This window comes from Marinobacter sp. (genome assembly GCF_041595835.1).
Taxonomy (GTDB): domain Bacteria; phylum Pseudomonadota; class Gammaproteobacteria; order Pseudomonadales; family Oleiphilaceae; genus Marinobacter.
This window is the reverse complement of record NZ_JBFHJO010000022.1, coordinates 1-41,549: the sequence shown is the minus strand read 5'-3', so window position 1 is coordinate 41,549 and position 41,549 is coordinate 1. Positions and strand designations below refer to the sequence as shown.

At 52.3% G+C, this 41,549-nt stretch carries 36 protein-coding genes; 23 read left to right on the top strand and 13 right to left on the bottom strand.

Annotated elements, in window-relative coordinates; all coding sequences use genetic code 11:
* The 5 genes from ABYA77_RS09170 to ABYA77_RS09150 form a co-directional block, all read right to left on the bottom strand.
* Positions 1 to 467, bottom strand: a 467-nt coding sequence (locus tag ABYA77_RS09170; protein ID WP_372965655.1) for a VWA domain-containing protein, incomplete at its 3' end; no start/stop codon positions are given.
* Positions 460 to 1,476, bottom strand: a complete 1,017-nt coding sequence (locus ABYA77_RS09165) for a VWA domain-containing protein (RefSeq protein ID WP_372965654.1) — start codon at positions 1,474 to 1,476, stop codon at positions 460 to 462. The genes ABYA77_RS09170 and ABYA77_RS09165, both read right to left, overlap by 8 nt.
* A complete protein-coding gene (locus ABYA77_RS09160) occupies positions 1,473 to 1,940 on the bottom strand; it encodes a DUF4381 domain-containing protein (RefSeq protein ID WP_372965653.1) in 468 nt (155 codons plus the stop codon). Before ABYA77_RS09160 ends, ABYA77_RS09165 begins: the two co-directional genes overlap by 4 nt.
* Positions 1,937 to 2,875, bottom strand: coding sequence for a DUF58 domain-containing protein (locus ABYA77_RS09155; RefSeq protein ID WP_372965652.1), 939 nt, complete (start codon positions 2,873 to 2,875; stop codon positions 1,937 to 1,939). Before ABYA77_RS09155 ends, ABYA77_RS09160 begins: the two co-directional genes overlap by 4 nt.
* Positions 2,876 to 2,915: 40 nt before the next feature.
* Entirely contained in the window at positions 2,916 to 3,878 is a 963-nt protein-coding gene (locus ABYA77_RS09150) for an AAA family ATPase (protein WP_372965651.1), read from the bottom strand.
* A 166-nt stretch (positions 3,879 to 4,044) separates the two neighbouring features.
* On the opposite strand from ABYA77_RS09150, the gene ABYA77_RS09145 reads away from it, so the two are divergent.
* From ABYA77_RS09145 to ABYA77_RS09135, 3 genes are all read left to right on the top strand, one after another.
* Positions 4,045 to 8,910: an NAD-glutamate dehydrogenase gene (locus tag ABYA77_RS09145; RefSeq protein ID WP_372965650.1), complete on the top strand. Its 4,866-nt coding sequence runs from the start codon at positions 4,045 to 4,047 to the stop codon at positions 8,908 to 8,910.
* Positions 8,911 to 9,054: 144 nt separating this feature from the next.
* Positions 9,055 to 10,110 (top strand): methyltransferase, encoded by a 1,056-nt coding sequence (locus ABYA77_RS09140; RefSeq protein WP_372965649.1) that lies wholly within the window; start codon positions 9,055 to 9,057, stop codon positions 10,108 to 10,110.
* A gap of 199 nt (positions 10,111 to 10,309) precedes the next feature.
* The gene (locus ABYA77_RS09135; RefSeq protein WP_372965648.1) at positions 10,310 to 11,443 is read left to right on the top strand and encodes a class I SAM-dependent methyltransferase; all 1,134 of its coding nucleotides are present in this window, start codon (positions 10,310 to 10,312) and stop codon (positions 11,441 to 11,443) included.
* Between the two features lie 8 nt (positions 11,444 to 11,451).
* On the opposite strand, the gene ABYA77_RS09130 is transcribed toward ABYA77_RS09135, so the two are convergent.
* Positions 11,452 to 12,072 (bottom strand): riboflavin synthase subunit alpha, encoded by a 621-nt coding sequence (locus tag ABYA77_RS09130; protein ID WP_372965647.1) that lies wholly within the window; start codon positions 12,070 to 12,072, stop codon positions 11,452 to 11,454.
* Positions 12,073 to 12,212: 140 nt separating this feature from the next.
* Here ABYA77_RS09130 and ABYA77_RS09125 point away from each other — a divergent pair, with 140 nt between their 5' ends.
* From ABYA77_RS09125 to ABYA77_RS09105, 5 genes are all read left to right on the top strand, one after another.
* A complete protein-coding gene (locus ABYA77_RS09125; protein WP_372965646.1) occupies positions 12,213 to 13,091 on the top strand; it encodes a hypothetical protein in 879 nt (292 codons plus the stop codon).
* Positions 13,092 to 13,151: 60 nt separating this feature from the next.
* A complete protein-coding gene (locus ABYA77_RS09120; protein WP_372965645.1) occupies positions 13,152 to 13,829 on the top strand; it encodes a TetR/AcrR family transcriptional regulator in 678 nt (225 codons plus the stop codon).
* 90 nt (positions 13,830 to 13,919) lie between these two features.
* Positions 13,920 to 14,384, top strand: coding sequence for a L,D-transpeptidase family protein (locus ABYA77_RS09115; RefSeq protein ID WP_372965657.1), 465 nt, complete (start codon positions 13,920 to 13,922; stop codon positions 14,382 to 14,384).
* Between the two features lie 23 nt (positions 14,385 to 14,407).
* Positions 14,408 to 15,595: a mechanosensitive ion channel family protein gene (locus ABYA77_RS09110; RefSeq protein WP_372965644.1), complete on the top strand. Its 1,188-nt coding sequence runs from the start codon at positions 14,408 to 14,410 to the stop codon at positions 15,593 to 15,595.
* The gene (locus tag ABYA77_RS09105) at positions 15,592 to 16,380 is read left to right on the top strand and encodes an S-methyl-5'-thioinosine phosphorylase (RefSeq protein WP_372965643.1); all 789 of its coding nucleotides are present in this window, start codon (positions 15,592 to 15,594) and stop codon (positions 16,378 to 16,380) included. Before ABYA77_RS09110 ends, ABYA77_RS09105 begins: the two co-directional genes overlap by 4 nt.
* Here the strand turns inward: ABYA77_RS09105 and ABYA77_RS09100 are convergent.
* Positions 16,367 to 17,128, bottom strand: coding sequence for a CsiV family protein (locus tag ABYA77_RS09100; RefSeq protein ID WP_372965642.1), 762 nt, complete (start codon positions 17,126 to 17,128; stop codon positions 16,367 to 16,369). The genes ABYA77_RS09105 and ABYA77_RS09100 overlap by 14 nt on opposite strands.
* Positions 17,129 to 17,157: 29 nt before the next feature.
* A complete protein-coding gene (gene mfd / locus ABYA77_RS09095; RefSeq protein ID WP_372965641.1) occupies positions 17,158 to 20,691 on the bottom strand; it encodes a transcription-repair coupling factor in 3,534 nt (1,177 codons plus the stop codon).
* Between the two features lie 184 nt (positions 20,692 to 20,875).
* Between mfd and ABYA77_RS09090 the strand changes: the two genes are divergently transcribed.
* The 10 genes from ABYA77_RS09090 (at position 20,876) to sthA (ending at position 31,336) form a co-directional block, all read left to right on the top strand.
* Entirely contained in the window at positions 20,876 to 22,345 is a 1,470-nt protein-coding gene (locus ABYA77_RS09090) for a glyceraldehyde-3-phosphate dehydrogenase (RefSeq protein WP_372965640.1), read from the top strand.
* Positions 22,346 to 22,665: 320 nt separating this feature from the next.
* Positions 22,666 to 24,012: a Na(+)-translocating NADH-quinone reductase subunit A gene (locus ABYA77_RS09085; RefSeq protein ID WP_372965639.1), complete on the top strand. Its 1,347-nt coding sequence runs from the start codon at positions 22,666 to 22,668 to the stop codon at positions 24,010 to 24,012.
* 3 nt (positions 24,013 to 24,015) lie between these two features.
* Positions 24,016 to 25,224: an NADH:ubiquinone reductase (Na(+)-transporting) subunit B gene (locus ABYA77_RS09080; protein ID WP_372965638.1), complete on the top strand. Its 1,209-nt coding sequence runs from the start codon at positions 24,016 to 24,018 to the stop codon at positions 25,222 to 25,224.
* The gene (locus ABYA77_RS09075; protein ID WP_372965637.1) at positions 25,217 to 26,020 is read left to right on the top strand and encodes a Na(+)-translocating NADH-quinone reductase subunit C; all 804 of its coding nucleotides are present in this window, start codon (positions 25,217 to 25,219) and stop codon (positions 26,018 to 26,020) included. The genes ABYA77_RS09080 and ABYA77_RS09075 overlap by 8 nt, the downstream gene beginning before the upstream one ends.
* A 2-nt stretch (positions 26,021 to 26,022) precedes the next feature.
* The gene (locus ABYA77_RS09070) at positions 26,023 to 26,688 is read left to right on the top strand and encodes an NADH:ubiquinone reductase (Na(+)-transporting) subunit D (protein WP_372965636.1); all 666 of its coding nucleotides are present in this window, start codon (positions 26,023 to 26,025) and stop codon (positions 26,686 to 26,688) included.
* The gene (gene nqrE / locus ABYA77_RS09065) at positions 26,688 to 27,296 is read left to right on the top strand and encodes an NADH:ubiquinone reductase (Na(+)-transporting) subunit E (RefSeq protein ID WP_372965635.1); all 609 of its coding nucleotides are present in this window, start codon (positions 26,688 to 26,690) and stop codon (positions 27,294 to 27,296) included. The genes ABYA77_RS09070 and nqrE overlap by 1 nt, the downstream gene beginning before the upstream one ends.
* Positions 27,297 to 27,333: 37 nt before the next feature.
* A complete protein-coding gene (nqrF, locus tag ABYA77_RS09060) occupies positions 27,334 to 28,560 on the top strand; it encodes an NADH:ubiquinone reductase (Na(+)-transporting) subunit F (protein ID WP_372965634.1) in 1,227 nt (408 codons plus the stop codon).
* A 9-nt stretch (positions 28,561 to 28,569) separates the two neighbouring features.
* Positions 28,570 to 29,619 carry an FAD:protein FMN transferase gene (locus tag ABYA77_RS09055; RefSeq protein ID WP_372965633.1) on the top strand — a complete coding sequence of 350 codons (1,050 nt, stop codon included), beginning with the start codon at positions 28,570 to 28,572 and terminating at the stop codon, positions 29,617 to 29,619.
* A gap of 11 nt (positions 29,620 to 29,630) precedes the next feature.
* Positions 29,631 to 29,873 (top strand): (Na+)-NQR maturation NqrM, encoded by a 243-nt coding sequence (nqrM, locus tag ABYA77_RS09050; protein WP_372965632.1) that lies wholly within the window; start codon positions 29,631 to 29,633, stop codon positions 29,871 to 29,873.
* Between the two features lie 71 nt (positions 29,874 to 29,944).
* The gene (sthA, locus tag ABYA77_RS09045) at positions 29,945 to 31,336 is read left to right on the top strand and encodes a Si-specific NAD(P)(+) transhydrogenase (RefSeq protein WP_372965631.1); all 1,392 of its coding nucleotides are present in this window, start codon (positions 29,945 to 29,947) and stop codon (positions 31,334 to 31,336) included.
* A gap of 28 nt (positions 31,337 to 31,364) precedes the next feature.
* On the opposite strand, the gene ABYA77_RS09040 is transcribed toward sthA, so the two are convergent.
* The 5 genes from ABYA77_RS09040 to dusA form a co-directional block, all read right to left on the bottom strand.
* Entirely contained in the window at positions 31,365 to 32,135 is a 771-nt protein-coding gene (locus tag ABYA77_RS09040; protein WP_372965630.1) for a glycerophosphodiester phosphodiesterase, read from the bottom strand.
* Positions 32,132 to 33,259 carry a 3-deoxy-7-phosphoheptulonate synthase gene (locus ABYA77_RS09035; protein ID WP_372965629.1) on the bottom strand — a complete coding sequence of 376 codons (1,128 nt, stop codon included), beginning with the start codon at positions 33,257 to 33,259 and terminating at the stop codon, positions 32,132 to 32,134. Before ABYA77_RS09035 ends, ABYA77_RS09040 begins: the two co-directional genes overlap by 4 nt.
* A gap of 14 nt (positions 33,260 to 33,273) precedes the next feature.
* Positions 33,274 to 33,723 carry a TerB family tellurite resistance protein gene (locus ABYA77_RS09030; RefSeq protein ID WP_372965628.1) on the bottom strand — a complete coding sequence of 150 codons (450 nt, stop codon included), beginning with the start codon at positions 33,721 to 33,723 and terminating at the stop codon, positions 33,274 to 33,276.
* A 29-nt stretch (positions 33,724 to 33,752) separates the two neighbouring features.
* Positions 33,753 to 34,718, bottom strand: a complete 966-nt coding sequence (tal, locus tag ABYA77_RS09025; RefSeq protein ID WP_372965627.1) for a transaldolase — start codon at positions 34,716 to 34,718, stop codon at positions 33,753 to 33,755.
* A gap of 118 nt (positions 34,719 to 34,836) precedes the next feature.
* On the bottom strand, positions 34,837 to 35,859 hold the full coding sequence (gene dusA / locus ABYA77_RS09020) for a tRNA dihydrouridine(20/20a) synthase DusA (protein WP_372965626.1): 1,023 nt from the start codon (positions 35,857 to 35,859) through the stop codon (positions 34,837 to 34,839).
* Between the two features lie 233 nt (positions 35,860 to 36,092).
* On the opposite strand from dusA, the gene ABYA77_RS09015 reads away from it, so the two are divergent.
* From ABYA77_RS09015 to ABYA77_RS08995, 5 genes are read left to right on the top strand one after another with little or no spacing between them, the layout of a single operon-like run.
* Complete coding sequence (locus ABYA77_RS09015) at positions 36,093 to 38,276, top strand: putative bifunctional diguanylate cyclase/phosphodiesterase (protein WP_372965625.1); 2,184 nt, start codon at positions 36,093 to 36,095, stop codon at positions 38,274 to 38,276.
* Positions 38,277 to 39,815 carry a YdbH domain-containing protein gene (locus ABYA77_RS09010; RefSeq protein ID WP_372965624.1) on the top strand — a complete coding sequence of 513 codons (1,539 nt, stop codon included), beginning with the start codon at positions 38,277 to 38,279 and terminating at the stop codon, positions 39,813 to 39,815.
* A 38-nt stretch (positions 39,816 to 39,853) separates the two neighbouring features.
* On the top strand, positions 39,854 to 40,027 hold the full coding sequence (locus tag ABYA77_RS09005; protein ID WP_372965656.1) for a YnbE family lipoprotein: 174 nt from the start codon (positions 39,854 to 39,856) through the stop codon (positions 40,025 to 40,027).
* Positions 40,028 to 40,068: 41 nt separating this feature from the next.
* Positions 40,069 to 40,413: a YdbL family protein gene (locus ABYA77_RS09000; protein ID WP_372965623.1), complete on the top strand. Its 345-nt coding sequence runs from the start codon at positions 40,069 to 40,071 to the stop codon at positions 40,411 to 40,413.
* Positions 40,414 to 40,445: 32 nt separating this feature from the next.
* Positions 40,446 to 41,390: an ROK family protein gene (locus ABYA77_RS08995; RefSeq protein WP_372965622.1), complete on the top strand. Its 945-nt coding sequence runs from the start codon at positions 40,446 to 40,448 to the stop codon at positions 41,388 to 41,390.
* The last annotated feature ends 159 nt before the right edge of the window (positions 41,391 to 41,549 follow it).

Here is a 41,549-nt window from a genome sequence, read left to right as displayed (position 1 = left end):
GTCCGGTGGTCTTCTGTCAGGGGCGTTACCACATGGGCGTCTCCTGAATACACCAGTAACGCGGTCAGGCCTCCTTGGCGCAGGTCGAGAATATCCCGGATTTTGCGTTTGGCAAGAGTCAGTCTGTCTGGCTCTACATCTGTTGCCAGCATGGAAAGGGATAGGTCCAGCGCGATAACCAGGCTGTCTTGTGGTTGTTTCAGCGGTGTCGGAGCCTGACGCCAGCTTGGGCCAGCCAGTGCGGTAGCCAGTACCACTATGGCAAGGCTAAGTGGGAGTAGCGACGATAATGTTTTGCCGTCTGAAGGTGCCCCTCGGCGGCGGATCAGTGGTTGTAAGAGTACGGGTGGAATATAGCGGTTCCAGCCGGCATCGCCTTGCCTTAAACGGTTTTGCGTAAAGTACAGCAGCGGAAGTGTGAGAAGCAGTAAAAGCCAAAGCGGGCGAAGGAAATGGAAATCAGCCACGGTCAGCCTCCGGATCAATAGGGTGATGGCGGCCTTGTAAGAGGCGGATGGTGATCAACAGCAGCCAGATAGCAATAGCAAAACCGGCGGGCCATACGTAGAGCTCAGTAACCGGGCGGAAGAATTGTCCTTCCTGCTCTATAGGCTCGAGTTGGTTGATGCTGTCGTAGATCATTTCAAGTTCAGGGAGGCTGCGGGCCCGGAAGTAATATCCGCCGGTTTGTTCGGCCATACGTTTGAGTAAGTCTTCGTCCAGATCGCGGGAGGGGTTCACCCTGCGAGTACCCAGTAAACCTCGCTGTAGGAGGGATTCTGCCCCAATACCGATGGTGTAAAGCCTGACGCCGGCCGCTGCAGCAATTTCGGTGGCTTTGTCGGGGCTTATTTCTCCGGCAGTGTTGGCGCCGTCGGTCAGCATAATGGCAACGCGCTGCTCCTGTGGGCGATCACGTAGTCGTTTCACCGCAAGGCCGATGGCATCTCCGATAGCCGTTGCTCTGCCTGCCATACCTAGCCCTGATTCGTTTAGCAGAGTTCGCACTGTTTCCCGGTCGAAAGTCAAAGGTGCCTGAACGTAGGGTTCGGTGCCAAACAGGATCAGCCCCAGCCGGTCACCTTCTCGCTGGTTAATGAAGTCATCGAGAACCCTTTTAACCGCCTGGAGTCGGTTGATGCTTCGGCCATGAAGCACCATATCTTGCTCTTCCATGCTGGGAGATATATCGACAACAAGCATCAGGTCTCGCCCTGTGATGGGCATTTGTATTTGTTCGCCGACATGCTGCGGTCTGCCTAGTGCGATAACAAGTAAGAGCCAGGCAAGCAGGATCAACAGCTTCCGCCACATCGGACTGGCTCGTCCGCTAGTGCTTACACCCGGCATGCCGGATAGCCAGTGCCCAATCGGGATAACCGGAGCATCCACCGGCTCGTTGTTTTGTTTGCGCGTGAGGAACAGAAGCGGCAGCAGTGCCAGTAGTAGTGCCCAGGGGTAAGTCAGGCTGATCATAGTTGAGCCTCCAGCCATACCCTGGCTAAGGCCAGAGCTTCCCGGGGCGCTAGCGTGGGCTTTGGCTGCCAGACAGCTGCCGCCAGAGCTTCCGCTGTGGGGCGTGAGGCAATGCGGTCTTTGGGCAGTGTTTCCAGAAGAAAACTGACCCACTGGGCACCGGTCATAGATTCCGGGTGTTGGTCGGGATGTGTTTGTCGGGCTACGCGTTTAAGTAAACTGTTGAGGCGGCTGTACCAGGCCGGTTCATTGCAGGCGTGTTGCTCCAGTATTGCCAGCTCAGTTCTGGCTTGTCGTTTCCATGCATTGCGTGTGTGATGACGACGCCAGAACCACGCAAGCGCTGCGCAAGTGATGAGTATTATTACGGCCAGCAACCACCATCCAGGGGCAGGTGGCCACCAACCACCTGTGGCAGGCAGGTGAATGTCTCGTAGCTGGGCTAATGGATCCTGGCTGTTCATCCGATTCGTCCTCCCGAACCAAGATGAAGGCGCAGGGCCTCCACTGGGTTGTCTTCCGTCATGATGGTGGCAGCTTGTACGCCTGAGGTACGGAAACACTCAGCAAGTTGTTGCTCATGGTCGGCAACCTTCGCTTGCCATGCGCGCTGGAAGCCTGGGTTCGAGGCATCAAACCAGACCGGGCCGTCGGGCCCGGCAACCGCAAACCGGCCACTGCGGGGCAGCTGTTTTTCGAGCGGGTCCATGATCCTGAAGGCGCTGACATTGTTGTGTCGTGCCAGAGCACCCATAAGGCTGGTGGTTTCGGGCGTCATTGTCATGAAATCACTGATTACAAAGATTCTACTGCCGGTATGGGCAACACGGCGAGCTTCGGCCAGCGCTGTATTGAGATCTGGCCCTCCGGTCAACGAAGAGGAAGGCGGCGAGTCTTGTTGATATTGTTGCTTGGCCAGGGTATCCAGAAGACGTAACAGGGATTTTTTGCGCCGGGCGGGGCGCATGACCTTCAGCTCCTGGTTATTGAAAATCAGCCCGCCGACCTGGTCGCCTGCCATTAAGGTAAGCCAGGCCAAGAGAGCTGTAATCTGTGCGCAGCGCACCTGTTTGTATGCGCCGGTACTGGCAAAAAACAGGGTAGGGCCCAAATCTGCAATCAGCAGCACGGGGCGCTCCCGCTCTTCTTCATACAGCTTGGTATGGGGTGATTGCCGCCGGGCGGTGACCCGCCAGTCAATACTGCGAATGTCGTCCCCCGGCTGGTATTGCCGCACTTCCGCGAAGGTCATGCCTCTGCCCCGCTGGCGTGACTGGCGCAGGCCAGTCTGTCGGCCACGGATCCGGCGGGCTGAGGGCAGTTTCAAGGCCCGGGCATCGGCCTGTAACCGAACAAGTTCCTGCAGTGTGCTGTGAACGGCTGCTTCTGTATTGGCCATGGGTGTATCTCTTTTAGCCGGTGCTCTGGTTGTGAGCACCTCAGGCTGTCACCGGAACCCGGTCAATCAGCCTTTGGAGTACTGCATCTGCGGTCATTCCTTCAGCTTCTGCTTCAAAGGTCAGAAGAATCCGGTGCCGCAGTACGTCAAATGCCATGTTGCGAATATCATCGGGGGTCACGTAATCACGGCCGTCCAGCCAGGCCAGGGCGCGAGCGCACCGGTCGAGGGCAATGGTGCCTCTGGGGCTGGCGCCAAAGGCTGTCCAGCGGGCCAATTCTGGGTCTAAAGCTGCGGCATCCCTGGTGGCAAGAATAAGTGCAAGCAGGTATTGCTCTACCGGTTCGGCCATGTGAATACCGGAAATGGCCTGTCGTGCTTCCATCACCTGGTCTTCTGTTAGACGAATGTCTACGTTCGGGATTCCCTGACGGTAGTCGTTTCGGGCGAGGTGCAGAATCTGCCTTTCAGCATCGGCGCTGGGGTAGTCGATGACCACGTGCATCAGGAAGCGGTCGAGTTGTGCTTCCGGAAGCGGGTAGGTCCCTTCTTGCTCGATGGGGTTCTGGGTGGCCATGACCATAAACAGTTTAGGCAACTGGAAGGTTTGCATGCCAACACTGATCTGACGCTCGCCCATGGCTTCTAATAAGGCTGACTGGACCTTGGCCGGAGCCCGGTTGATCTCATCTGCGAGCACAAGGTTATGGAAGATAGGCCCTCGCTGGAATTCGAACAGCCCGGTTTCGGCCCGATAAATTTCACTGCCCGTTACGTCTGATGGCAGTAAGTCAGGTGTGAACTGTATGCGGTGGAAATCGGCAACCAAGTGGTCGGCGAGCGCTTTAACTGCGGTGGTTTTGGCCAGCCCGGGCGCGCCTTCTACCAGGAGGTGGCCATCGGCCAATAAGGCAATCAAAAGGCGGTCTACCAGCTTGTCCTGGCCGATGATCCGTTTTGCCAGTTGTGCTCTGAGGGCACCGAATGTTTGCTGTAACGACATGAGTTCTACTGCTCTTGGTTTCTGAAGGTCTTGTGGCACCAAAGAAATTGCGCCTAAGTAGTTGCCGCAGTTTTGAGGTCAGACCGGCAAAAATCAAGGGCTTGACTATGCTTATGTGACGATAACCTGATTACGTTTCTTTCACACAATAAAACCGAGGTTGGATATGAATGCGCTGACAATCGCCAGCAAAGAGCAGTTTTTTGATCAACTGGCTGATGCTTTCGCAGAAAAAATTGCGAAGAGTGAGGCGAATAAAATTGTCGAGTTTGCCCGGTTGCATTACGCACACATCCCGTTGGAGGAGCTTATTAGTCGCCGTTTTACAGATACCTATGGCGCAGTTCTGGCAGCATGGCAGTTTTTGCAAAAGCGTAAAGCCGACGAAACACCTGTTTCTGTGTTTAATCCCGATCTCGAGAGTGATGGCTGGCAATCTACCCATACGGTTATCTTTATTCTGCACCCTAACATTCCATTCTTGATTGATTCTTTGCGTATGGCTGTTAATCAAAGGGAGATTGGCACCCATTCGATTCAGCATTCCGTCCTGCAGGTTGAGCGGGATAAGTCCGGTCAACTCAAGAAGCTTCACGGTGGAAAGAAATCCGCGTCAGCAGCCTATGAGGCATTTATTGTTATTGAAATTGACCGGCACAGTGCTCCAGAAGATATCAAGGACCTGGAGCAAGCCCTCCAGAATATGCTGAATGAGGTTCGTATTGCTGTTGATGATTTTCCGATCGTCCGGGAGAAAGTCAGCGGCATCATTAAAGAGCTGGATGCCACCAGGGCTGGCATCAGTGCAGAAGACAGAGAAGAAGCGAAGGCATTCCTGGGCTGGCTGACGGAAGACCATTTTACTTTTCTTGGTTATGACGAATACGATTTTGTCAAAGATAAAAAAGGCCTGGTGGTACAACGGGTCGAGAACTCCGAACTGGGTATTTTCCGGGTCAACAATGAGCGCCCGGATAAAGTTCGGCTGAACGAGCTGCCACCGCGTACCCGTCATGCAATGACCCGGGCTGATGACATCTTTATTTTTGCCAAATCAGCCCAGCGGTCCCGGGTCCACCGCCCAGCGTATCCGGATTACATCGCCGTCAAAAAATTTAATAACAAGGGTGAAGTGGTTGGTGAACGGCGTTTTCTGGGTCTTTATACCGCTCGGGTTTATAACGAACGACCGGACGAAATTCCGCTGTTACGCCAAAAATTCGAGGCCGTGATGAGCGCCTCGGGCTTTATGCGCAATGACTACGCCGGGAAGGAGCTTTTACAGATACTGACGCTGTATCCCCGGGATGAGCTGTTCCAGATAGAAACGAATGAATTGTTGCAGGTTGCGAAAAGTATTCTGTACATACAGGAGCGTCGTCGCATTGAGTTGTTCATGCGTGAAGATGTGTACGGCCAGTTTGTCACCTGTCTGGCTTTCTTCCCTCGGGATATCTACAACACGGAGCTGCGCTTGAAAGTGGAGCAGGTGTTGTTGGACCGGTTAGAAGCTGAAGATATCGAGTTTGTTACCCACTTCTCTGAGTCGCCTATGGCGCGGGTTCAGTTCACTATTCGCGCGCCACATGTCGGGAACCGGAAGCTGCCTTTGGCGGAAATCCGGGATCAGGTTATTGAACTTGCCCAGTCCTGGCGCGATGGCCTTAACGAAGCATTGAATGATGCGTTCGGTGAAGAGCCTGGTAATGAGCTGTTCCGGGTGTGGGCCGGAGGCTTCTCTGCCAGCTACACTGAGAGGTTCTCACCCCGGAGGGCGGCTATTGACTTGGAGCACATCGCTGCGGCGGCCCGCGATGATGACCTGGCGATGAGTTTCTACCGGGCGCTGGAAGAAACAGAAAGCACTTTACACTTCAAACTTTTCTATCCGGACGAGCCGCTTCCCCTGTCTGATGTCATGCCGATCTTCGACAATCTGGGTTTCCGGGTTATCGGTGAGCACCCCTTTGAGGTCACGGATCGTTCGGGCAAGTCCGTGTGGATTCATGATTTTACGTTGCAGGCGCACACGGGAGTTGTGGTAGACATCCACCGCATTCGCCCCATTTTTGAGGAACTGTTTCGTCGTGTTTGGCATGGTGAAGCAGAGAATGATGCCTTTAACCGATTGATGTTGACCTCATACATGGGGTGGCGTGAAATTGCGCTGCTACGTACCTACGCTCGATATATGCGGCAGATTCGGTTCTCCAACAGTCAGACATTCATTTCGAATACGTTGGTGAATCACGTCAACCTCACCAAAATTTTGTTGGAATACTTTGATGTACGCTTTAATCCTGACCGTTATAAGAGTGAGGCCAAGTGCGAAGCTGTACAGCAGAAACTTGAACTTGAGTTCAAGGCCGGCCTGGAGAATGTTGATAACCTGAGTGAAGACCGCGTACTCAGGCTCTACCTGGAACTCTTGCAAGCCACGCTGAGAACGAACTATTACCAGCTCGATAGCAATGGTCAGACCAAACCCTACATCAGCGTGAAATTCGATCCGACCCGGATTCCGGATATGCCGCTGCCTATGCCGATGTTTGAGATATTTGTCTACTCACCGCGAGTAGAAGGCGTGCATTTGCGCGGAGGCAAAGTGGCTCGTGGTGGCTTGCGCTGGTCGGACCGGTATGAGGATTATCGAACCGAGGTTCTGGGGCTGGTCAAAGCACAGCAGGTGAAAAACGCCGTGATTGTTCCCGTTGGCGCCAAGGGCGGTTTTGTGGCTAAGCAATTGCCATCCCCGGCTGACCGAGAGGCATTTCAGGCGGAAGGGGTTGCTGCCTACAAAACCTTTATTCGTGGCTTGCTGGATATCACTGATAACTTGGTAGACGCTGGCATCCAGCCGCCTGAGCGAGTTGTCCGGCACGATGACGATGATCATTATCTGGTTGTAGCTGCAGACAAAGGAACCGCTACGTTCTCCGATATTGCCAACGGTCTGGCGGCGGAATATGGCTTCTGGATGGGCGATGCGTTCGCGTCTGGGGGCAGTCATGGTTACGACCACAAAAAAATGGGAATCACGGCTCGCGGCGCCTGGGTCTCAGTTGAGCGACACTTCCGTGAAATGGGCATTAACCCGGCAGAGGATGAATTTACTGCAATTGGTATTGGCGACATGGCTGGTGATGTCTTCGGTAATGGCCTGCTGTGTTCTGAGAAAACCCGGTTAGTGGCTGCGTTTAATCACATCCATATCTTCATTGATCCGACCCCGGATGCGGCCAGCACTTATAAAGAACGCAAACGGTTGTTCGAGATGCCTCGTTCGGCCTGGACGGATTTTGACCCCAAACTGATCTCCAAGGGCGGCGGCGTTTTCAGTCGTAGTGCCAAATCGATTCCGGTCAGCCCGGAAATTAAGAAGTTGCTTGGCATTAATGCAGATCGTGTACCCCCGAACATGCTGATCAGTCACATTCTGAAGGCTGAGGTGGATCTGCTTTGGGTGGGGGGTATTGGCACCTACGTAAAAGGTGCGTCTGAGAGCCATTCTGACGTGGGCGATAAAGCCAATGACGGTGTGCGGATCAATGGCGATGAGTTGCGTTGTAAAGTGGTCGGTGAGGGTGGCAACCTGGGCTTTACTCAGCTGGGTCGTATTGACTATGCCCTTAAGGGGGGGCGCCTCAATACAGACTTCATCGATAACTCGGGTGGGGTGGATTGTTCAGACCACGAAGTGAACATGAAGATTTTGTTCAACCGTGCTGTGGCTATGGGGGACCTTACGAGCAAACAGCGGAATGCCATGCTGGAGGAAATGACAGATGATGTTTCTTCGCTGGTACTGAAAAACAATTACCGCCAGACCCAAGCCATTAGTATCGCTAACGAGGATACAGTGCTTCGGTTAGAAGAATACCGGCGGCTGATGAACTCTTTTGAAAGCGAGGGCAAACTTAACCGGAGCCTGGAATTTCTTCCGGATGATGAGGCCTTGTCTGAGCGTAAGCTTACCAAGAAGGGCCTGACCCGGCCTGAACTGGCGATACTGATCTCTTATGTGAAGGGCGACCTTAAGCAAACGCTGATGGCCAGCAGTTTGCCAGATAACCCGTTGCTTGAAGGTGAAATGTACAAGGTGTTCCCGAAGGAACTCACTCAAAAGTTCAAAAAGGAATTGGGCGAACACCAGTTGCGCCGGGAAATCATTGCCACCCAGATCGCAAACGATATGGTAAACCACATGGGGATTACCTTTGTTGAGCGCTTAAACCAGTCAACCGGTGCTGATGCGGCCTCGATTGCGTTAGCCTGGATTATTGCCCGGGACGTTTTCCGTATCGATAACTGGTGGGACAAAATCGAAGCCCTGGACTACCACATTCCCGCCAAACTGCAGCTTGAGCTTATGCAGGAATTTATGCGTATGATGCGGCGCTCTGTGCGTTGGTTACTGCGTAACCGTCGGGCAGAACTCAGCATCCAGAGTCACATGGAGCGGTTTGCTGATAGTGTATGGGCAATCACTTCTAACCTGCCAGAGTATCTGGGTGAGCAGGCGAAAGTAAATTGGGAAAAACGTAATCAGGAACTGGTGGATGCGGGAGTGCCGAAAGAACTGGCCTCTGTGCTGGCCGGAACGGGTTATCTGTATTCCTCTTTGGGGATTATCGAGGCTAGAGAGGCCACTGGAATGCCCCTGAAAACGGTTGCTAATCTCTATTATGATTTGGGCGACAGGCTTGACCTTGGCTGGTTCGCAAACTCCATTGCGGCTCTTACGCCCAACTCTCATTGGCAGGCTCTGGCGCGGGAAAGCTTCCGGGAAGATCTGGACTGGCAGCAACGAGCTTTGACCACGGGGGTACTGAAACTGGCGAGCAAACCAGAGCAAGTGGCTGAGTGCGTGGAAGCCTGGCAGGAGAAGAACGAACCAATGATAGAGCGGTGGAACGCCATGCTGACTGAACTGAAAGGTGTGAGAGAACCCGAATACGCCATGTTCTCTGTGGCATTGCGGGAGTTGCTGGACTTGGCTCAAAGCACCTTGCATCAGCATCCTGACGAGTAGAACGCCAGTGATACTCCGCTGAGTGTTGAGGCAGAACAAGCTTCCATGCCTGAAGAAAGCCCTGCTCGTGCCGTTAAGGCAGACGCAGGGCTTTTTTCCGGTTAGCATACGGCGTTTCAGCATCACCAGCAGGCCAGGCCCCTCATGTCTTCATTACCCAATACCCACGAAGTTTTACTCAGAAATTCTCAACTACTTGAAGGCCGTGTTGCCTTACTTGGTGTTTCTGCTCCTGAATTGTTGCAACGGTGTCCTTCAGCGGGTTTAGCGATGACTGAACACGCGGGAGTTTATCAGTCGCTGATGTCCTGTACAGACTGGCAGCTCTGCTTCGGTTATGAGTCTGAAGGCTTGCAGGCCGGCAGTTTTGATTCCGTGATTGTGTTTCTCCCCAAAGCCCGGGCGGAATTGGATTTGCGATTGGCCATGGCTCAGTTTCTTGGCCGACAGGGGGCTTGTCTTGTGGTGATTGGGGAAAAAAAGGAAGGTGTTGCCGGGGGGGCTAAACAGTTTGTTCAGGCGATTCCTGATGGTTTGAAGATTGACAGTGCTCGCCACTGCCAGGTTTGGGCAGGCACAAATCGTCAGCCGAAGGCAACATTTAGCCTTACGGAATATCTGGAGTGGACACCGGTGACCTGTGCCGGTGTGGAAGTTGCTGTTGCAGGCTTGCCAGGCGTGTTCAGCGAAGGTGAGTTGGACGACGGCACCCGATTGCTACTGGACAATCTGGCAGACAAACCGCTGTCGGGTGATAAGGTTCTGGATTTTGCCTGCGGTGCTGGTGTTATAGGAGCTTGGTTACAGGCGTATCGGCAATCAACTGGAAAAGAACCCGGAGTAGTCGATGGTCTGGATGTACAAGCCCAGGCCGTTGCTTGCGCCAAGGCAACTTATCAGCGAGCCGGTGCCCGGGGGCAAATCTATGCGCTGGACGGTCTGGCTGGCCTGGACGGGCATTGGCAGGCGGTAGTGACTAACCCTCCATTCCACACCGGAGTGAGAACCGACACCTCTATGACAGAGCATTTTATCCGGCAGGTGGCTCGTCATTTGGTTCCGGGTGGGGAGTTGCGTCTGGTCGCTAACAGTTTCTTGCCTTATGAAGCTTTGCTTCAGCAGTTTATTGGGCCTGTGCAAAAGCTGGTGCAAGATAAGCGGTTCACGGTATATCGCGCATTTCAACGACTGCCTCGCTGAATTTCAGGCATAAAAAAACCCCTGGGGAAGGGGTAAAAAGTAAGCATGTGCGGAAAACTGTTGATCAGCTGGCGGGAGCGCCGAACAAACTGATCCGAAGGTGTTTTCAGCGTGAACAGGGCTAATTTAGTGTTTATTTCTAGAATAAACAGCCTAAAAACGTAATTCATAGGAACGTTGTGACGACTGGATGCCCGAAATGACAAAAGAAGTACTCGAGTTCTCGGGCCGGCAATTACCCTTGGTGCGGCCTGGCTCAGAAACCACGCAATTACGGGCCTGGGACGCGGCCGATGAACTTCTGCTGGACGAAGCGTTAAAACGCCTGTCGCCAGAAGATCGTGTCCTGGTGGTCGACGATGTGTTTGGCGCATTGACCCTCGGGTTGGCTGAATTCTCCCCCGTGTCAGTTTCAGACAGTGCCGTCCTTGATAAGTCCTTACAGGCTAATTCTGAAACCAACCGGGATAGACCTGTGTCGCTTACCCCCTATAGCTGGATTAATCCACCGTCAGGGTTGTTCAATCTTGTTGTCATGCGAATCCCACGACAGGCGGAATATTTGGCGTGGTTGCTTCGCTGGGTTAATGGCGTGTTAGTGGACGATGGTTGGTTGTTAGCGGGTGGTATGATCAAGCACTTGCCTGACCGTAGTGTTGACGTGTTCTCCGCGGCGGTTGTTACCGAAACAGTGCTGCCAGCCAGAAAAAAAGCGCGGGTTGTGGTGTGTGCCAGGGGCTATGAGTGCTTGGAAAACTGGCCTGGTTACTGGAAAGGTTATAGCGTGCCTCAGGTGCCTACTCGGGTGGAAGCTATGCCGGCTGTATTCGCCAGAGATCGGCTGGATATCGGTACCCGGGAATTGTTGCCATTGGTGTATCCAGCCGTTAGAGCTTTGTCTGCAGGGGCCAAGGTGCTTGACCTGGCTTGCGGTAATGGGGTTCTCGGGCTGGCAGCTTTATCTGGCAGGCAAGACATTGAAGTTGATTTTAGTGATGTATCCAGCCAGGCAATTGCCAGTGTAAAGCATAACCTTGAGCTGAGCGGGCTCCTTAAACGGGGGCAACTGCATCACAGCGATGGTATTGCCAGTGACAGTGGGAAGTATCAGTTGATACTACTTAACCCGCCATTCCACGAAGGGGGGGTGGTGGGTGACCATATCGCTCTGCGGCTGTTCAAAGATGCGGCGGATCACCTTTCTTCAGACGGCAGCGTATTGATGGTAGGCAACCGTCACCTGGGTTATCACAGGACGCTAAAGCGATATTTCAGAAGGGTTGAGCAGCGGGTAGCGAGCCCGCGCTTTGTGGTTTTCGAAGCATCGCTTTGAGATCAGAGTCAAGCGCTTGGGGCTGGGTGGTCGTAGCCCATTCGTGCCAGGGTATCGACGATGGTTTGGGTCTGGCTGTCCACCTCAATGTTGACCCGCTCATTCCGTGCAATCGTACCAAAGGTTGTGGCTCTCAGAGTTTCAGGTATCAGGTGTACGTTGAACTGATTGCCTTCAACTTCACCAATGGTCAGGCTGGCACCATTGATGGCGATGAAGCCTTTCGGGAACACGTATTTGACCCAGGCTTGAGGGACTTCGAACCAGAGGGTAACGTTATTTTCTGGCCGAATGATGTCCACTAATCGTGCGGTGGTGTGTACATGCCCGCTGAGCAGATGTCCGCCAATTTCATCACCAATCCGGGCGGCCCGCTCAAAATTGACAGCATCTCCGGTACATAATGCCCCAAGTGTTGTTGACCGCAGTGTTTCTTGCATTGCGTCAAAATACAGGATATTGCCCTCTTGGCGGGTAACGGTCATGCAAGTGCCGTTAATGGCCACTGAGGCCCCAATTGTAACGCCGTGAGCGTTGTCTTCAGGGAGTTCGATTGCCAGGGTGTTCAGGCCTGGAGCTTTAATAATCCCGACGACTTTGGCGATGCCCTGAACTATACCGGTAAACATGGACCGTCTCCTGAAATGCAATGAATGTTGCAAGGATACCGGTGGCGGTATCCGTTGCCAAGAAACCCGGGTCTGACCGGTTCAAGTAATGATGAGTTCGGTCGATACTCTTACATAGTTATCAAAAAAGCAGGAATCCCATGGCTGAAGATGCCGTAACAGCAAAGGCCGCAGAGGCTGATGCGCCAGCAGCACAACTGCGCCCCGGAAGAGCCGCAGATCCTTTGCCGGGCACTCAGGTTCCCGGCACGGTTGCCGGGTCTGGGAGTGAGTCGTTGGAATCAGATAACCCGGATGAAGAGGTGGATCTGGCGTCTTCTGAATCTCAGAATGAAGAAATCGAAGAGGGGCAGGAGAGTGAAGCTGACGTTGATCAGGCTTTGGCTGAGTCTCAGCAGCGTAAACTCAGGCTGATGCTGCGTCAGTGTGACCGTGTGTTGCTGATGGATTTTGAGCTGTTGTCCATGTCCAACTGGCCAGACAATTACCGCATGGCTGAAGCGCGCCGTAGCCGTGATTTATGGGTGTTGTCCGCGTTGATTGCTGCATCAGTATTCCTGAGCGGGCTGACAGGTTTTGTGCCTGCGTGGCTTGCTGGTGGAGGTTTTGGTGCTTTTGTTATTATTTTGTTGCTTGGCGTGCCCTTTATTCGGAACACCTATACCTCTAAACCTTCCTACATGGAATTGGTTATGCAGCGACAACGAATGCTGCGGGATGCCAGAAAGCATGTGGAGCATCTGGAAGGTAAAGATGGGCTGATCTGGCAATGTGCCAGAATGGCATCATATAACCCCAGTTTGCGGCATAGTCGATTCACCGACTTGATACAGCTGTCTGAAAAGAGGGTGTTACCGCAATATATGACCAAGCGGGAGCACCTACGTTTGTATCTGATCTATTTGCTGGAGGCAGAGAAAGCTTATAATAGCGTTCAGCAAGCGTTTTTCGACGGTAATCAGGCTGCGATTGATAATGGATGGCAGGAAGTGGCGGCGCGGCCAGAGCCGCGTACTTGACATTATTAGTGCTCAAACGTATGTTTCAAACAGACGTTTGTTAGAGGCGCTGATAACCATATGGCACAGTCCGATACCGTAGACCGCATTCTTGATGCTGCTGAAGAGTTGTTTGCAGAGCGTGGTTTTGCAGAAACATCCCTTCGCATGATTACCAGTAAGGCTAACGTGAATTTGGCTGCGGTCAATTACCACTTTGGCTCAAAAAAAGCACTTATTCATGCGGTGTTTGCCCGATTTCTTACGCCATTTTCGGCAACGCTTGAAACCGCTTTTGATGAGCTGGAACATAAATGTCAGGGTAATCCGCCGACACTGAATCAGACTCTTTGGGTGCTTACCGAAAGTGCCATGCGTATGCCTCAGCGTAATGAAAAGGGCATTTCCATTTTTATGCGTCTGCTGGGCCTGGCTTATACGCAGTCTCAAGGTCATCTGCGCAAGTTTCTGGAGCAGGAATACGGCCAGCCTTTCGGTCGTTTTATGGGGCTCCTCAAAGAAGCCACGCCTGAGCTATCTGCGGTCGACCGATACTGGCGCATTCAGTTCATGCTGGGGGCCACGGCGTTCACTATGTCCAGTAGTGATGCGTTAATAGATATTCTCGATAATAAACTGGGTGTGCAGGCTTCTGTACAGGAAATTGCGGCACGATTGGTGCCATTTCTTGCAGAAGGCATGAAGGCACCGGATAAAATACAGCTTCCTCCGTCTGTTGCCGACACTACAGTTGCCTGACCTCCCCGCCCTCAGGTAGTCTTCTCTCTGGTTTTCGCCAGAGGGAATAACCCCTTGAATACCCCATGGCCCATAGGGGCATATATTACCATCGCTCTCGCCGATCAGGTGCTTGAAGTGCATGCCGCTGATGGTTCAACCCTGGCGAGTTACCCCGTGTCTACCGCGCTCAATGGGGCCGGTGAGCAGGATGGGAGTGGTTGTACGCCCAGAGGTGAGCATTTTATACGGGCCCGAATTGGTGATGGGCAGCCGTTGAATATGGTTTTTCGTGGACGGCGGCCAACGGGTGAAATTTATACCGATGAGTTAGCTCAGGCATACCCTGGTCGTGACTGGATTCTTAGCCGGATACTCTGGCTTTGTGGTCGGGAGTGGGGGCGGAACCGTGGCCCGGGTGTCGATACCTTCCGGCGTTTCATATACATTCACGGAACGCCGGATACGGAACCTATGGGCATCCCCATGTCCCATGGTTGCATACGCATGCGTAATAACGATGTGGCTGAGTTATTTGACCGTGTGCCGACAGGTATGCGTGTTGAAATACAGTGAACTGACGATTGCAGAGGAACCGGATGATCAGAAATTTCTTGCAAACCCTGAGTAGCTGGATCGATCACTTCGGGATGCTGTCAGACGGCTGGCGAGCTGGTGTTATGATTTTTCTGGTGGTGTTAGGTACCGCGATCATTGCATTTATCGCTAGTCGTGTTGTTCTGTTTCTCGAAAAGAGATTCAGTAACACCAAAAACCTCTGGGATGATGCTGTTCTGCATGCATCCCGCAGGCCCTTAGTGGCGTTTATCTGGTTGCAAGGGGTGTATTGGGCCGCCGAAATTGCCCATCGTTTTTCTGAGGCTGAAATTTTCGCTGCCAACGGAACTCTGTTGCAGATAGGCTTCATGTGGGTTGTTGTCTGGATGCTGTTTGGCCTGGTGAAAGAGATTGCGAAGGTGCTGGTCTCGCCAGTGAAAATGCGCAAGCCTATGGATTTCACCACGGTAGACGCGATCAGCAAACTGCTTCGGGCTGTGATTGTTATTACCGCGGTACTGACTGCACTGCAGACCTTGGGCTTTAGTATTTCGGGCGTCCTGGCTTTTGGTGGCGTGGGCGGTATTGCAGTGGGCTTTGCCGCCAAGGATCTGCTGGCAAACTTTTTTGGTGGTTTTATTATTCATCTTGATCGCCCGTTCAAAGTCGGGGACTGGATTCGTTCTCCAGATCGCAATATTGAGGGTACGGTTGAGCACATCGGTTGGCGTCTGACAACTATTCGTACGTTTGATAAGCGGCCTCTGTATGTTCCAAATGCGACCTTTACTGTTATTGCTGTAGAAAATCCTTCTCGGATGACGAATCGGCGGATTTCAGAAACGATTGGTATTCGCTATGCGGATGTGCAGTTGATGAAAACAATTGTTGATGAAATCAGGGACATGTTGAAAAACCACGAAGAGATCGACACGAGCCAGACGCTGATTGTGAATTTTCTGGCATTTAATGCTTCTTCTCTCGATATCATGCTGTATACCTTCACCAAAACCACGCAATGGGTGCGTTACCATGAGGTTAAAGAAGATGTGCTGTTGAAAATCAGCGATATTATTGAACGTCATGGTGCTGAAGTGGCTTTCCCGACACGTACTCTTCATTTGCCGGACGGTGTGAAAGTGAGTGGTCAGGAGGCTGATGAGTCTGCAGATGGCGGGGTACGGCCTTCTAACGGCGGCACAAACACGCTGTCTGGAGAAAAGGTATGACGCAAGTGGGGGGTAGTCTTCCTGTTGGAATTATTGGCGGAACCGGGCTTACCTGCTTGAGTGATCTCAAGCGTATGGGTGAAGAGGCTGTTTCTACACAATGGGGCGATCCGTCCGACAAGTTGGTGCATGGCCGTTTAGGTGATCAGGCGGTTGTATTTCTTGCGCGCCATGGTAATCCGCATCGAATTCCGCCTCACCGGGTGAACTATCGGGCAAACCTGCAAGCCCTCTATGACGCGGGTGTCAGAACAGTAGTCGGGGTAAATGCAGTAGGGGGAATTCACCAGAACATGGGGCCGGCCCATGTGGTGATCCCTCACCAGATCATCGACTATACATGGGGGCGTGCCAGCACTTTCTTTGAAGATGATCTGGAACAGGTTACTCATATCGATTTCACTCACCCCTATGATCAGGAGTGTCGGAACCTGTTGATCGACGCTGCCGAAGATCTGAAACTCGATTTCTCGGATTTTGGTGTGTATGCCGCAACTCAGGGGCCGAGGTTGGAAACTGCCGCAGAAATTCGTCGCCTGGAGCGAGACGGGTGTGATCTGGTCGGCATGACCGGTATGCCCGAAGCCGCGCTGGCAGCGGAGCTCGGTATGCGTTACGTGTGTCTGGGGTTGGTGGTGAACCGGGCGGCCGGCAAGTCAGATCATATCATCACGATGGATGAGATTGAGGCGGCCATTGAGCAGGGGATGGACGGAATCAGGCGTACTCTTGAGCGCTCAATGACCGGTTTGGGTATGCTGGCACCGTTGCCTACAGCTTCTTAAAGAATACCAGCACACCAATAGTGGGGGAGTCAATAAAGTGGATTTCCTCACTACGCATGCGGCGGGTTTCTCTTATCCAGGTGACCAATTCCGCCGGTGTGGGTTCGGGGTCGGCCATCACCATAACGGGCGGCGTATTTGTGGCCATCTCTGCAATAGAAGATGTCTCTGTTGTTTCTGATATGCCTGACACTGTGCCTGTTGTTTCAGTCTGCAGGTTTACTTCCTGCACTGGTCCTTCCTGCCAGTGGTTCAGGTGAACGCTGACATGGAGATAGCGTTTACGATCAATTTCGATATAACCTTCCACCGCTTTTTGCTGAGCACGGCTCAGCCAGTCACCAACGGCTATTCTCATTGGGGAACCGTCGTAGTTTTGTGGGAAGTTTTGGTACCAGCCAGCAGTTGCAAGTACCCGAAAGTTGCCGCTGTTTTCCAGTCGGCGCGCAGCGCTGCCGAGGTGCATTTCATTTTTGTTTGTGAGCTGAAGGTCTGAAATTCGGCGACCGCTAGCGTCTTCAACCCAGAGTGAGCTGGCCGTTTCAATCACCGGCTCAACCTGCTTGCCCGTCATCTGTTCTTCGATTGAGGCTGGGTCAACCAGTCGTTGCAGGATGACAATTTCGGCACGGTAGGAATCTTTAGGACTCTCTTGTGCCTGAACACCACCGGTAGGCAGGAGCGTGAATGCAACGGCCAGGGCGGCGCCCATCAACGTTGGTTTTGAACAGCGGTCAGTGGCTTGCAAGTGTGTCACTCCGGCTTAATCAGATTGGCTCAGGAGGCTTTGGCTTTTTTCTCTTTTGGCCCAAGTTCCGTAAGCATGGCTGCGATGGCGTCGAGTTTACCATTGGTTGAGTCATCATTCAGCCGGAAGCGGAAACTGTTGGCGCCTTCAAGCCGGTAGGTGTCCGGGGCAGATTGCACTTTTTTAACCAGTGTCAGTGGGTCAACCGGCGTGCTGGCTCCAAATTCCAGGCGCACCCATTCCTTGCCCGCGTCCACTTTGACAATGCCCAGAGCTTCCGCCATCAATCTTAACTGAGTTTGGCGTATCAGATTTTTGGCCGGTAGGGGTAATAATCCGAAGCGGTCAATCATCTCAACCTGAAGTTCTTTTAATGCGGCTTCGTTTTTTACGCTGGCAATGCGTTTGTAGAGCATCAGGCGGTTGTGAACGTCTGGCAGGTAGTCGTCAGGGATTAGAGCCGGAATGCGTAAATTGATGTCGGTGCCATGGCTCAGCGGAAGATCCGCGTTGGGTGTGCGGCCTTCTCGAATGGCTTTAACGGCTTCATCCAGCAACTGCATATATAGCGTGAAGCCGATACTTTCAATTTGGCCACTTTGTTCTTCACCCAAAAGCTCACCTGCACCACGAATTTCGAGATCGTGTGTGGCCAGCATGAAACCTGCGCCCAGGTCCTGGGCCTCCGAAATTGCATCAAGCCGTTTTCGGGCATCGGTTGAAATGCTTTTGGGTGGTGGCGTCAGAAGATAGGCGTAGGCCTGGTGATGCGAGCGGCCGACCCGACCTCTAAGTTGGTGCAGCTGTGCGAGGCCAAACTTATCAGCTCTTTCAATAACAATGGTATTGGCGCTGGGTATGTCGATGCCTGTTTCAATGATGGTTGTACAGACCAGTACATTGAATCGTTTATGGTAGAAATCCGACATAATCTGCTCTAGTTGCCGCTCACGCATTTGCCCATGGGCAACGCCCACCCGAGCTTCCGGGATCAGCAGGCGAAGGTCTTCGGCAGTTTTTTCAATGGTGGATACATCGTTGTGCAGGAAATACACCTGCCCACCCCGCAAGATCTCCCGCAGAATGGCTTCTTTGACCATGGCGTCATCCCTCTGCCGGACAAAGGTTTTCACCGAAAGTCGGCGTGCTGGTGGCGTTGCAATAATGGATAGGTCTCGTAAGTGGCCCATGGCCATGTTCAGGGTTCGGGGGATCGGCGTGGCTGTGAGGTTTAGCATGTCGACTTCCGCACGAAGAGATTTCAATGCTTCTTTTTGCTGAACACCAAACCGGTGTTCTTCGTCGATAATCACCAAGCCCAGATTTTTGAATTTCACGTTACCCTGAAGCAGTTTGTGGGTGCCAATGACAATGTCGGCCTGACCTTCTTCAATGGCGGCCATGGCTTTGCTGGTCTGGGTGCTGTTGCGGAAACGGCTGAGTAGTTCTATCGAGACGGGGGTCTCTGAGAACCGGTCCCTGAAGGACTCGTAGTGTTGTTGTGCTAACAAGGTCGTGGGGACTAGTACGGCTACCTGTTTTCCTGACCAGGTGGCCAGAAAGGCCGCACGCATGGCTACTTCAGTTTTGCCGAAGCCCACATCACCACAGACCAGACGATCCATAGGCTGTTCGCTTGTCATGTCCTCGAAGACAGACTGGATGGCCACCTGTTGGTCAGGGGTTTCTTCAAATGGGAAACCGGCTGCGAAGGCGCGATAGGCTTCTTTTGGGTCTTCGAACTGGAAGCCCTTTCTGGCTTCCCTGCGAGCGTAGACATCCAGCAGTTCGGCCGCTGTATCGCGGATTTTTTCCAGTGCTTTCTGTTTGGCATTGCTCCACCTGTCGGTGCCCAGTTTGTGCAATGGGGCGTGCTCTTCATCAGCACCGGCATAGCGAGAGATCAGGTGCAGGCTTGAAACTGGTACATATAGTTTGGAGCCACCCGCATATTCCAGTGTCAGGAATTCGTTGGACTCGCCCCCGGCACTAATGGTTTCAAGTCCTTTGTAGCGACCAACACCATGATCAATGTGCACAACTGGTGAGCCGATCCGAAGTTCTGAGAGGTCACGGTAACCGTGATCATCAACTTCTGTTGCTTGGTCCCGGCGCCGTCGTTGAAGAACCCGTTCGCCGAATAGAGCTGTTTCGGTGATCAGTGCCAGGTTTCGTTCAGGCAGCACCATGCCTTGTTCCATTGAGCCGATGGTGACTGCCAGGGGGCTCTCTGCCTGTTCCAAAAACTCCCGCCAGTTCGAGACGGTTCTCAGTTTAAGTTGGTGGTCACCCAGATTTTCAATCAATGCTTCCCTGCGCCCGGATGATTCTGCGCAGATCAATATGCGCCCCGGGAATTCTTTGATGAAGCGTTTCAGCCTGCCGGCGGGGTCGGCTGACCGGCCATCCATTGCGATGTCTGGCAGAGCGCTCGCCTTGCAGTCTGAACTGCCAGCACCGGATACTGGCTCGGATGTGCAGGTAATTCTGGGATAATGTTTGAGTTGCCCAAATACTTCGTCTTGCTGCAGAAAAAGTTCGGTTGGCGGAAGGATTGGGCGCAACCGGTCGTGTCGACGGTCTTCATGTCTTGCGCGGGTTTCTGCATCAAAAGCCTGAACTGCGTCATTCAGACCATCCGCTGTAAAAACGAGGGTAGACGCCGGCAGGTAGTCGAACAGGGTCGCGGTTTCGTCAAAGAATAGTGGTAAATAATACTCGATGCCTGGCGGCGTAATGCCATTGGATACGTCCTGGTAAACCGGTGAGTCTTTGTCTGAGTTTGGGAAGTATTCGAACCACCGGTTTCGGAAGCCTGAGCGTGCCTCTTTGTGCCAGGGAAATTCGTGAGCTGGCAGCAGCTCAATCTGTTCTGTGCGCTCTATGGAGCGCTGGGTTTCCGGGTCAAAGGTTCTCAGTGTCTCGATTTCATCGTCGAACAAATCAATCCGGTAGGGCAGGTTAGAGCCCATGGGGTATATATCCAGAATTGCGCCCCGGACAGCGTATTCGCCATGTTCGTAGACGTTCTCTGTATGATGATAACCGGCGGCCTCAAGCTGCATGCGCCAGTTTTCAATGTTCAGCGTCTGGCCGGTTTTCAGAAGCAGGGTGTTGCCTTGCAGGTAACTCGGTGGCGCCAGCCGGTGCATCAGAGTGCGTGCAGGGACAACCAGAATGCCGTGATTAGTGGAAGGCAAGCGGTGCAGGGTCCGGATGCGCCGGGAGGTAATGTCCTGATGTGGCGAAAACAGGTCGTAGGGCAGGGTTTCCCAATCCGGTAGTGATAAGAGCTCAATGCCGTCGTCATTCGTTGTGGCGCCATCTTCCTCTGGTGGAAGATTGAGGAAAAAGCGAATGGCCTGCTCCAGGCGGATCGCTTCGTCGGTGCTCTGGGTGACCACCAGCGTCAGCCCTTTGTGGGCCCGGGCGCTTTCGCAGATAGCCAGGGCCTCACTGCAGCCAGGAAGTTGCCCCCACTTTCTGTGGTCTGCGGGTTTTGCCGGTGCCTCTGGCGCGATCAGCATTTCGTTGCAGGTAAAGTGGGCTGAACCTTGAGGCATGGGCTGGGAGATCTCCTGAGTTGGCACTTCTGGGAATCGGAACGGCGATATTCTAGCGCCGGAGGGTTGTAGTGTCATGGCCGGAGCAAATAAAGCGGATACAGAAACCTATTTGCCGTAAGGCCAGTTAAGTTGGATAATGTGCGCCTTAAATTATTCCCCTGTGCTAAACGAGGTTTCTACCGTGAGTCACGACAAGATCAACCAGTGCCTGTCCAACTGGACTGAAAGAGAGTCCACCGCGGAAGCCATGATTCCGCTGATCGGCCGTCTTTACCGCAAGAACAACGTGGTTACGTCTGTTTACGGTCGGGCGATCATTAATCAGTCTGTGATTGATATTCTTCGCGCTCACCGTTTTGTTCGCCAGGTTGAAAACAGCGAGCTGTCTGTTCATGACACTATGCCGATTCTGCGGGAAATGGATAAGCTGAATCTGGGTCGTGCCCATGTGGATATCGGTAAACTCGCGGTTAAGTTCAAGGAAGAAGGTGGAGACCTTGTTGAATTTCTGAAGCGTGAGATTGGTCCGGTTGTTGGTCAGTACGAAGCTCAGTCTGAGCAAGACGCTAACAACGAAACCAAGGATGTGGTCCTGTATGGCTTTGGTCGTATTGGTCGTCTGCTTGCCCGTATTCTGATTGAGAAAGCCGGTGGCGGTAATAATTTGCGTCTGCGTGCCATTGTGGTTCGTCAGGGCGGTGCTGAAAACGATCTGGAAAAGCGTGCCAGCCTGCTTCGCCGCGATTCTGTGCACGGGCCATTTAACGGTTCTATCACCGTTGACGAAGAGAACTCTGCCCTGATCGCTAACGGTAACTTTATTAAAGTGATCTACTCTGGTGGCCCGGATCAGGTGGACTACACTGAGTACGGCATCGACAACGCTATTGTTGTGGATAATACCGGTATCTGGCGTGACGAGGCCGGTCTGGGGCTGCACCTTAAATCCAAAGGTGTTAGCCGGGTAATTCTGACTGCGCCGGGTAAGGGCGATATCAAGAATATTGTGTATGGTATCAACAACGACTGGATCACTGACGACGACAAGATCCTGTCTGCGGCTTCGTGTACTACTAATGCTATTACACCAGTGCTGAAGGCGATCAATGACGAGTACGGTATTGAAGACGGTCATGTTGAGACTGTTCATTCCTACACCAATGACCAGAACCTGATCGATAACTACCACAAAGGTAGTCGTCGTGGGCGTAGTGCTGCGCTGAATATGGTTATCACTGAGACTGGTGCTGCCAAGGCTGTCGCTAAGGCTCTCCCTGAACTGAAAGGCAAACTGAGCGGTAATGCGATTCGTGTTCCGACTCCGAACGTGTCCATGGCTATTCTGAACCTGAACCTGAAATCCGATGTGGATGTGGAAAAGGTTAATGATTATCTGCGCGATATGGCTCTGCATTCCGAACTGCAGAAACAGATCGACTTCGTGAACTCTCCGGAAGTGGTTTCTACCGACTTTGTGGGCTCCCGCCATGCCGGTGTTGTCGATGCTCAGGCTACCATTGCTAATGGCAAACGCCTGATCCTCTACGTATGGTATGACAATGAGTTTGGCTACAGTGCTCAGGTTATCCGTTGTGTTAACCAGATGGCTGGAGTTGATTACCCGATTTTCCCGAAGCGCACGCGCGACTAAAGTCGTAGGTCATCTCGGAAGAGAAGGTGAGAGAAACCCCGGTAACGTGAGTTGCCGGGGTTTTTTCGTACTTTTGAGTGACAAAAGCATTTTGGTTACCGGTGGAAATAGGTTTCCTTAATCTCTATAATTGGCGCGATTTTGGGTATGTCTTGCCCCTTGTTTCTCTTCTCTATCCCGAATTAAGTGTTGGGCGTAGCAATCGCGCCGGCATGTGGATCCAAAAAAGCGTTTTTTTGGATCGTTTGGGTAGAAAGTCTGGGCCAGGGGGGCGGGCGTTAAGAATCCACAGAATAGTTTCTGATGATTGGATGAGGCTAATGATCAAGATCAAGAAAGGCCTGGATCTTCCCATCAGCGGCGCTCCCGAACAGACCATTACGGAAGGCAAACCGATTCGCCATGTTGCGCTTATCGGTTTTGACTACCACGGCATGAAGCCGACAATGGCTGTGAAAGAGGGAGACCGTGTTAAGCGCGGTACGCTGCTGTTCACGGACAAGAAGACCGAGGGCGTTCGTTACACTTCACCGGCTGCCGGTATTGTGAAAGAAGTCAATCGCGGTGAGCGTCGAGTATTCCAGTCGGTTGTCATCGAAATCGATGGTGACGAGGCGGAAAGTTACGCTCGCTACAATGATTCGGATCTCGCCGGCCTGGAGCGCCAGCAGGTAGTCGATAACCTGGTTGAATCTGGCCTGTGGACAGCTTTCCGCACCCGGCCGTTCAGCAAGGTTCCTACAATTGACTCTACTCCGAATTCCATCTTCGTTTCCGTAATGGACACCAATCCGCTAGCGGCGGACCCTGCAGTGATCATTGGCGAGAACAGTAAGGCTTTTGAAAAGGGCCTGACTATCATCTCCCGTCTCACTAACGGCAAGGTGTTTGTTACCGGAAAGCCGGGCGCTAATGTGGCTGTGCCTAAGGCCGGTAATATCGAAGTGCACCAGTTTGACGGTGTGCATCCGGCAGGGAACGTGGGTACCCATATACATCACCTGGATCCTGTGTCAGCTACCAAGACCGTTTGGTCGATTAATTACCAGGACGTGATCGACATCGCGAAGCTGTTTGAGACCGGCGAGGTGCCGGCTGAACGCATTGTGGCGATTGGTGGCCCGAAAGCGTTAAAACCACGTCTCGTTCGTACCCGTCTGGGTGCCAGCCTGGTAGACCTGTTGGATGGTGAAGTGGCAACTGACTGTGAGGTTCGTGCTATTTCCGGTTCGGTATTTGGTGGACGTCGTGGTGATGGCCCCTGTGCTTACCTCGGTCGTTTTGCTAATCAGGTTTCGGTTCTGGAAGAGGGCCATAAGCGGCACTTCCTGGGCTGGCTGAGTCCGGGGCTGAACAAGTTCTCTGTGTTGAATATCTATTTGTCCAAGCTGACCGGAGGCAAACTGTTCGACTTCACGACCACAACTAACGGTAGTGAGCGGGCAATGGTTCCTGTTGGAGCCTATGAACAGGTTATGCCGCTGGATATTCTGCCTACTCAGCTACTGCGTTCGCTGATTGTTGGTGATACGGAAGCAGCTCAGAAGCTGGGCGCTCTGGAATTGGATGAAGAAGATCTCGCGCTGTGCACCTTCGTGTGCCCAGGTAAATATGAATACGGTCCGATTCTCCGTGAGAACCTGACCCGAATCGAGATCGAGGGCTAAACGATGTCTATCAGAAAGTATCTCGATGGAATCGAGCACCACTTTGAAAAAGGCGGTAAGTACGAGCGCTGGTACGCTCTGTACGAAGCTGCCGATACTATTTTCTATACGCCCAGTTCGGTAACTTCTACAACTTCACATGTGCGTGATGGCGTTGATCTGAAGCGCATCATGATTACAGTGTGGTTGTGTGCCTTCCCGGCGATGTTCTTTGGTATGTGGAATATTGGCTTTCAGGCTAATGGTTTCCTTGCCTCTAACCCGGACGCCATGGTTGGTGATGGTGGTCTGCGTACCGCATTTATTCAAGCTCTCGCTGATACAGGCGCAGGGGCTGGATTGTGGGACAACTTCGTATACGGTATGGCTTACTTCATCCCGGTGTACGCGGTGACCTTCATTGTGGGTGGTTTCTGGGAAGTGCTGTTTGCAACCGTGCGTCGTCACGAAGTGAACGAAGGCTTCTTTGTTACCTCTATCTTGTTTGCGTTGATTTGCCCTCCCACTATTCCTCTTTGGCAGGTGGCTCTGGGTATCACCTTTGGTGTCGTTATTGGTAAAGAGGTGTTTGGTGGTACAGGTAAAAACTTCCTGAACCCTGCGCTGACCGGTCGGGCATTCCTGTACTTCGCATACCCGGCCCAGATTTCCGGCGACACCGTGTGGACGGCTATTGATGGGTTCAGTGGCGCAACCGCTCTGAGTGTGGCTGCCAGCGACGGCATGGAAGTGCTGATCAATGATATTGGTTGGATGAATGCGTTCATCGGCACCATTCAAGGCTCCATGGGTGAAACCTCCACTCTTGCTATTCTGATTGGTGGTTTGATTCTTCTTGCCATGAAAATCGCCAGCTATCGTATTGTTGGCGGCGTGCTGATTGGCATGATTGCTATGTCCTTGCTGCTGAATCTGATTGGCTCTGAAACCAATAATATGTTCGCTGTACCACCGCATTGGCATCTGGTTATGGGTGGCTTTGCCTTCGGTATGATGTTCATGGCAACTGATCCGGTTTCTGCGGCGATGACCAATACAGGTCGTTGGTGCTTCGGTATTCTGGTCGGTGTGATGACGGTTCTTATCCGGGTCGTTAACCCGGCATTCCCGGAAGGCATCATGTTGGCGATTTTGTTTGCTAACCTTTTTGCTCCGCTGATGGACCACTACGTGGTTCAGGCCAACGTTAAACGGAGGCTCGCTCGTGGCTAAAGCTAAAGAAACTGTCTCCAGAACCATACTTGTTGCCCTGGTACTGAGCATCGTGTTCTCCGTGGTGGTTTCCACCGCCGCGGTGGTATTGCGCCCTGCGCAGGTAAAAAACCAGGACCTGGATATCAAATCCAACATTCTCGCCGCTGCTGGCATGCTGGAAGCTGGCTCAAGCGCTGACAAAATCGAGAAAGACTTCGAGTTGTTTGACGTTCGCCTGGTAGATCTTGATACCGGAGATTTTGTTGAGCCGTCTGTTGTTGGCGTTGAAGATCCCATGAAGTACGACATGTACAAGGCTGCCTCTGATCCAGCCATGGGCACGGTCATTCCGTCAGCCGAAGACCAAGCTGGAATCAAGCGTCGTCCGAACGTTGCAAAGGTTTATACCCTGAGCGAGAACGGCAAGCTGGTTCGTGTGGTACTGCCTGTTCACGGTTACGGCCTTTGGTCTACCTTGTATGGTTTCATGTCATTGGAAGGTGACCTGAACACGATAGAAGGTCTTGGCTTTTACGCTCATGCTGAAACACCAGGTTTGGGGGGTGAAGTGGATAACCCTCGCTGGAAACAGCAGTGGGTTGGCAAAGAACTGTACGGTGATGAACCAACAGAGCCTCTGATCCAGCTGGTCAAAGGCGGTGTGGGTGCCGATGCAAAGGATAAAGAACATAAGGTTGATGCGCTTTCCGGTGCAACGTTGACCAGCCGTGGGGTTGAGCGACTGGTCAACTACTGGATGGGTGACCGGGGTTATGCGCGGTTCCTCAAGAAACTTCGTGAAGGGGAGGTCTGATCATGGCTGAAACAACCGCCAAACAGGTTCTTTTCGAACCGATATTCAGTAATAACCCGATTGGGTTGCAGATCCTCGGTATTTGTTCTGCGCTTGCGGTAACCACAAGCATGAACGTCACCATTGTTATGTGCTTGTCGGTTACCGCGGTTACCGCGTTTTCCAACCTGGCTGTATCTTTGGTTCGTACTCAGATCCCGGGAAGCATCCGGATCATCGTTCAGATGACCATTATCGCCTCACTGGTAATCGTGGTTGATCAGATCCTCAAAGCCTATGCTTACGAAATCAGCAAGCAGTTGTCGGTATTCGTTGGTCTGATCATTACCAACTGTATTGTTATGGGGCGCGCCGAAGGTTTCGCTATGAAAAACGGCCCTTGGCTGAGTTTCCTGGATGGTATTGGTAACGGTATGGGCTACTCCGTTATGCTGCTGTTCGTGGCGTTCTTCCGCGAACTGCTGGGCGCTGGCTCTCTGTTCGGTGTCACTTTGCTGACTCCGGTTAACGAGGGTGGTTGGTATATCACTAACGGCCTGCTGCTGTTACCACCGAGTGCTTTCTTCATTATTGGTTTGGCAATCTGGGGACTGCGTACCTGGATGCCGGAGCAAGTCGAAGAGCCGGACTATAAAATGTCCCGCCACACTCATAAGGAGGCCTTCTGATGGAGCACTATATCAGCCTGCTTCTCAAGGCCATCTTCATTGAGAACATGGCGCTGGCGTTCTTCTTGGGTATGTGTACCTTCCTTGCCATTTCCAAGAAAATTGAAGCTGCGACGGGGCTTGGTATTGCGGTTATTGTTGTCCTGACGTTGACCGTTCCGGTTAACAATCTGATTTACAATAACATTCTTCGCGAAGGTGCGCTGGCTTGGGCTGGCCTGCCTGAAGTGGACCTCAGTTTCCTGGGTTTGATCACCTACATTGGCGTAATTGCAGCCATTGTTCAGATCATGGAAATGATTCTGGACAAATACATACCGTCACTTTACTCCGCACTTGGGGTATTTCTTCCGTTGATCACGGTGAACTGCGCCATTATGGGTGCGGCACTGTTCATGGTAGAGCGTGACTACACCTTTAGTGAAAGTGTGGTTTACGGCTTCGGTGCCGGTGTGGGCTGGGCTTTGGCCATTGTTGCTCTGGCTGGTATCCGTGAAAAGCTGAAGTACAGCGATGTTCCGGAAGGCCTGCGCGGCTTGGGAATCACCTTCATCACTGTTGGTTTGATGTCCCTTGGCTTCATGTCCTTTTCAGGGATTTCCCTGTAATTCACCCGGTGATTCGGTTTAACGAAAAGGCGAGACCATGTATACAGAAATAATACTCGGCGTGGTCATGTTCACCGTTATCGTTCTGGCGCTTGTTGCGGTCATCCTCGCGGCGAGATCCAAACTGGTAAGCACCGGTGATGTGACCATCGAAATCAATGACGACCCGGAACATACCGTGAAAACGGAAGCCGGTGGAAAGCTGTTGGGCACCTTGGCAAACAACGGTATTTTCCTGTCTTCAGCTTGCGGAGGCGGCGGTACCTGCGCCCAATGTAAGTGTAAAGTTCTGGAAGGCGGCGGCGCCATGCTGCCAACTGAAAAAACTCACTTCACCAACCGCGAAGAGAAAGAAGGCTGGCGCCTGTCGTGTCAGGTTCCTGTTAAGCAGGATATGAAGATCGAAGTGCCAGAAGAGTTCTTTGGCGTGAAGAAGTGGGAGTGCGAGGTGATATCTAACCACAACGTGGCTACCTTCATTAAAGAACTGGTTCTGAAGTTGCCAGAAGGTGAAGAAGTAGACTTCCGCGCCGGTGGTTATGTCCAGCTGGAGTGTCCTCCTTACGAAATCGATTACAAGAATTTCGATATCGAAGAAGAGTTTCACGAAGACTGGGATAAGCACGACATCTGGCGCTATAAGGCAATTAACAAAGAGGACACTATCCGGGCGTATTCCATGGCGAACTACCCGGAAGAAAAAGGTCTTCTGAAGTTTAATATTCGTATCGCTACGCCGCCTCCTGGAACAGATTATCCGCCAGGAATCATGTCGAGCTACGTGTTCAACCTGAAACCAGGTGACAAGGTCACCGTGATGGGGCCATTTGGTGAATTCTTCGCTAAGAAGACTGACGCTGAAATGGTATTCATTGGTGGCGGTGCGGGGATGGCGCCGATGCGCTCTCACATCTTCGATCAGCTCAAGCGTCTCAAAACCAAACGGAAGATCAGCTTCTGGTACGGTGCCCGTAGTGTTCGTGAAATGTTTTATGTGGAAGACTTTGACGGTCTGGCTGCAGAAAACGAAAACTTTGAGTGGCATGTGGCATTGTCTGATGCATTGCCTACGGACAATTGGGAAGGCCCAACGGGCTTTATTCACAACGTGTTGTACGAGAACTATCTGAAGGACCATCCGGCGCCGGAAGATTGTGAGTTCTACATGTGTGGGCCCCCAATCATGAACGCGTCTGTGATCAAGATGTTGAAAGATCTTGGTGTAGAAGACGAAAACATCATGCTGGATGACTTTGGGGGTTAATTAGCTCTGATGACATCCCGTATGTATAGACCCGTCAGGGTGGTTGTGGCCAGCGTCATTATGACGCTGGCTGTAGCTGCCCTGGCGGGTTGCTCGTTTCAGGAAGAAGAAAAAGTCTGGGAGATCTCAGGAGGGATCTTCGGCACGACCTATCACATCAACGTCGTTTTGCCACAAGACGATGCAAAGCTGAAGATCTTGGCCCATGGTATCAGGTCCGAGTTGGAGCGCGTCGATAATGCGATGTCAACCTGGAAGCAGGACTCTGAACTGTCCATGCTTAATCACAAGCAGGACCAGTCCAGCTGGACAGCGTTATCGGCACCGCTATTCGAAGTGATTAGCAGGGCACAGGATGTGTCTGCATTCACAGGCGGTGCATTTGATGTAACGGTTGGGCCGGTTGTGAATCTCTGGGGTTTTGGTCCTGATGCCCGGCCTAAAACTACTCCTCCAGAGGAGGCGTTGGCTGACTTGTTAGAAGTGACGGGCTGGGAGTTTCTGGAGCTTGATGCTGAAACACGCTCTATCCGGAGCAAGAAACCTCAGTATATTGACTTGTCGGGTATTGCTAAGGGGTATGGTGTTGATGTGGTCGCCCGGTACCTCGACACTGAGGGTATTCAGGCCTACCTTGTTGAAATAGGTGGTGAGGTTCGCACTCGTGGTCGGAAGCCTGACGGAGCTATTTGGCGGCTGGCAGTAGAAACTCCTTCTGAACAGGCTCGGCAAGTGAATAAAATTGTTGCCCTGGATAACCGGTCGATGGCCACGTCTGGTGACTATCGTAACTATTACGAATCGGAAGGGCAGCGATATTCACATACAATTGATCCAGATACAGGAAGGCCTATCAGTCATCAGTTAGCATCCGTTACGGTGATTTCAGACGACTGTATGACAGCCGATGCGCTGGCAACGGCCTTTAACGTTATGGGTTTTGACCGGGCTATGGGCCTGGCTACCCGGGAGAATATTCCTGCGTATTTTATTGTAAGGGGTGAAGCCGGTTTTGAGGTGCATAGCTCGCCGGCTTTTTCTTCTTATATTGTCCAGTAAAGGGGGCCGTTATGAGTACCTTTCTTTTGGTTTTATTTATTGTGGTATTGCTGATGGTCGGCATGTCGGTCGGCGTTATTTTTGGCCGTAAGCCAATCAGTGGTACTTGTGGTGGCATTGGTGCACTGGGCATCAGTTCTTCCTGTGAGATTTGTGGTGGTAATACCCAGAAGTGCGAAGAAAGCCGCGCTGATTCTACTGAGCCGGTTAAAGCCGAAGATCTGGCTTACGACGCCACGAAAACGGACAAATAGGTGCAAGTGATCGCACACATTCAATAACTAAAGCTACGCTCACGAGACGTAGATAAGGAGACACTGCGCGCATGGCAGAGCATCATTACGACGTTGTTGTTATCGGCGCCGGCCCCTCCGGTGAAGGGGCGGCAATGAACGCGGCGAAGCACAATCAGCGTGTTGCGATCATTGAAGATAAACCGACTGTTGGGGGCAACTGCACTCATTGGGGGACCATTCCGTCCAAAGCGTTGCGTCATTCTGTTAAGCAGATCATCACCTTCAATACCAATCAGATGTTCCGGGACATTGGTGAGCCTCGTTGGTTTTCCTTCCCGCGCGTTCTGCAAAATGCCCAGAAGGTTATTGGAAAGCAGGTTAAGCTGCGCACCCAGTTTTACTCTCGTAACCGGGTAGACTTGATCAATGGTCGCGCATCTTTTCTGGATCAGAACCGGCTTGTAATCCGTGGCAATAAATCTGTTGAAACCATCCATTTCAAGCAGGCGATTGTGGCGACCGGTTCCCGGCCTTACCTTCCGTCTGATGTGGATTTTCGCCACCATAGGATTTACAACTCAGACTCAATTCTGAATCTGTCCCATACGCCGCGGACGCTTATTATTTATGGCGCGGGTGTTATCGGTTCTGAATATGCGTCTATCTTTGCCGGCCTTGGAGTAAAAGTTGATTTGATCAACCCTGGCAACCGTTTGTTGTCGTTTCTTGATGACGAAATCTCCGATGCGCTTAGCTATCACCTGCGCAACAACGGGGTGCTGGTTCGTCACAACGAGCAGTACGAAACGGTAAAAGGTGATGATCATGGTGTGGTCCTTACGCTTCAATCCGGCAAGAAAATCCGTGCAGATGCCTTTTTGTGGTGTAATGGTCGTAGCGGCAATACTGAAAATCTGGGTCTGGATAAAATTGGTCTTGAGCCGAATAGTCGTGGCCAGCTGGCGGTAGACGACCACTACCGTACAGAACTTGGGCACATTTACGCAGTGGGCGATGTTATCGGTTGGCCAAGTCTGGCAAGTGCTGCTTACGATCAGGGACGCTCTGCGTCTGCCGATATCGTGCAGGATGAATACTTCCGGTTTGTGGATGATGTGCCAACGGGTATTTATACCATTCCTGAAATCAGTTCAGTTGGTAAAACTGAGCGTGAGCTGACGGAAGCCAAAGTACCTTATGATGTGGGGCAGGCGTTTTTTAAAGACCTGGCTCGTGCACAGATCACTGGTGAAGCCGTGGGTATGCTGAAGCTGCTGTTCCACAGGGAAACGCGGGAAATTCTGGGTATCCACTGCTTTGGTGACCAAGCGGCAGAAATCGTTCATATCGGCCAGGCTATTATGAATCAGAAAGGGGAGGCAAATTCCCTGAACTACTTTATTAACACAACCTTTAACTACCCAACGATGGCTGAAGCCTACCGGGTAGCCGCACTGAATGGCCTGAATCGGATCTTCTGATTCAGGCCTTGCACCAGACACTCAGAAATCACTCTGGTTGTCTGGTGTCTCTTGTTGGCAGGTTCAGCAGCGACATTGCACGGTTGTCAAAGTACATCCGGGTACTGGTCGGATAGTCTGTGATAATGCTGTCTACCCCCATTTCTTCCATTTTGAGCATGTCGTGAATGCGGTTTACCGTCCAGGTAGACACATGCATGTTGCGTTTGTGAGCCATGTCGACGGTGTGTTTGTTAAGTATTTTCCAGTTTGCGCAGAAATATTCGCAGCCTAGCGACGTTGCCAGGTTAAGTGGTTTCGGAAACTTGCGCTCAGCGACCAGTCCTATCCGAATATTTTTATCCCGGCGGCGGATTTCCCTCAGAAACCAGGGGTCGGTTGAGGTAATGGCGGCGGTCAGATACATATTGCGGCGCTGGATAATTTCAGTTATTCGATTGCATAGGATATTCAGTCGGGAACGAGTATCCTTTTTTACTTCCAGTTGTAAGTGTTCGAGGTCACTGAACTGATCAAGTAGTGTCTCAAGGGCAGGAATGCCGGTCGGTCTTGGCCATTCGCTGGTATTGCGTCTGGCGTCCATAGCATTGAGTTCGGCCGCGGTGTAGCTGCCGACATTGCCCCTTTGACTGGTTGTGCGGTCTACCGTCAGATCGTGTATCAGCACTGGCGTACCATCTTTCGATAGCACCAAATCAAGTTCGAAATGTCGCACACCCTGCCGGTAGGCATGTATAAATCCAGGCATCGTGTTTTCGGGAGCCTCACCTTTAGCTCCCCGGTGACCATAAATGATCATTCTGTAGTGTTATCCTTCAGGCGTTTATAAATGGCCTGGCGCTTTTTCCAGGTATCGTGGCATAGCTGGATGTCTTCAAGATATGCTGGCAGTTCGTCCATCAGCAAAGCCTGAGGCCCGTCTACCAAGGCTTTTTCTGGTTTTGGGTGGAAGTCCACCAGTACCATATTGGCCCCGGCAATTACACCTTGGGCTGTTGCATGCATGACATCGAGAATGCCGTCGGGTGCACCTTGGCGGGTGCCCACAGAGTGAGACGGGTCAACACACACCGGCATGCGGGTAAGGCGTTTTACCGCAGGCACGTGGGCGAAATCGACCATGTTTCGGTGCGGTTGGCCGGCTTCGGTTTTCATGCCGCGCAAGCAGAAAATGACGTTCGCGTTGCCTTCGCTGGCCAAATACTCGGCTGCATTCAGGGATTCATTCAGGGTGATACCAAAACCCCGTTTCAGCAATACCGGGTAGGTTTTTTGTCGACCGATGGCTTTCAGGAGTTCAAAGTTCTGGGTATTTCGGGTGCCCACCTGCAACATGACGCCGGTTGGCCGCCCAAGCTTCTCCAGGCAGGTATCGATTTCCTCGATATGGCTTTCATGAGTAATCTCCATGGCGACTACTTTTACGCCATGTTTGCCCGCTTTCTCAAATACCCAGGGCAGACAGCCTTTACCGTGGCCCTGGAATGAGTATGGGTTGGTGCGTGGCTTATAGGCACCCATTCGGGTGCACACCTGCCCATTGTCCTCCAGTGCTTTTAGCATGATTTCCACATGCTCGGGCACATCCACAGCGCACAGGCCGGCAAAGACATTCAGGTTGTTCTGGTTAAATTCAATGCCGTTGTAGCTGAAGCCACTTTGGCGGCTGTCGTCTTTGTGGCGGCCCAGAATCCGATAGTCATCAGAAATACGGATGGCCCGTTCTACAGCGGGTAAAGCCTCAATTTCTTCCTTGTCCAGAGGCTTGGTGTCACCCAGCAGGTAAATCTCCGTCAAACGCTGGCTTGCGCCCTGGACTTCGTGTACGCGTAAGCTGACACCCGGTAAGTTTTCGAGATAGTGCATGGTTTGGCGGTAGGCTTCGCTGTCCAGTGCTGTGTTGGCATGAAGAATGGCTAACATGATGTCTCCTCGAATTAACTGGCGGGTTCTTCCGCCCGGTGCCGCGCCTGCATGAATTCACGGTGATTGAGATGAAGCAAATCTGCGATACGACGAATCAGGTGTTCTTCGTACTTGTCGATACGCCCATCTGCAAAGGCTACACGCCACATGCTTTCGAGCAAGGCTTGTTTCTGAATCTGGTCGAAGTGATCATTGATCTGCCCGGTAAACTCATACAGTGACGTGGCGTCTTCGGCATGGGCCTGAGCATCTGCCAGAATGTCTTTGGCTTCTTCCCGGGTTATTTGGTGAGCCTGGATAGCGCAATCCAAGATGGTTTCCAGCTCGTTTTCATCTTGGTGGCTGTCAACACGGGACAGCTGAACCATCAGTGCCGTAGCCGCCACAGCCAACTGGTTCGGTGTGGCGTCTACCGGCTTTGCAGATCTGACTTCAAAGAGTTTTTTTAGGCGTTCGATCATATATTGACCACTGTGGGTTCAGGTAAACATTACGCAACGCTGGCAAGTTGTTTTACCCGGTTTTCCAGCTCTATCTGGTCTGCTGCAAATCGGCGAATACCCTCGGCCAGTTTTTCGGTTGCCATGGCATCTTCATTCGACTCCCAGCGGAACAGTTTTTCATCCACGGGGCCTATGATCTCGTCACTTGCGGCGTTTGTGGCACTCAGCCGACGGGGCAGTTGCCCATGATCGTTTTTCAGTTCTTGCAGCAGAACAGGACTGATGGTCAGGCGGTCACAGCCGGCCAGCATTTCAATTTCACCGGTATTTCGAAAGCTGGCGCCCATCACCACCGTATTGAAGTCATTGGCCTTATAGAAATTGTAGATGCGGGTAACGGACTGTACGCCAGGGTCTTCAGAGGCAGGGTAATTAGCGCGGCCCGTGTTGGCCAGGTGCCAATCAAGAATTCGACCGACAAAGGGTGAAATCAGATGTGTGCCGGCTTGGGCGCAGGCCACCGCCTGTATAAAAGAAAACAGCAGAGTGAGGTTGCAGCGAATACCTTCTTTTTCAAGTTGTTCGGCTGCAAGAATGCCTTCCCAGGTTGCTGCAATTTTGATCAATACACGGCTGGTATCTACACCTTGCTGGTCATAAAGTTCTACTAGTCGACGGGCACGCTTCAGAGTAGCGGCTGTATCGAAGGACAGGCGTGCATCCACTTCAGTTGAAACTACACCCGGAATGAGTTTCAGAATTTCCTTTCCTGCCAGCACTGCCAGTATGTCGGTGGCAAGTGTCAGTTGCTCTGCCGCCGAACCGCCTTGCCTGGTCGCCAGCAGGACAGCGTCATCCAGCATGGGGCGGTATGCATCTGAGGCCGCAGCTTTCAGAAGCAGGGATGGGTTTGTGGTCGCATCTTCCGGCCGCCATTGGGCAATAGCGTCCAGGTCACCGGTGTCGGCTACCACAGTGGTCATGGTTTTCAGTTGGTCCAGCTTACTTGTCATTCGTACTGTCGTCCCGGTTGTTAGTTATTATTGAGGTCTTCTGCTCCTGAACACCTTCGTAACCCATACAATAGCGGCAGCGTACGACAGGAACAATACAGCCAAAGGTCTGTGGTAATCAGTTTTCCTGTACGGCTTCCAGATTTTGCACTTTCGCCAGCGCTTGCTCTATCACTTCAAGGCCTGCTCCTGGCTTATTGGCGTTTTCGCTCAGGTGGCGGCGGAATTGTCTGCCTCCGGGCATGCCGAGGAACAGCCCCATGATGTGCCGGGTTATGTGTGTGAGGTAAACACCTCGGTCCAGCTCCTGCTGGATGAACGGGAACATCTGCTGCAACGCTTCATGGCGGCTGGTAACCGGCGCAGGTTCACCAAAAAATTCAGTGTCTACTTCAGTTAATAACCAAGGGTTATGGTAAGCCTCTCGTCCTAACATTACACCGTCAGTATGGCGCAGATGGTCGTGACACTCTGAAATGGTTTTGATTCCGCCGTTAATGATGATTTCCAGGTGAGGGTATGTCTGTTTCAGTCGGTATACCCAGTCATATTTTAATGGTGGAATGTCGCGGTTTTCTTTAGGGCTGAGCCCTTCAAGAATGGCAATGCGAGCATGAACAATGAACGTACGGCAGCCGGAGGCCGACACCTTCTCAATAAATTCGCACAGTTCTTCCCAGGATTCACGGCCATTGATACCAATCCGGTGCTTTACTGTAACCGGTATATCTGTGGCTTCAATCATCGCAGCCACGCCCTCAGCAACCTTGTCCGGGTGCTCCATCAGGCAGGCACCAATCAGGTTGTTCTGTACCCTGTCACTGGGGCAACCCACATTCAGGTTTACTTCATTGAAGCCGAACTGCTGAGCTAGCTTTGCGCATTCGGCGAGTTCGTTGGCATTGCTGCCTCCCAGTTGTAACGCTAACGGGTATTCGGAAGTGTCGTGGCGCAGAAAACGCTGGGTATCCCCGTGAATCAGGGCACCCGTAGTCACCATTTCTGTATAGAGTAGTGCGCGACGACTAAGGATGCGTGCCAGATACCGGAAGTGGGGGGTGGTCCAGTCCATCATGGGGGCAATGCAGAAACGACGGGAGGGTTTTCCTATGGTGTATTCTAAAGACTCAGCTATGTTCATCTATTGCTCAACCTGGCCCGTTTGAGCTGCTGATTCTATCAGGAAACTTGCTTTGGTGGCCTAGTGAATCTCCTTAAAAGATTGATGTGCCGTGTTTCAGAGCACGTCATAAACCGGTAAAATTACTATACTGATGTCTTGCGACAAACCGCCTCGTTAGCGGTTTTTCACCTGGCAACTTCCTTGCACCGAGGATAGTCTCAAATCAAAACGCGTTTCTTTCGGGCAGTAGAATGAACAGCATCCTTGCCGAACTGGCAAATCAACAGAAAATTCAGGACATGATTTCCAATCATGAGCCCTTTAGGGACATCCTGGCAGCCGTTATCCGCATAGTGGCCCAGCCGATGCCCGAAGCGCTGGTTACCTTTATGATGTATGACCAGGCTGACGATACCATCAGCCTGATCTCTGGCGATGGTCTGTCTGAGGACTATAAGGCCGCCATGCAGCGTGTGAAAATTGGTCCTGAGGTGGGCACATGCGGTGCTGCTGCATTCTGTCGTGACGTTGTCATTACCGAAAGTATTGCAGATGATCTGAGTTGGGCTGCATACCGTGATTATGCATTGAAAGAAGGCCTGGCTGCCTGCTGGTCTAGTCCGGTGCTGGATGCTGCCGGTGAATTGCTGGGAACCTTTGCCGTGTACCACCGCTCTCCCTGTAAGCCTGATGAACGTCAGTTGGTGCTGATACAGCGGGCAACAGGGCTGCTGGCGCTGGCGCTCATCCATCAGCGTGACAAACGTGCTCTGAGAATTCATCAGCAACGTTACCAGTCTCTGTTTACCCATCATCCTGATGCTGTTTATGAGTTGGATCTTGAGGGGCGTTTTGTTGCCGCAAATGAAAGCGTTGAGCGGCTCAGTGGTTTTTCTGAGAAAGACCTTCTCGGGCTTCATTACTCTCAATTTGTAAACCCGGAAGACCTGAGTTTGAGTCACCGTGCCTTTAGGAAGGCGTGTCAAGGCATACCTCAAAACTATGAAATCGGCGCTTATAATGCTTTTAACGAAAAGTACCGGGTAGGGGTCACCAATCTCCCTATCGTGGTTGATGACGAAATTGTCGGGGTGTACGGCATAGCAAGAGATATTACTCTCCAGAAAGAGAATGAACATAAACTGCATTTCCAGCGCACCCATGATCTCCTGACCGGCTTGCCCAACCGCACTGGTTTTGAAGCCCGCCTTGCTGAAGGCTACCGCTTATCTGCGCGGCGCGTTTCTGTTCTGCTGGTCAATCTCGATGGTTTTGCCTCGATCAACGATGGCCTTGGCCATGCCGTTGGTGACCAGCTGCTTCAAGCTGTAGCAAACCGGCTGGCTGATGGGCTGGAGCCCGGGAGCTTCCTTGCTCGTTTCGCAGGGGACGAATTTGGTGTACTGCTGATGGAGCAGGATAAAGAAGAGCACACGCTACAGGTCGCGGAAGGCTTATTGAGTATACTCTCCCGTCCATTCCTGATCGGTGAACATGTTTTGCATATCAGTGCCAGTATCGGCATAGCCTTTGGTAGCGGCACCTCCCAGAAAGCCGGGGAGCTGATTCAGCATGCGCACGTGGCTGTGCGTGAAGCCAAGGCTCAAGGGCGGAATACCTGGGAATGGTATGCAGGCGATGCCAGTTCCTCGGTACGTGAACACATTGCCCTGCGCCGCGAGTTGCTGGATGCGGTAGAAAACGATCAGTTGGTGCTTTATTACCAGCCCTTGGTGGACGCCCGTACTGGAGAAGTGAAAGCACTGGAAGCCTTGGTGCGTTGGCAACACCCTGAGCGAGGCCTGGTGCCGCCGGGCGTATTTATTCCGCTGGCAGAACAGACGGGCCAAATTATTGATATTGATCGCTGGGTATTGCGCCAAGCCTGTAAAGATCTGAATACCATAAACGAGGGCCGCTCTGAGCCCCTGACCGTTGCCGTCAACATCTCTCCGGTCCATTTTCGCCGAAATGGGTTCTTTGAAGAAGTCAGCCAGACGCTTGAGGAAGGCAATCTCAACCCCTGCCTCTTGGAGCTGGAGGTGACTGAAGGCCTGTTGATGGAGGGTACAGAAAAAGCCATCGAACTGTTACAGAACTTCCGGAATCTCGGTGTACGAGTTGCCATCGATGATTTTGGCACAGGTTTCTCAAGTCTGAGTTACTTACGCCAGCTGCCTATCAGCAAAGTAAAAATAGACCGCAGTTTCATCGGTGATATCGAAACCGGCCGCGAAAACGCTGCGATTGTAGAGGGTATTATCACCATGGCCCACCACCTGGGTTTGCAGGTTGTGGCTGAAGGTGTCGAAACTCAGGCGCAGCAAAAAGACCTGATCCAGCGCCGTTGCAATTTCTTGCAGGGCTTCTATTTCTCCAGGCCGGTCCCGCTGGTAGAGCTCGTTCACTTGCCTAATTGCTTGCCGGGCATCTGAATGCCGACGGGTGGGGCCAGCGTTTATGGCAGGCTCATCCCTTTGTCATGGAGCCGCTGGCCCTGGCTCGTTGTTCTGATTGTCGGTTTACTGTCCTCTGTGCCTGTTCAGGCTATCGACTGGTCGTTTTTTCTTCAACGGGGCCAGATCGTATTGGCGCTGCCAGATGTTCACTCCGAAGGCTGGCAAGTGACAGGGGCTCGGGCTGATGTGGTTCACTCGCTGGAAGCAAATCACCGGAACCTGATCGTTCATTTCAAATCTGGCTCCAGGTTATATGCAGAACGCATTGCTCAAGACTCTGCTGCAGCGGTGCAACTGAATCAGGTGCAAGTGGACCTGGGTGGTGTCACCCTCTCCCTAAACTTCTCTGGTACCGGTTCACTGGCGGAACGAAGCACTGTTACCGGCAAGGTTGGAATTCATGTTGCTGAGCTGCAACACCCGCAATTTAAATCTCAGGGGTGGGAATTCGCGGGTGCAGTCAAAGGCTCGCTGGCTGACCTTAATCTCGATGGCCAATTACGTTCGCACTCCGGCCTGGTCCTGGATGCCATCATTAGAAGTGTAGTAGGAGAGTTCCTCGCAGCGCACATTGCTATAACCCTGACCGGTGAGAACGTTCAAGAGGTCATGCCAGCTACGCTGGCAAATTGGCCGGAAATGCTGGAGTTCAGCGGAGGTAAAATACAAGCTGAAGCAAAACTGCGAATTGAACCAGATACGCCATTGGCGCTGGATAGCCAGTTCGGCTTTGAGAGTGTTGATGGTCTCATGAACAGTACGGCGGTGACCGAGCTGAATGGCCAGCTATGGGTCAGCTTGGAAAATAACGTGCTTACGGCCCGAGTCAGTGACCTGAGCATCGGCAAGATCAACTCCGGCATTGGCATTGGGCCGGTTAGTTTTTTGGCCGATTACCGGGCGTCCCAGAGCGGTTTGCTTGCTGGCGAGCTCAATATCCAACAGGCAACCGCTGAGTTTCTGGGAGGTCGTTTACGAATAGCGCCACGAACGATTGATCTGTCTGAACAGCCCTGGGGACTTCCGATTGACGCCTATGACGTATCCTTAGCTGAGTTGCTGCAGGTGTATCCCGCAGAAGGGGTGTCTGGAAGCGGCAAGCTTACGGCCCGCATTCCGGTTTCGCTGGGCGTGGCTGGTCTGGCAGTGGTGCAGGGCCAAATTGAGGCCGCTGTCCCTGGTGGAATTCTGCGATTACCCTCCGAACGCCTGCAAGCCATGCTGGGTAGTCGTCATGAGGTGGAGCCAGTCGTGAAAGCTTTGCAAAACTTTCAATACTCGGTACTCAAGAGCACGGTAGACTACGATAATGAGGGGCGGTTGGCGTTGGGCCTGAGGCTGGAAGGTAAAGAAGCCGGAGCCGAAAACGGGCAACCCATAGTCGTTAACCTCAATATTGAAGAAGATATCCCCGCCCTGTTAACCAGCCTCCAGTTGAGTGGCAGGGTCAACGAAGCCGTAACTGAACGAGTTCGACAGCGGCTGCAACAAACTGAACAGGAGGCAATGCCATGATCAAAGTGTCGCGGCTGCGTCGGCTGCTTGTGCCACGAATGCTGATGGTAACCATGCTGTCGTTCGCGCTCTTTGCCTGCACACCAACGGTGCAAATGGCAGCACCTAAAGAGCCGATAACCGTAAACCTGAACGTGAAAATCCAACATGAAATCTACGTAAAAGTGGATAAAGAAGTGGACGAACTGTTCAGCGAAAAAGGTTTGTTCTGAATGAGCTCAGACAATCCAAAGGCTGAATAAAGGGGTTAACAATGAAACGACTGAAACAACTAAGTGCGGTACTGTTAACGATAGCCATGGCTGTTCCAGCATTCGGCATGAGTTTGAGTGACGCCAAGCAGAAACTGGAAGCCGCAAAACAGCAGGGTTTAGTGGGTGAAACTCCAACCGGTTATCTGGGGGTTGTTCGGGCTGAAGGCGATACCCGAGAAGTGGTGGATGCTATCAATAGTGCCCGTCGGGATGAATATACTCGCATTGCAGAAAAGCACGCTATCCCGGTAACTCAGGTAGAAACCGTTGCTGGCAAGAAAGCGATCGAAATAACGCCTAGCGGACAGTTCGTATTGATTGATGGCCGGTGGGTAAAGAAATAGGACCAGCTCCTTATACTGAAGGCTGCATTAGAATGGGGAGCTATATGCACGGTGACTGGCTTATTGGTATTGACCTTGGTGGTACCAAAACCGAAGTCATTTTGATGGATCGGCAAAGTCGTGAGTATTTCAGGCGACGGGTGCCGACTCCGGCCGGAGACTACGGTGCCACCCTGGAAACCATCCATTCGCTGGTGCTAACTGCGGAATCCAAGGCAGGGGTCAGCGGTTTACCTGTGGGCATAGGCATACCAGGCAGTGTGTCCGGTATTACGTGCAGGGTGAAAAACGGCAACTCCACCTGGCTGAATGGCCAACCTATGCAAGACGATCTGAGCACTTTACTGCAAAGGCCCATTACCCTCACTAATGACGCCAACTGCCTGGCACTTTCCGAAGCGACAGACGGTGCCGGTAAAGGCCACAACGTCGTCTTTGCAGCCATACTGGGTACTGGCTGCGGAGCGGGAATCAGTGTCAATGGCCAGATCCTCACTGGCCCCAACGGCGTTGCCGGGGAGTGGGGCCACAACCCGCTAGCCTGGACCCCACAAATCGAACTGGAACGTCGCCCCTGCTTCTGTGGCAGCTTTGGTTGCAACGAAACGTTCTTGTCTGGCACTGGTCTGTCATTCACTCACTTACTTCTGAATGGCCAGAATTTGTCGGCTAAAGACATCACCGAAAACGCCCGCAAAGGCAACAAAGAAGCCACGGAAACTTTCAATCAATACGTTGATCACCTAGCCCGCGGGTTGGCGGTTGTTATCAACGTGCTGGATCCAGACATCATCGTGTTGGGTGGAGGCATGAGTAATGCTGAACAAATATACCGAGAACTGCCGCCAAGGTTGAAAACGTATGTATTCGGAGGCGAATTCGGAACGCCCATCGTTAAGGCTGCTCATGGTGATTCTAGCGGGGTGAGGGGGGCTGCCTGGTTGGGGCAGTCTACAGATTTAACGCAGCCCATATAAAAAATTAACAGGATCCATCTGCCTCGGCCGCAGGTTGCGGTTATGCTTGTAAATGAGTCTGCTGTTTTTTTAGTGGGCTGCGCTCTACGCTCCCCTCATTCGGCCTCCCACGAAAACTATCCAGAATCCGCTTCTTGGTGCCTTCTTCCTCTATCTGTC

Bases quoted from the DNA above. Each gene is read 5' to 3' on its own strand.
- nqrF (WP_372965634.1), top strand. From the start codon at position 27,334: ATGTATACAGAAATAATACTCGGCGTGGTCATGTTCACCGTTATCGTT.
- ABYA77_RS09130 (WP_372965647.1), bottom strand. From the start codon at position 12,072: ATGTTTACCGGTATAGTTCAGGGCATCGCCAAAGTCGTCGGGATTATT.
- ABYA77_RS09080 (WP_372965638.1), top strand. From the start codon at position 24,016: ATGTCTATCAGAAAGTATCTCGATGGAATCGAGCACCACTTTGAAAAA.
- ABYA77_RS09165 (WP_372965654.1), bottom strand. From the start codon at position 1,476: ATGATCAGCCTGACTTACCCCTGGGCACTACTACTGGCACTGCTGCCG.
- ABYA77_RS09000 (WP_372965623.1), top strand. From the start codon at position 40,069: ATGAAACGACTGAAACAACTAAGTGCGGTACTGTTAACGATAGCCATG.
- ABYA77_RS09135 (WP_372965648.1), top strand. From the start codon at position 10,310: ATGACAAAAGAAGTACTCGAGTTCTCGGGCCGGCAATTACCCTTGGTG.
- ABYA77_RS09145 (WP_372965650.1), top strand. From the start codon at position 4,045: ATGAATGCGCTGACAATCGCCAGCAAAGAGCAGTTTTTTGATCAACTG.
- ABYA77_RS09155 (WP_372965652.1), bottom strand. From the start codon at position 2,875: ATGGCCAATACAGAAGCAGCCGTTCACAGCACACTGCAGGAACTTGTT.
- ABYA77_RS09070 (WP_372965636.1), top strand. From the start codon at position 26,023: ATGGCTGAAACAACCGCCAAACAGGTTCTTTTCGAACCGATATTCAGT.
- ABYA77_RS09055 (WP_372965633.1), top strand. From the start codon at position 28,570: ATGACATCCCGTATGTATAGACCCGTCAGGGTGGTTGTGGCCAGCGTC.
- nqrM (WP_372965632.1), top strand. From the start codon at position 29,631: ATGAGTACCTTTCTTTTGGTTTTATTTATTGTGGTATTGCTGATGGTC.
- sthA (WP_372965631.1), top strand. From the start codon at position 29,945: ATGGCAGAGCATCATTACGACGTTGTTGTTATCGGCGCCGGCCCCTCC.
- mfd (WP_372965641.1), bottom strand. From the start codon at position 20,691: ATGCCTCAAGGTTCAGCCCACTTTACCTGCAACGAAATGCTGATCGCG.
- ABYA77_RS09040 (WP_372965630.1), bottom strand. From the start codon at position 32,135: ATGATCATTTATGGTCACCGGGGAGCTAAAGGTGAGGCTCCCGAAAAC.
- ABYA77_RS09035 (WP_372965629.1), bottom strand. From the start codon at position 33,259: ATGTTAGCCATTCTTCATGCCAACACAGCACTGGACAGCGAAGCCTAC.
- ABYA77_RS09160 (WP_372965653.1), bottom strand. From the start codon at position 1,940: ATGAACAGCCAGGATCCATTAGCCCAGCTACGAGACATTCACCTGCCT.
- ABYA77_RS09010 (WP_372965624.1), top strand. From the start codon at position 38,277: ATGCCGACGGGTGGGGCCAGCGTTTATGGCAGGCTCATCCCTTTGTCA.
- nqrE (WP_372965635.1), top strand. From the start codon at position 26,688: ATGGAGCACTATATCAGCCTGCTTCTCAAGGCCATCTTCATTGAGAAC.
- ABYA77_RS09125 (WP_372965646.1), top strand. From the start codon at position 12,213: ATGGCTGAAGATGCCGTAACAGCAAAGGCCGCAGAGGCTGATGCGCCA.
- ABYA77_RS08995 (WP_372965622.1), top strand. From the start codon at position 40,446: ATGGGGAGCTATATGCACGGTGACTGGCTTATTGGTATTGACCTTGGT.
- dusA (WP_372965626.1), bottom strand. From the start codon at position 35,859: ATGAACATAGCTGAGTCTTTAGAATACACCATAGGAAAACCCTCCCGT.
- ABYA77_RS09110 (WP_372965644.1), top strand. From the start codon at position 14,408: ATGATCAGAAATTTCTTGCAAACCCTGAGTAGCTGGATCGATCACTTC.
- ABYA77_RS09030 (WP_372965628.1), bottom strand. From the start codon at position 33,723: ATGATCGAACGCCTAAAAAAACTCTTTGAAGTCAGATCTGCAAAGCCG.
- ABYA77_RS09140 (WP_372965649.1), top strand. From the start codon at position 9,055: ATGTCTTCATTACCCAATACCCACGAAGTTTTACTCAGAAATTCTCAA.
- tal (WP_372965627.1), bottom strand. From the start codon at position 34,718: ATGACAAGTAAGCTGGACCAACTGAAAACCATGACCACTGTGGTAGCC.
- ABYA77_RS09015 (WP_372965625.1), top strand. From the start codon at position 36,093: ATGAACAGCATCCTTGCCGAACTGGCAAATCAACAGAAAATTCAGGAC.
- ABYA77_RS09105 (WP_372965643.1), top strand. From the start codon at position 15,592: ATGACGCAAGTGGGGGGTAGTCTTCCTGTTGGAATTATTGGCGGAACC.
- ABYA77_RS09085 (WP_372965639.1), top strand. From the start codon at position 22,666: ATGATCAAGATCAAGAAAGGCCTGGATCTTCCCATCAGCGGCGCTCCC.
- ABYA77_RS09120 (WP_372965645.1), top strand. From the start codon at position 13,152: ATGGCACAGTCCGATACCGTAGACCGCATTCTTGATGCTGCTGAAGAG.
- ABYA77_RS09150 (WP_372965651.1), bottom strand. From the start codon at position 3,878: ATGTCGTTACAGCAAACATTCGGTGCCCTCAGAGCACAACTGGCAAAA.
- ABYA77_RS09005 (WP_372965656.1), top strand. From the start codon at position 39,854: ATGCTGATGGTAACCATGCTGTCGTTCGCGCTCTTTGCCTGCACACCA.